This window comes from Haloferula luteola (genome assembly GCF_014201715.1).
Lineage (GTDB): Bacteria > Verrucomicrobiota > Verrucomicrobiia > Verrucomicrobiales > Akkermansiaceae > Haloferula > Haloferula luteola.
The window spans coordinates 1-57,671 of record NZ_JACHFD010000020.1; the positions used below are offsets into that span (position 1 = coordinate 1).

General features: G+C 59.3%; 44 protein-coding genes and 1 tRNA gene (1 of these 45 running past the window's edge). 26 read left to right on the plus strand and 19 right to left on the minus strand.

The features are described from left to right. The 3 genes from HNR46_RS16135 to HNR46_RS16145 form a co-directional block, all read right to left on the minus strand. A partial coding sequence (locus tag HNR46_RS16135) for an RHS repeat protein (protein WP_184020637.1) occupies positions 1 to 4,964 on the minus strand: 4,964 nt, incomplete at its 3' end. Positions 4,965 to 5,025: 61 nt separating this feature from the next. Next, a complete protein-coding gene (locus HNR46_RS16140; RefSeq protein WP_184020639.1) occupies positions 5,026 to 5,883 on the minus strand; it encodes a hypothetical protein in 858 nt (285 codons plus the stop codon). Between the two features lie 247 nt (positions 5,884 to 6,130). Then, a complete protein-coding gene (locus HNR46_RS16145; protein WP_184020641.1) occupies positions 6,131 to 6,805 on the minus strand; it encodes a hypothetical protein in 675 nt (224 codons plus the stop codon). 406 nt (positions 6,806 to 7,211) lie between these two features. On the opposite strand from HNR46_RS16145, the gene HNR46_RS16150 reads away from it, so the two are divergent. After that, positions 7,212 to 9,821: a helicase-related protein gene (locus HNR46_RS16150; RefSeq protein WP_184020643.1), complete on the plus strand. Its 2,610-nt coding sequence runs from the start codon at positions 7,212 to 7,214 to the stop codon at positions 9,819 to 9,821. Between the two features lie 7 nt (positions 9,822 to 9,828). Here the strand turns inward: HNR46_RS16150 and HNR46_RS16155 are convergent, their stop codons facing one another. Then, positions 9,829 to 11,178 (minus strand): NAD(P)/FAD-dependent oxidoreductase, encoded by a 1,350-nt coding sequence (locus HNR46_RS16155; protein WP_184020645.1) that lies wholly within the window; start codon positions 11,176 to 11,178, stop codon positions 9,829 to 9,831. A gap of 124 nt (positions 11,179 to 11,302) precedes the next feature. Here HNR46_RS16155 and HNR46_RS16160 point away from each other — a divergent pair, with 124 nt between their 5' ends. Beyond that, complete coding sequence (locus tag HNR46_RS16160; RefSeq protein ID WP_184020646.1) at positions 11,303 to 11,938, plus strand: site-2 protease family protein; 636 nt, start codon at positions 11,303 to 11,305, stop codon at positions 11,936 to 11,938. 9 nt (positions 11,939 to 11,947) lie between these two features. Here the strand turns inward: HNR46_RS16160 and HNR46_RS16165 are convergent, their stop codons facing one another. Beyond that, positions 11,948 to 12,688, minus strand: a complete 741-nt coding sequence (locus tag HNR46_RS16165) for a TSUP family transporter (protein WP_221285220.1) — start codon at positions 12,686 to 12,688, stop codon at positions 11,948 to 11,950. 9 nt (positions 12,689 to 12,697) lie between these two features. On the opposite strand from HNR46_RS16165, the gene HNR46_RS16170 reads away from it, so the two are divergent. Continuing rightward, positions 12,698 to 13,282: a hypothetical protein gene (locus HNR46_RS16170; protein WP_221285221.1), complete on the plus strand. Its 585-nt coding sequence runs from the start codon at positions 12,698 to 12,700 to the stop codon at positions 13,280 to 13,282. A gap of 15 nt (positions 13,283 to 13,297) precedes the next feature. Here HNR46_RS16170 and HNR46_RS16175 read toward each other — a convergent pair whose 3' ends face one another. Then, positions 13,298 to 16,264, minus strand: coding sequence for a glycoside hydrolase family 2 protein (locus tag HNR46_RS16175; protein ID WP_184020650.1), 2,967 nt, complete (start codon positions 16,262 to 16,264; stop codon positions 13,298 to 13,300). Positions 16,265 to 16,317: 53 nt separating this feature from the next. Continuing rightward, on the minus strand, positions 16,318 to 16,701 hold the full coding sequence (locus HNR46_RS16180; RefSeq protein WP_184020652.1) for a hypothetical protein: 384 nt from the start codon (positions 16,699 to 16,701) through the stop codon (positions 16,318 to 16,320). Positions 16,702 to 16,987: 286 nt separating this feature from the next. Here HNR46_RS16180 and HNR46_RS16185 point away from each other — a divergent pair, with 286 nt between their 5' ends. Both HNR46_RS16185 and HNR46_RS16190 read left to right on the plus strand, forming a co-directional pair. After that, positions 16,988 to 18,271 carry an argininosuccinate synthase gene (locus HNR46_RS16185; RefSeq protein ID WP_184020654.1) on the plus strand — a complete coding sequence of 428 codons (1,284 nt, stop codon included), beginning with the start codon at positions 16,988 to 16,990 and terminating at the stop codon, positions 18,269 to 18,271. A 285-nt stretch (positions 18,272 to 18,556) separates the two neighbouring features. After that, positions 18,557 to 19,111, plus strand: coding sequence for a hypothetical protein (locus HNR46_RS16190; protein WP_184020656.1), 555 nt, complete (start codon positions 18,557 to 18,559; stop codon positions 19,109 to 19,111). A gap of 152 nt (positions 19,112 to 19,263) precedes the next feature. Here the strand turns inward: HNR46_RS16190 and HNR46_RS21235 are convergent, their stop codons facing one another. Beyond that, complete coding sequence (locus tag HNR46_RS21235; RefSeq protein WP_221285222.1) at positions 19,264 to 21,630, minus strand: MMPL family transporter; 2,367 nt, start codon at positions 21,628 to 21,630, stop codon at positions 19,264 to 19,266. 112 nt (positions 21,631 to 21,742) lie between these two features. On the opposite strand from HNR46_RS21235, the gene HNR46_RS16200 reads away from it, so the two are divergent. Further along, positions 21,743 to 22,378: a LolA family protein gene (locus HNR46_RS16200; RefSeq protein ID WP_184020661.1), complete on the plus strand. Its 636-nt coding sequence runs from the start codon at positions 21,743 to 21,745 to the stop codon at positions 22,376 to 22,378. A gap of 18 nt (positions 22,379 to 22,396) precedes the next feature. Here the strand turns inward: HNR46_RS16200 and HNR46_RS16205 are convergent, their stop codons facing one another. Continuing rightward, the gene (locus tag HNR46_RS16205) at positions 22,397 to 24,799 is read right to left on the minus strand and encodes a glycoside hydrolase family 127 protein (protein WP_184020663.1); all 2,403 of its coding nucleotides are present in this window, start codon (positions 24,797 to 24,799) and stop codon (positions 22,397 to 22,399) included. A 633-nt stretch (positions 24,800 to 25,432) separates the two neighbouring features. On the opposite strand from HNR46_RS16205, the gene HNR46_RS16210 reads away from it, so the two are divergent. From HNR46_RS16210 to HNR46_RS16220, 3 genes are all read left to right on the plus strand, one after another. After that, positions 25,433 to 26,818, plus strand: coding sequence for a hypothetical protein (locus HNR46_RS16210; RefSeq protein WP_184020665.1), 1,386 nt, complete (start codon positions 25,433 to 25,435; stop codon positions 26,816 to 26,818). 56 nt (positions 26,819 to 26,874) lie between these two features. Then, complete coding sequence (gene msrA, locus HNR46_RS16215; protein WP_184020667.1) at positions 26,875 to 27,489, plus strand: peptide-methionine (S)-S-oxide reductase MsrA; 615 nt, start codon at positions 26,875 to 26,877, stop codon at positions 27,487 to 27,489. A gap of 86 nt (positions 27,490 to 27,575) precedes the next feature. After that, a complete protein-coding gene (locus HNR46_RS16220; protein ID WP_184020669.1) occupies positions 27,576 to 28,193 on the plus strand; it encodes a hypothetical protein in 618 nt (205 codons plus the stop codon). 9 nt (positions 28,194 to 28,202) lie between these two features. Here HNR46_RS16220 and HNR46_RS16225 read toward each other — a convergent pair whose 3' ends face one another. From HNR46_RS16225 to cysE, 4 genes are all read right to left on the minus strand, one after another. Beyond that, entirely contained in the window at positions 28,203 to 28,637 is a 435-nt protein-coding gene (locus HNR46_RS16225) for a GNAT family N-acetyltransferase (protein ID WP_184020671.1), read from the minus strand. A gap of 59 nt (positions 28,638 to 28,696) precedes the next feature. After that, entirely contained in the window at positions 28,697 to 29,812 is a 1,116-nt protein-coding gene (locus HNR46_RS16230; RefSeq protein WP_184020673.1) for an aldo/keto reductase, read from the minus strand. A 73-nt stretch (positions 29,813 to 29,885) separates the two neighbouring features. Next, entirely contained in the window at positions 29,886 to 30,869 is a 984-nt protein-coding gene (locus tag HNR46_RS16235) for a hypothetical protein (protein ID WP_184020675.1), read from the minus strand. Positions 30,870 to 30,892: 23 nt separating this feature from the next. After that, the gene (cysE, locus tag HNR46_RS16240; RefSeq protein ID WP_425491702.1) at positions 30,893 to 31,729 is read right to left on the minus strand and encodes a serine O-acetyltransferase; all 837 of its coding nucleotides are present in this window, start codon (positions 31,727 to 31,729) and stop codon (positions 30,893 to 30,895) included. A 52-nt stretch (positions 31,730 to 31,781) separates the two neighbouring features. Between cysE and HNR46_RS16245 the strand changes: the two genes are divergently transcribed. Further along, the gene (locus HNR46_RS16245; RefSeq protein ID WP_184020679.1) at positions 31,782 to 32,195 is read left to right on the plus strand and encodes an RrF2 family transcriptional regulator; all 414 of its coding nucleotides are present in this window, start codon (positions 31,782 to 31,784) and stop codon (positions 32,193 to 32,195) included. On the opposite strand, the gene HNR46_RS16250 is transcribed toward HNR46_RS16245, so the two are convergent. The 3 genes from HNR46_RS16250 to HNR46_RS16260 are packed head-to-tail and all read right to left on the minus strand — an operon-like array spanning position 32,192 to position 34,071. Continuing rightward, the gene (locus tag HNR46_RS16250; RefSeq protein ID WP_221285224.1) at positions 32,192 to 32,890 is read right to left on the minus strand and encodes a GNAT family N-acetyltransferase; all 699 of its coding nucleotides are present in this window, start codon (positions 32,888 to 32,890) and stop codon (positions 32,192 to 32,194) included. The two genes, HNR46_RS16245 and HNR46_RS16250, sit on opposite strands and share 4 nt — an antisense overlap. 39 nt (positions 32,891 to 32,929) lie before the next feature. Beyond that, the gene (locus tag HNR46_RS16255; protein WP_184020681.1) at positions 32,930 to 33,325 is read right to left on the minus strand and encodes a hypothetical protein; all 396 of its coding nucleotides are present in this window, start codon (positions 33,323 to 33,325) and stop codon (positions 32,930 to 32,932) included. A 59-nt stretch (positions 33,326 to 33,384) separates the two neighbouring features. Beyond that, on the minus strand, positions 33,385 to 34,071 hold the full coding sequence (locus HNR46_RS16260; protein WP_343076058.1) for an RNA polymerase sigma factor: 687 nt from the start codon (positions 34,069 to 34,071) through the stop codon (positions 33,385 to 33,387). A gap of 28 nt (positions 34,072 to 34,099) precedes the next feature. Here HNR46_RS16260 and HNR46_RS16265 point away from each other — a divergent pair, with 28 nt between their 5' ends. The 6 genes from HNR46_RS16265 to HNR46_RS16290 all read left to right on the plus strand — a co-directional run bounded on the left by HNR46_RS16265 (position 34,100) and on the right by HNR46_RS16290 (position 40,005). After that, positions 34,100 to 34,633 carry an adenine phosphoribosyltransferase gene (locus HNR46_RS16265; RefSeq protein WP_184020684.1) on the plus strand — a complete coding sequence of 178 codons (534 nt, stop codon included), beginning with the start codon at positions 34,100 to 34,102 and terminating at the stop codon, positions 34,631 to 34,633. 107 nt (positions 34,634 to 34,740) lie between these two features. Then, positions 34,741 to 36,291 carry a glucose-6-phosphate isomerase gene (locus tag HNR46_RS16270; RefSeq protein WP_184020686.1) on the plus strand — a complete coding sequence of 517 codons (1,551 nt, stop codon included), beginning with the start codon at positions 34,741 to 34,743 and terminating at the stop codon, positions 36,289 to 36,291. A 178-nt stretch (positions 36,292 to 36,469) separates the two neighbouring features. Further along, complete coding sequence (locus tag HNR46_RS16275; RefSeq protein ID WP_184020688.1) at positions 36,470 to 37,222, plus strand: (Fe-S)-binding protein; 753 nt, start codon at positions 36,470 to 36,472, stop codon at positions 37,220 to 37,222. Positions 37,223 to 37,229: 7 nt separating this feature from the next. Next, positions 37,230 to 38,648, plus strand: coding sequence for a lactate utilization protein B (locus tag HNR46_RS16280; RefSeq protein ID WP_184020690.1), 1,419 nt, complete (start codon positions 37,230 to 37,232; stop codon positions 38,646 to 38,648). 63 nt (positions 38,649 to 38,711) lie between these two features. Continuing rightward, the gene (locus HNR46_RS16285) at positions 38,712 to 39,320 is read left to right on the plus strand and encodes a LutC/YkgG family protein (protein ID WP_221285225.1); all 609 of its coding nucleotides are present in this window, start codon (positions 38,712 to 38,714) and stop codon (positions 39,318 to 39,320) included. Positions 39,321 to 39,369: 49 nt separating this feature from the next. Then, entirely contained in the window at positions 39,370 to 40,005 is a 636-nt protein-coding gene (locus tag HNR46_RS16290) for an RNA polymerase sigma factor (protein ID WP_221285226.1), read from the plus strand. Positions 40,006 to 40,181: 176 nt separating this feature from the next. On the opposite strand, the gene HNR46_RS16295 is transcribed toward HNR46_RS16290, so the two are convergent. The 3 genes from HNR46_RS16295 to metK all read right to left on the minus strand — a co-directional run bounded on the left by HNR46_RS16295 (position 40,182) and on the right by metK (position 43,085). Then, positions 40,182 to 40,256 (minus strand) — tRNA-Gln (locus tag HNR46_RS16295). Positions 40,257 to 40,432: 176 nt separating this feature from the next. After that, positions 40,433 to 41,863, minus strand: coding sequence for an adenosylhomocysteinase (gene ahcY / locus HNR46_RS16300; protein WP_184020692.1), 1,431 nt, complete (start codon positions 41,861 to 41,863; stop codon positions 40,433 to 40,435). Positions 41,864 to 41,891: 28 nt separating this feature from the next. Beyond that, positions 41,892 to 43,085, minus strand: coding sequence for a methionine adenosyltransferase (gene metK, locus HNR46_RS16305; RefSeq protein ID WP_184020694.1), 1,194 nt, complete (start codon positions 43,083 to 43,085; stop codon positions 41,892 to 41,894). Between the two features lie 55 nt (positions 43,086 to 43,140). Between metK and HNR46_RS16310 the strand changes: the two genes are divergently transcribed. From HNR46_RS16310 to HNR46_RS16355, 10 genes are all read left to right on the plus strand, one after another. Then, positions 43,141 to 44,064 (plus strand): ArsR/SmtB family transcription factor, encoded by a 924-nt coding sequence (locus tag HNR46_RS16310; protein ID WP_184020696.1) that lies wholly within the window; start codon positions 43,141 to 43,143, stop codon positions 44,062 to 44,064. A 49-nt stretch (positions 44,065 to 44,113) separates the two neighbouring features. Next, positions 44,114 to 44,956: a phosphodiester glycosidase family protein gene (locus tag HNR46_RS21240; RefSeq protein WP_184020698.1), complete on the plus strand. Its 843-nt coding sequence runs from the start codon at positions 44,114 to 44,116 to the stop codon at positions 44,954 to 44,956. Positions 44,957 to 45,052: 96 nt separating this feature from the next. Next, entirely contained in the window at positions 45,053 to 45,433 is a 381-nt protein-coding gene (locus tag HNR46_RS16320) for a hypothetical protein (RefSeq protein ID WP_184020700.1), read from the plus strand. Between the two features lie 60 nt (positions 45,434 to 45,493). After that, on the plus strand, positions 45,494 to 46,609 hold the full coding sequence (gene ychF / locus HNR46_RS16325; RefSeq protein WP_184020702.1) for a redox-regulated ATPase YchF: 1,116 nt from the start codon (positions 45,494 to 45,496) through the stop codon (positions 46,607 to 46,609). Between the two features lie 151 nt (positions 46,610 to 46,760). After that, positions 46,761 to 47,282, plus strand: coding sequence for a hypothetical protein (locus tag HNR46_RS16330; protein WP_184020704.1), 522 nt, complete (start codon positions 46,761 to 46,763; stop codon positions 47,280 to 47,282). Then, entirely contained in the window at positions 47,279 to 52,681 is a 5,403-nt protein-coding gene (locus HNR46_RS16335; protein ID WP_184020706.1) for a rhamnogalacturonan lyase family protein, read from the plus strand. Before HNR46_RS16330 ends, HNR46_RS16335 begins: the two co-directional genes overlap by 4 nt. A gap of 81 nt (positions 52,682 to 52,762) precedes the next feature. Beyond that, a complete protein-coding gene (locus tag HNR46_RS16340) occupies positions 52,763 to 53,533 on the plus strand; it encodes a CBM96 family carbohydrate-binding protein (protein ID WP_184020708.1) in 771 nt (256 codons plus the stop codon). Between the two features lie 137 nt (positions 53,534 to 53,670). After that, positions 53,671 to 56,445 carry a sensor histidine kinase gene (locus HNR46_RS16345; RefSeq protein WP_221285227.1) on the plus strand — a complete coding sequence of 925 codons (2,775 nt, stop codon included), beginning with the start codon at positions 53,671 to 53,673 and terminating at the stop codon, positions 56,443 to 56,445. 14 nt (positions 56,446 to 56,459) lie between these two features. Continuing rightward, positions 56,460 to 57,122 carry a response regulator gene (locus tag HNR46_RS16350; RefSeq protein WP_184020712.1) on the plus strand — a complete coding sequence of 221 codons (663 nt, stop codon included), beginning with the start codon at positions 56,460 to 56,462 and terminating at the stop codon, positions 57,120 to 57,122. Positions 57,123 to 57,254: 132 nt separating this feature from the next. Next, on the plus strand, positions 57,255 to 57,671 hold the 5' portion of the coding sequence (locus tag HNR46_RS16355) for a CBM96 family carbohydrate-binding protein (RefSeq protein WP_184020713.1). It continues 2,673 nt past the right edge of the window; 417 of the gene's 3,090 nt are visible here — the first part of the coding sequence; its start codon is at positions 57,255 to 57,257; its stop codon lies off the right edge, out of view.

The window sequence follows — 57,671 nt, forward strand, 5'->3', positions numbered from 1 at the left end:
AGCAGGTTGCCGTCCGCGTCGTAGCTCGGAACCAGCGCCGCTTGGTCAAACCACAGATAACCGGTATTGACGGAGGTTGCACCCATTTTCTTCGTCTTGACGGTTTGCCATACGGGTGCCGTCGCATTGTCAACACTCACCCCCTGATAATAGATCTCACCATTCCGGTTGGACTCGATACCATCGACCATCACCGTCCAATTCGTGGGTGCCCGCCCCAGAGCCAGTCTCTCCGAACCGTGGGTGACCTGCGCCCACTGGTTGAGGGAGTTCGGCGTATAGCTCCGATCACCGATCACCTCCGAGCTACTCAAGAGCCGATTTCCAATGCCGTCGTATGCATAGGCACTATCGAGCTGAGGGATCGCTCCTCCAGCACTATCATACCGGCTCACCGAGGTGACTTCCGAATGGTCGTTGTATCCGATCTCGCGGTAGGAGCCATCCAAATAGGTTTCCTTCTCCCTCCGATTCATGGCGTCGTACTGATAGGCATGGGAAGCCACAGGAGTCGCCGTCGTTCCACCAGCTACCGAAGCGCTCCTCACCCCGAGAATCCTCCCTCCTGCATCGCGATAGCGATCCTCCTGGAACCAAAGCCGCGCCGTGTGACGGGTCTGCACTTGAGACACCCAAGGACTGTTCGCGTCGTAGGCATACTGGTGGTTCTGCGCGCCGTCATCCACTTGCTTCAGCAATCCGGTATTGGCATCATAACTGTACTCCACCGTTCTGACGACCGTGAATCCCGAAACCCAGTGATTGCTGGTCTCCTGCACTTCGTTCAGTCGCCCATAAGAATCTCTCTCGAAAACAAGTCCCCGCTCGGCGAACAACTGGTGGCTTGTAGAGTGATACATCTCTTTGAGCATCCCCTTCATGGTTTGCTCAGAACTGACCGTCGTGTTGCCTTCCACGAATCGGTAATGCTCAGTGCCCCGGCTCGCCTGCGCGACTTGGTAGACCCTTCCCATTCGATCGTAGGTGGGACTTCCCCCATAGAACATCGTCAAATCCGGGGTCGTATCCGAATAATTGACTCCAATCAGGTGACCCGACCCATTGACTCCATCGGAATAGGTGTAGGTGGCCGAAACTCCTCGGGCCCAGGTTCTGACACTCACTTTCCCAGAAGGATAGTAGGAGTAACTCACCCCTTGATTTGCCGCATCCTTCTTTTGCAACAACAATCCCGTTCCGGCTTGGTACACCCAGGTTGTTTGGTCGGAGGTCGACCCCGAGCGCCAGGTCCACATGCGATCTTTGACGCCAAACTCATCGTATCCGTACGTCACCCGATAACCGGCGGTTCCGGTCTCTTCAATCAACTGCCCCAAAGGTGAGTAGCGGTAGATTCTGGTGGTCCCGTCCGGGTATTGAATTTTTGAGGTCAATCCCGAGGAGGTATGGCTCGGCCCATAGGTTTCGTAGCGCGTCACCTTACCGCGATCGTCCGTGGTGGCCGCAACCGATCCGTCAGCTTGGTAACTGCGGCGCTTGACCGCACCACGCGCGGAGATTTCCGTCACGATCCGCCCCAAACCATCATATTCCCAAGTGTCAGGTTGGCTTTGCTCTGGAGTTTGGCGGGACAGCAACAAGCCATTCCGATTCACCGTCACGACTGCGTTGCTTGCTCCACCTCCGACGGTGGAAACCGTGACTGTCTTGTTGGCCCAATCCACGAGCTCCGTGGACTCAGTCGTGGCCCCTGTCGGTGCGACTTGCACGTTCCAGGACGCCCAGCCATCCGCAAACTCGTTGAGACAACGCTTGCTTAGGGTCTCCAAGAAGCTGCCACTGCTGCCGTCGATCCCATCGTAGACTCGCTGGGCATTCACCTCCCACCAGTCGTCACCTTCCTTGACGTAGTAGCTCAGGCGTGCTGTCAGCGAGTCCCGCGATAGGATCGCCAATCCTCCGCCATCAAAATCCTCTCCACTGTACTCCACCCCGTTTCCTGAAAGGTCCAAATCCACATTCTGATAAAAATCTCCTTTCGGGGAGACGCGTCTCTCCAGACGCCGAGTTCCGGGTAAATAAAAGAAGTTTTCGGTCACTTCGCCGGTGCCGGTCGGACTCGGTGTTCTTTCTTCCACCACTCGTCCGGCACCATCAGTCTGAGTGAGCACATAGCGCGGCGAATTGGACAAATCATCACCAACCCTGCGCGTCACCACCTGATGCCCGTTGGAGAGAAGGGCATAGCTGTAGACCTCATCGACCGTCCCGGACCCCGTCCTTGAAACCAGGTCGCCGCTCAAATTTCGGCTAGTCAACTCCGTGATTCCACCTGGGCGGGTCACCAAAACATCGCGTCCCCCATTCAAATAGCTCGTTCGAATCACCGCGCCGGCAGCATTGACGCTCGCCACTTCCCGGCCAGCGGCATCCTTCACTATTTGCTTCCGAGCGACCTGATCGCCCCCTGTCGTGGTCGTGATCGTGGTCAACCCCTGATAATCGTAGCTCGTCACCACATCGGGCTGTACCCCCGACACTCCGACCTTGGTTTGGGAGACGAGACGCCCGGATTGGTCGACAACGACGCGTTGCTCCTCGCCGTTCTCACTCCAAAACGCGGTTTCATATCCTGAAATGGCCTCTTTCTTAAAAAGGATTCTGCTGGCAAGCAGAGTCACGGTGCCACCCGATCCCTCCGTGAAATCCCAGGTTTTGCCGATGACTTCCCGGGGATGTTCGTTGCTCCAAAGGACAGGGTATTCGTAGGTCCTCACCGTCGCGATCTTCCAGTCCCCTGATCCATCGACGACATGAAATTCCTCCCGAAGCAATTTGCCGTAGGCATCGATGATTCTTACTTCCCGAGACCCCCGATGGGGCCGAACGACCGATCCCTGCAGGACTTTCACACGAACTTGGCGCAGGTAGGCACCCATCGTCGGAGAGGTTCCCGAAAATGAACTGGGGGTGAAAACCCCGGAAGAAAAGTTCCCTCGTTCATAGCCCACCACGGAGCCATTCCCCTCCTCATCGACGGAGCCAGCGAAGCTTCCGACCCACCGTCCGAAAGTCTTTACTCCCGCAGAAATGGAGCCATCGGTATCATTCGAAACGTAGCTGAAAGAAAGTCCGTTCGAGACCATCTCCGAGAGCTCATTGGAAGCATCTGCCGATTCGCTGGATCTCGTCCAAAAGATGCTTTTTGCTTTTGGGAGCCAAGCGGAATCCACACCCGCATCCGCCAACCATCCCCGAAGATCGCTTTCGTTTCCGTCGACCGGCTCATTGTCGGAGGTAAAACTGACCTCTTCGACTTCGAAATTTTGAATATTCGAGAGGATCCCATTTTTGAAGGTCCTTTCCTGACTCTTCACGATGTTCATTCCCACGCGGCTGTATGCAACCTCCACTAGTTCGTATCCTGCCGTCGAAGTCGACACCGTCCACGGTTCGGCCGGCGGGGTTGTCGGTCCGTCCAGCCATGGCCGCACGATGGTCTTCAGTCGATGCTTCCAAAGACGGTTTGAGTTCGTGAGATCCGTGTAGTCATCGTAGTAGGAATATGCCTCCCAGCGCCCATCCGGGCGAACCACGGAAAGAACCCTTCCCAAAACATCCGGGTGGGGATTCCACTGCGTCGTCAGCCAGGTGGAATCGGAGTCGTACACCCACCGTTCGCGGCGAAACTTCGCTCGATCATAAACGACGTTCGAGGCATCTCTCTTGAGTTGGAAAGAGGTGGTTTCCTGCGTCTTCGAGATCAGCGCACCGTCTCGTCGAGTTTCGTCAACATCAGTGCGCTCCCATTCATGGAGATTCGAATTGTAGGTAAAAACACTCGCAAGCTCCCGAATCAAGGCCCCTCCTTCAGACACGATTTGGCATGAGCTTCCATCATTGGAGGTTCTCAAATAGGTCGTCACCTCCGTTTCACCGTTGGGGTGATGCCGTGTGATCTGAATCCCTCCATAGTGCACCGACGCTAAAATCGTGATCGGTAAGACCTCCAAAGTGAAATAGGGACTTCCCGTCAGCGTCGACGGCGACCCCAACGTATAATCCCCCTCCCCATAACACTCGACTTTGAAGCCACCAGTAGGAAATGAAGTAACCACCGCGAGTCGGCGGAAATTGGAAAGCTCCTTGATCACCGAGCCCACTTTGAAGACATGCAGAGTCCCGCCAATCTCGGAACGGTCCCCCACCGTCAGCTTGGAGACATCCGCTAAAGTCTGCGAGATTTCCCCATTGAGCTTCAGCCAACCCATATTCATCCCTCCTGAAGCCTCAGTTTCCCCCAATCGCAAAAGCAGGCTAAGCTGGGAAGGAGTGATCGAGGTCGGCATGCCATTGGCCATCGGGCCTGCATCCTGCGCCGAATTGGGCAGTGACGCGGGCGAAGCATCATCCGTGGTGGAAGAATCTTCGCCGTTCTCAGCCTCGGGGGAATCGCCAGAGCAGCTCTGACAGGTCGCGGAAGGGTCCTCCACCACCATCACCCTGACATTCATCTTCACATTCCCGGAACCCGAACCGACTTCCAAGGTCCCATTCGAACTCGTCTGAAGATCGCTCCAGTCTCCCCACGAACTTCCATTCCACAATTGGTAGTTGGCTTGGATGAGATAGCCACATCCGACCTCAAATGTGACGGCAGCAAACGCCGAGCAACTCACTTCGCTCGCGGATGCCGTGGATGTCACTTCGGCAACCGCAAAAGTAGGCTTGTCGACCTCCACTTCAACTTCCCGGATCGGCGTCGAAATCTCGGCAGCCCCCAGGACTGGACCTCCCGCCGACGTCACCCCATTGAAGTTCACGGTAGCACTTGTGGACTCGTTCGCGTCCGCCGCTCCCACACTTCCCGCCATCGAGAACCGGACATTTACGGTATTGGAGTCTTCAGCCGCACAGGTCCCACAAGCCGCCATGGCTCGATCGATCGAGATAGAAAACAAGGCGAGCGCCGAAAGGCCCAACCCGAATCGTTTGAATATCATGAGACTATTGAAAATAAAGATACAAAAATGAACCGTGGGCGGAGAACCCACTGCCCCACGCCTAATCCAGCGGACTCCAGATCTGAATGGAGGTCGCCGCGGCAAAAGGGAGGGAATCGGAAACGTTGGGAGTCGCATCCACGCCGTCAGGAATGCCATCTCCATCAGAATCAGGATTCCATGGATCAGTCCCATTCAAGATTTCCTGGGCATTGCTCACTCCGTCACCATCCAGGTCGTCATTTCCGGTGTCGATACCCAGCTGATAAGCTTCCAAGTTGCTCAGCCCGTCTCCGTTGAAGTCACTGGCTCCATCCGTTGAAAGGTTGGGATCCAGATCATGGAGCGTCTCCCACCAGTCGGGAATGCCGTCCCCATCCGAGTCGAGACTTTCAAAGCGAAGAGAGAAGCATGCCTTGAGCTGGGCAAGATTAGCGATTCCGTGATTGGAATCGTCGGCCGCATTGGCAGTCCAAGGATAGTAAAACGAAGCATTCGCAGGATCCTGAGTGCCGTTTGCAGCCAGTTCTGCGCTGAGCCAATCCTCGGCGGCCGCGTGCAGTCCATCGTAGAATGGAGCTGAGATCGCTTTCAACTGGCCCACCAAGAGCGGTGCATACTCCGTTGCCAAAGCCGGATCGGATGAGGATTTCTCCCAACCCGACAAGGCACGCCCCGGCCCCACCAATTGGTCCTCGATCTCGTAAGCAAGAGCCGGATGGGTGACCATCAACGTTTCCAACGCCCTTTTGGCCATCCACTTTGCCTGTCCTAGGTTCGCAGGACCCATGGGATTCGCGGTTTCCCCGTTTACCACCGGAGGATCCGTATCCCACCACTCTGGAGGATTCGCACTCGCGAGGCTCCAACTCAAACACCCGCCTGCGATAAGCACTCGACCCAATCGGGAGACTTTCATTTTCAATCTTTTTATGAAGAAGCCCGAGGAGGGAGGAAACATGCGATTTTCCATTGGAAAGCGACGAGAAGATGAAATCCCCATCGCATCCCCCTCAGACCACGTTGTACCGTTTCAACGGAGAGCACCTAGCAGGGATTTACCCCTCCATTCATCAGCCCGTTTTGTGACTTAAACCTCTATTCTGTCCTCGCGCAATGAGCTACCCCCAAATCAAGGGCGAACCGACCTTACAAAAATCATTTATTTACTCATAGTTTCCCATGGAAATATCGCCCTGGGCTTGATCCAATATCACCGTGCCTTTCAGAAGGGTGTTTCCATCGACGGTCAAAGAGCCTTGATCGATGGTCACATCCACAGCGGTGAAACTCGCCGAAGAGGTCGCCCCATCGATCTCAAAGAGAGGGGGAGCGACATCCAGATCCTCCGCCGCAAAGATGCGAAATTGCCCGTTTTGACTGTCAATCCAATTACCCAAGAAGACCGTAACAGGCTGACCCCAAAGGACCAATCCGCCATCCCAATAACCTGGCGCGGATTCAGAAGTATCCGAATGAAGATAGAGAGCCCCGTCAAGGGCGGCCACCTCGCCAGTGGTATTACCTGACATGTCGTGTGACATAAAATAGGTTTTCAGAGAAGAATCCACAAAAACCCCATCAACAAAAGTGGCGGCACTGGATGGCATTGAAGAAACCATGAAAGCTCCAAACATCCATCCCAAACTCCCGAAAATTCGATCCTCCTTCATCACCCGAATAACGTTGCACCGATGGATTAATTTAACATCCTCCATCAGGTCAACTTGATTCTTTGTCTTCGATGGAGAACCCTTCAAAATCCATTGATCAATTTTGAATCTATCAAAATTCCCTGCCATCTCATGATGGGGAAAATCGGCACTGACGTTTCGATACACTTTCCGGGGATTCGAGATCGATTTCGATAGGGCCTCGACGCCACATGCCGTCCCGATGCTTCACTTTCCATCTGGGATCGTGGCCTTTCGCCCCAAGCGATAACCTTCCGCGCCAGCATGCAGATGATTTTTGCCGCTCGGCATCTCGTCTTGGTTCCAAAGCCTCCGTCGACCTTTCCTCCCCGCCGGTCTTTTGGCGTCTTCACGTCCCGACCTCGCCTGCCCCCTGTCGAACGAACTCACACGGACCGTGGTTTTTCTTCCCTCGCGAGGCGCCCATCGCCCCACCCATCCTCACTGGGAGGGCTTTGCGGGAGCCTCCGCAGACTGCCAGGGCTCTCAACCCCGCATTTCAGCACCGGTTTCCCTTCCCCAATCCCTTCGAGATCGCTAGACCGCGCCCCCCATGCAGCTTCCCCGCCCCGGACAACGATGGGTTTCGACTTCGGAACCCGCCCTCGGACTTGGCATCGTCCTCACTGCCGGTGACGGCCGGGTCGAACTCCATTTTCCAGCGGCTGAAGAAACCCGTCTCTATGCTCTCGACAGTGCACCGGTGGTCCGAGTGCACTTCAAGACCGGAGACTCCGTGGCCGATCACGAAGGGCGCGAATTTCGAATCACCGGCGTTCGTGAAGAGTCCGGTCGACTGGTCTATCTCGACGGCGATACCGAAGTTCCTGAAGCCGCGCTGCTCGACACGCTGAGTTTTACCGCGCCGGAAGAACGCCTGCTGGCAGGGATGTGCGACGAGCCGGGAGAGTTCGATCTGCGGCGTCGGGTCCTGGACATGGCATCCAAGCTACGTCGCTCCCCCGCCCGCGGGTTTCTGGGGGCTCGTATCGACCTGATTCCTCACCAATTTGCGATCGTCGCAGAGGCGTGTCGTCGCCCTCACCCCCGTTTGTTGCTGGCCGACGAAGTGGGTTTGGGCAAAACCATCGAAGCCTGCCTGATCCTCCAGCACCTTCACCTGACCGGCCGTGCCGAGCGGGTTCTCATCTTGGTGCCGGAGCCCCTGCTCCATCAGTGGTTCGTAGAACTGCTCCGCCGCTTCAACCTGCTGTTTGCCTTGTTCGATCAGGAGCGCTGTGAAGCGATTCTCGCCAATGACCCCGAGGCCAATCCATTCCTCGATTCCCAACTGGTGCTCGCTCCCATCGGCTGGCTGGCCGAGGATGACGATTGGCGGAACCAGGCCGCCAACGCCGGTTTCGATCTGTTGATCGTCGATGAAGCCCACCATCTCGAATGGTCTCCCGGAGAGTCGTCGCCGGCCTATGCGGCGGTCGAAGCATTGGGCGCGTGCATTGCGTCTCTCTTGTTGCTCACGGCCACGCCGACCCAACTGGGACCGGAGGGCCATTTCGCCCGTCTTCGGCTCTTGGATCCAGCTCGCTACGGCGACCTTTCCGCGTTCCTTGCCGAGGCCGAAGGTTACGAGGCGCTCGTAGAGGAAATCGCCGCGCTTCCCGATGGAGCTCCGGAGGCCCGCGAAAAGATCGATCGTTTCGGCACCGGCCGGGTGCTGTTCCGCAATACTCGGCGCAAGCTCCAGGGCTTCCCAGTGCGCCGACCCCTCTTGCACCCCTTGAGCGCCGAGTCGTCGCCCTACACCTGGCTAGCCGATTTGCTAAGACTCCTCCCCGAAGAGGAAAAAGTGCTGCTCATCACCAGCAGCCCGGAAGCAGCCGAAAGCGTACGCGAAAAGCTCCTCCAAGAAATGGAAGTGGAGTGCACGATTTTCACGGAGGATCTCACCCTTCTACAGCGCGATCGCAATGCTGCCTGGTTCGCCGACCCCGAGGGAGCAAGGCTCTTGATCTGTTCCGAGATCGGCAGCGAGGGGCGGAATTTTCAATTCGCTCGGCATTTGGTGCTGTTTGGGCTGCCGCGCGATCCAGAGCTCCTGGAACAACGCATCGGCCGACTCGACCGGATTGGCCAAACCGGCGATATCCATATTCACGTTCCCTACGGGGAAGGAAGTGCATCTGAACGCCACGCGCGCTGGTTGCATGAGGGCGTCGACGCATTTTCCCAACCCTTGCGCGGCGCTTCGACGCTGGCGGCAGAGTTCCTTCCTGAGCTGGAAGCCCTGACCGACGAGGATGCGGCCCGTTTCAAAAAACTTCTTCGCCGTAGCCGTCAACGGTCTCAGGAGATCGCCCACCAATTGGACTCCGGTCATGATCGTTTGTTAGAACTCGCCGCCCCTCCCGCGAGCGACGCGAGCGCCCTGATCGAGCACATTGAGGCCCACGACAACGACCCCGCTTTCGAGCGTTTCATCGTCCGACTCTTTGACCGGCTGGGCCTCGATGTTTCCGATCTTTTCGTCCGCGCCTATCATTTCGCCCGGGGCCAGCGGCTCAGTGAAGCCTTTGCCGATCTACCAGAGGAAGGTTTGTCCGCGACTTTCGATCGCGACACGGCCCTGGCACGGGAGGACCTTGCCTTGCTGACAGCCGACCATCCGATGGTGCGAGGAGCCGTGGAACATTTCCTGGGCTCGGAATTGGGCAATGCGGCCTTCGCCCGTTGGGAAGGCGGCCGTGGCAAAGGCATTTTGCTCGAAGCCTGCTTCGTTTTGGAAGTCCCCGCGCCGGGACGACTTCACCTCGATCGATTTCTTCCACCGACCGCGATTCGCGTGATGACCGACCACACCGGAAAAGACCTCTCCGATAAAGCGGCTCCTGGACCGTTGGCCGGGGGACAGGCGCGAAAACTGGTAACGCAACCGGCGTTCCGCGACCGGGTGCTTCCCACCTTGCTCGATCGAGCCAGGGAGCTTGCCACCGCCCGCCGGGAAGCCCCTGTCGCGGAGGCTCGCAAAGCCGCCGAAGCCGAGTTCACCGGGGAAATTGCCCGCCTTCGGGATCTCGCCACCCGCAATCCTCAGGTGCGTCCGGACGAAATCACCACCCTCGAAGCCTTACGCGGTGAGACCTTGGAACACCTCGACCAACCCCGGCTGCGGCTGGACAGCCTGCGGGTGATCTGGTGTTCCTGATATCTCGTTAGACGCCTGCCATCTGGGCTTCCTCCCGAGAGGGCAAGGGGGTCTTTGACGTCCGCACCGCATAGTGCTCCGGAGGTTGCGTATCCCACACCAAGTGGCGGGTCGACCAGTTCACCAGTCCACGGCCATAGCGGCTGCGAGTCGTCACTCCAGAGACCATGCGAGTGATGTTCGCCGTCAGGTGTTTTTCCATCAGCGAGGGGAGCTGCCATTTCCCATAGGCTTCGCGCAATTTGGTCCCCGCCTCATACATTGAGAACATGCGTCCATCGTAGAAATATTCGATGATCTCCGCCCAGGACTCATGCCAGTCGAGCATCTCTGCCTTCACCTTCTCCAGACGGGGAGCCAAGCGCGAGGGTTGATCGAGCACTCTGGGCCCTCCGGCAAACACCAATTCGTCGAGCCTCTCCGCCATGTGCATCGCCATGAACAAGCCCGGTGAAAGCATGGGGTCGACGAATCCAAAAGCATCCCCAGCAGCCACCCAACCCGGCCCGTGAGAACGTTCCGAGATCAACTGGTAGTTGGTGTAGGTTTTGACGTCGGTCACCCGCTTGCGACCCGCTCCGGGCCCAGCAAGAATCGATTGGGAGTCAATGATGGATTCCAAGCGTTCTTCGGCGGTGGAGCCGTGTTGCTTGGCAATTTCCTTGTCGATGACCACGCCGACCGAAAGCCGACCGGGAAGCGGGATCCGCCAGCTCCATCCATGCTCCAGGATCGATATCACCACCTGCCCCTCGGTCATGCTGGTGGCATCGAAGTCTTCGTAGTGGGCGAAATACGCGACATCGTTGCGAGTTCCCTGAGTGGACGAAAGGCCCAGCACCCGAGCGAAGGTGCGGGCTCGACCCGTGGCGTCCACCAACAGGCGCGGCGCTTGACCCTTGAGTTCAGGAACCACCTTCATGGTTTCCTGCGAAAGCACCACTTCGGAGTCGCCCACGCCCTTCTCCACGGAGGCGCGATGTTTCACAAACAGCACTCCCAGTTCCTTCGCCCGATCCCGCAGCAGATTGTCGAACTCCGGCCTGGGGATGTTGTAGGAGTAGTTCGGCGTCTTCCCGAGAACTCCGTGGGGAAACAAAAAGTCGAGCCGCTGACCATCGCGATGAACGAATGCCACGCCCGGTTTGAATTGGGAAAAGGCTTTCACCCGATCTTCAATGCCGAGGCGTCGCATCAGATCGACCACTGTGGGCAACAGCGATTCCCCTACCAGCAATTCGGGACGACGCTCATCATCGAAGCAAATCACCTTGAAGCCCCGCTGTACCAGCAAGGCTCCCAGAGTGCACCCGGCCGGGCCGGCGCCCACGATTCCCACGTCAAATCCGTCGCTCATCACGCTTCCTTTAGCGACTCTGCCCCTCTGAACAAACCGGAAATTGTCCTTCGTTGCCTGCATCCGGCATTCCCGATTGGACACGCGGCCGTCCTCGATTACTGCTCCTCCGCTCTAAGAACTCATGCTTCGATTTTCCCTCTTCGGTATCCCCGTCATCGTTCAACCTTGGTTTTGGATCACCATGGGCTTGCTGGGTGCCATGATGAATGGCGACAACACGGTCTCTGCCGTGCTGGGCATCGCTCTATTCATCATTGCCGGATTCCTTTCAGTGCTGGTGCACGAGTTGGGACACGGGCTCACCGCCAAGGCATTCGGTCGACAGCCGATCATCGTCCTCCAGGCATTCGGAGGATACGCCGCTTATCAGGGCGGGAAAACCACCCGAGGACAGGATTTCCTGGTCACCGCCGCCGGTCCATTCGTGCAGTTGCTTCTGGCGGGGGCATTTTTTGCGGCTTTCACCTTCTTCAGGCCACCCACGGTTCCCGCCGCGAATTTCGTCAAGTGGGTATGGGTCATCAGCTTCTTCTGGGCGATCCTCAACCTGATTCCGGTGATTCCCCTCGATGGGGGACGTCTCGTGGCCATCTTGCTCGGCCCGAATCGTCAAGTCCTGGCTCATCAGGTCAGCATTGCGATCGCCATCGTATTCGCCGTGCTCCTTTTCATCTACCTGAAGTCCATCCTCTTCCCGATTTTCCTGGTCGCCATGGCTCACCAGAATTGGGAGGCCATCAAACTCCTCCGGCGCTGACTCCGCGCGCTAAGCCACCAGCATTCGGATGGCCGCCACGCTGGCGAAACCAAGGATCATCCATTCAAAGGCTTTCTGAGGGACCCGGTGCAACAGTGCTCGCCCGAAGAGGATTCCCGCTACGATTCCCGGAGCCAATTTCAGGTCAGCCAGCAAAGACTCGGCGGTGAGCGACCCAAGGTTTTGGTTGAGCGGCACCTTGATGAGATTCACCAGCAGAAAAAACCGAGCACCGATCCCGATCAGTTCCATTTTCGGCATTCGCCGCGAAAGCAGATAGAGCTGGAAAACCGGTCCCGCGGCATTCGCCAGCATGGTCGTTGTTCCTGCTGCCACGCCTGCTGCCGTTCCGAACGCCCGATGATCCGCGACCCGCTCCAACAGCCCGGGACGAAGCACCCGCAAGCTTTGCAGGCCCAACAAAAGGAAAATCAGCCCGGCGATTAGATGCTTGGCAAATTGCTCGTCCACATTTCCTAGCAACCACCACCCGATTCCGAGACCAACCAACGTGGCGGGCAACAACTTCCCCACATCCCGCCAATTGCCGTGTTTTCGAAATGCCGGAAACACGCAGACATCGGCCAGGATCAGCAAGGGAAGTGCGAACCCCGCCTGAGCTTTGGCCCCGAACAACTGGGTGAAAATCGCCACGGAGATCAGCGAAGTCCCGCTGAAACCGGACTTCGCCATCCCGATGCAAAAGGCCGCGAACAACGCCAGCGACCACGCTTCCCATCCCTCGAGCACCCCGCAGGCATGACGCGCCGACCGCTGACTCGCAAGCCCGGGCTCTCCGCTTGTCTTTCTTGCCCTGCTCTGGATTCTGTGGGCTTCATGGAAAATCCCTACTCCTCGACTCCGGAATCGATCCCCCCTGAGTTCCACTCTCCACCCGGCATCGCCAGTCCCGGCGTCATTGATGCTCTCGCTGGCACCCGCTTTTGGGTCCGACTTTGCTCCGTCCTCGGCTTCATCGGTTCCGGCTTCATGGTCATCGCTGGCCTATTGATCCTCCTCGGTGGAGCCGCGAGCACCGCGTCACTCCCGGAAGGAAACGGCTCGATGGTCCCCATCGTCATCGGCCTGGGCGTTTTCTATCTGCTCTTTTCCGGCTTGCTGATCTATCCCTCCATCAAGCTTTGGACCTACGGCAGCCATATCGTTCGGCTGTTGGTCTCCCGCAGCGAAACGGACCTGGTCGCCGCCTTGCATGCCCAACGAGTCTTTTGGCGATTCGTGGGATGGATGATCGTCTCTCTGGTCGTTCTCTACTTCGTAGGAATTCTGGTCATTGGAGGTTTCATCACCTACAGCGCCATCAAAGGCGTGCCGACACCCTGACAACCATCGCCCATTTCACCGCACCCGTTCGTGGAACTCGATCTCCACGATCCCTAGCCTCCCAGGTGCAACGGGAGGTCCGTCGCTGGCATTTCCGGCATCCTCCACTTCGCGAATTCCGCCAAAACCCTCTTTCACCTCGCCTTTGCCCACACATTGCACCCGGACCACCCGACCTTCCTGCGGGCGAAGAGGCAGGGTCACATATCCCAAACTCGTCGATGTCGTTCCGCGGTAGACTTCCCGACCATCCACGAAAATCGCAAGCGGATAGGTGCGACTCCGCCAACCCGGAAACTTCGCCGTGATTTCGTCCACCACTGCAGGCCGGGCCAAGGTGAACTCTACCCAAGCAGATCCATCATCCCCGCCATTTTCCCATGCCGTCTCCTCGTTGTCGTCGCATGCCCATGACGCCTCCTGTTGCCGACCACCTGCACGAATCGATGCCACGGGCACGGAGATTCGGTGGGGCTGAAATGAGGGACCTTTCGGAGTGGGCCCCCGAGTCAGCCAAGGCCGCGGCACCAAAGCCGCAGCCGCATCCGGTGGGACCTGACTTTCCAACTCGAGCGTCGCCGACGCCAAACCCGGAGCCCGCGCGATGAGTCGGATGCTTCCCGCCTCGGGATGCGATCTCAACAGCACCCGATTCACCCCACATTCCACCGGCAAAGTTTTTGCCAGAATCGAGTTCTCAGGTCCGACAGCGATCCCTCCTCGCCATTCTGCAGGACCTGTTAGTTCGAAGGTGATGGGATGCATCGCGGTGGGAACTCGGCGGCCTTGGGCATCGACCACTTCCACGTCCACCAGCGCCACATCGGCCCCATCGGCCTTGAACCCCACCCCGTCAGGTGACACGTGGGAAGTCAATCGCAGCGCCACCGCAGGTCCCGTGGTTTCCCGCTGGTCACGGCAAACCTCCCGACCCTCTTCGTCGTAGCCCACCGCGACCAAGCGCCCAGGCCGCCAAGGGATCTCAGGAAACGAAAACAAAAACCGCTTCTCTGGAGTGCGGCAACGCCCCAACGACTGGCCGTCCAAAAACAACGCTACCTCGCGAGCACTTGAGACCACCACCACCGGCTTCTTGATCCCCTCCTTATAATTCCAATGCCCCAACAGATGCGCGCGGGGATGCTCCACATCCACCCAACCATCCCACATCACCTGATGGGCAAAAAATCCATCCTTCGGCAACCGCATCGCATCCACTTCGCCACTCGTCCGATAGTTCACCTCCCCACGGTGGTGCGTGTTGGTATCCGAAAAGACGATATTCACCCCGCCTGAACTCACCCGGGAGCCTGTCCCCGGCCGGCATTCCCAGTAGTCATACCAGCGGCGCACATTCTCCATCGCATGCTGATCTTGATTGTGATGATACGCAGGTGCTGGCTCGCCTTTGTAGGGGCGACCTTCGCCTTCCGGATGATACGGGGGCGAAAACTCATCCCAGTATCTCCGCAGTCCTTCATCACGCGAATACTCCATCGCCCAAAATGGATTTCGGGCACTCTTGTTGATATAGAGCATTTCCCCACCATACTCTGCTGTCCCACTCGCTAGCATGTCACGCGCACCAATGGCCCGCCCTCCATGGGGATCCCACCGGTCGCGGATCGCCAGCAGCTCCGCCATGTGCGCTTCCGAAATCCCGTGATTTCCCCCTTCATAGAAAACCACCGAGGGATGGTTGCGGTGGGCGATGATTGACGCCGTCATCACCTCGACCCGCTGCTCCCAACGCCGCCCCGTCACGTCCTTTTCCGCATCGCCCGCGGGCATCGCTTGTAGCAGCCCCACCCGATCGCAGGATGCGATGTCTTGCCGCCACGGACACGTGTGCATCCATCGCACCAGATTGGCACCACTTTCCACCATCATCCCATTAGAGAAATCGCTCAGCCATGCCGGCACCGCACTTCCCAATGCCGGCCACTCATTCGTCGTCCTCTGAGCGTAGCCCTTCAGTTGAATCACCCGGCCATTCAGCGCCACCTGCCCGTCACCGAAGGTGACCTGTCGAAACCCCGTGCGGGTCACCATCTCGTCGACCACCTCACCCTCTTCCAAGAGGCGAGTTTTGACGTCATAAAGATAGCCATAACCCCAACTCCACCACTGCAAACCGTCCACTCCCCCTGATGCCCTCACCATCCCGGATTCTCCTGGCTCAAGGGTGATCGATTCGACACCGGAAAATCGCCCTCGCTCAGTGCCATCCAACTCGGCCACCACCACCTCATATCTGAAGGAACGCACCCGCTCGGAATCATTCTTCACCTCCGATTCCGCATGCACCCTCGCCCGTCCATGTTCCAGCTCGAACTCATCGGCATAAATGTAAGTCCCGGACGTGCCCAGCCCGGGAAACACCGGAAGCGTTTGATGGAGCGATCCCATCCGATGAAGCCACACGTTCTTCGGAATCCCTCCGTAGTTCGCGTTGAAATTCCGATCATTCCATTGATAGCGCTGCCGCGTCCCTTGTTCCCGATAATCCCAGGCATTGTTGGTCCGCACGGCCAAAACATTCGGCTCCGAAGGAGGATTCAAATGGGGTGTGAGATCAAAGCCGACTTCCGTAATGCCATCTTCGTGAAACCCGAGGGATTGGCCGTTGATGTAGAACTCCGCGCCGTGGCGAACTCCTTCAAAAACCACCACCACCCGCTCATCCAGCTTCCGCTCCGGCAAAGCAAATGTCTTCCGGTACCAAGCCGTCCCGGTCGGGAGGTCGGCAATGTCCACGCGAAAGGCATCATCTTCATTCCAGGCCCGCGGCAAGGTCACCGGCTCCCACTCTCCATCGGGGAAGCTCGGCAGCTCCGCCCCTTCGCAGATTCCAACATGCAACCTCCAATGTTGATTGAATCGCAGCACCTCCCGCTGCGCATGGGCCGCAGAGGGCAACCACCAAACCAAAAGCCAACAGAGCCAGCAAACCCGCCAAAGAAGTCGTGAGATCCAAAACATGGGCAAGCCGGTTTTACCGTTCCCAGCCCGAATGCCTGTCTACCCAAGCTGGGTTAGCCCCCAAGCAGGGTCGCGAGTAGTCCCACCACCACACTCCCCAGCAAGCCCAACCAAAAGACCACGATGGCCGTCAGCCCCAAGGATCTTTCCTCTACCGATAGGGAATGTCCGATCACCCCGAAAAAATGCGAACCGTAGAATGCCGGCAGAAAACTCCATCCTCGCCATTCCTGAATCCAGCCGCTGACCGGAGCCACCATCGACGCCACCACCTCTACCATCACCGCAGCCCATAGATTGAACACGCACAGCAATCCCACCAGGCCCAGCCATTGCCCCAGCCCATGCTGCCGCTGCCGTTTGAGCATCTCCTCAGCAGAAACTCCCCCACTTGGCAGAGTTGCGGAAACCCTCACCGGATGGGGAACCTTCAACATCCTCGGGCCTCGCCCCCGTTTCACTTCGCGAAAGGCCAACTTGACCCTCGGTTGGTAACCCGGACGGGGACCCAATGGGGAAATACGCTTCGATCTCCCATGGGGAATCGGAGCAGGACCGGGATCGGGAAAAATCCTTTGGCATCCACAGGTCGGTTTCATGACTCCGGCAGCCTATCCGCCCGCCCCCTCCACCCACCATGGAAACCTTCGACTCCGATTGTAGCCGACGCCTCGCATTTTGAAGTTTGATTCCCCGCCGTTCCCACCTACGCCTCGGCCCAGCATGAAAATCGTCGTCGCCTACTCTGGAGGACTCGACACCTCCGTCCTCCTCCTCTGGCTCAAGGAAAAATACAATGCCGAGATCATCGCCTACTGCTCCGATTGCGGACAAGGTGAAGAACTCGATGGCCTCGAAGCCAAAGCCCTCAGCACCGGGGCCTCGAAGTGCTACATCGATGACCAAAAGGAAGAATTCGCCAGCGATTTCATCTTCCCGATGTTCCAAGCGAATGCCCTTTACGAAGGCCGCTATTTCCTCGGCACCTCGATTGCCCGCCCCTGCATCACCAAGGGCATGATCGACGTGGCCCTCAAGGAAGGTGCCGACGCCATCGCCCACGGTGCCACCGGCAAGGGCAATGACCAGGTCCGCTTCGAACTTTCCGCCGCCGCCCTCGCTCCCGACATCAAGGTCATCGCTCCATGGCGCGATGCGGAATTCCGCAAGCAATTCCCCGGCCGAGCCGAAATGATCGCCTACGCCGAGGCCAACAACATCCCGGTGAAAGCCTCCATGAAGAAACCCTACTCCATGGACCGCAACCTCCTTCACATCTCCTTCGAGGCCGGAGCTCTCGAAGACGTTTGGCACGACGCCACCGGCGAGGCCGACAAGGACATGTATGTTCTCTCCGTTTCCCCGGAGAATGCTCCCGACCAGCCGCAATACCTCCAGTTGCTGTTCGACAAGGGCAACGTCATCGGCCTGCAAACCGAAGGACTCGCGGAAACCATCGCCGAACTCGGCGACTTCTCGCCGCTCGGAGAACAGGATGGTTACACCCTGCTCACTCCCTATGGCATCATGCGCGTGCTCAATGCCCTCGGCGGCAAACATGGCATCGGTCGCATCGACATCGTCGAGAACCGCTTCGTCGGTATGAAGTCCCGTGGCATCTACGAAACGCCCGGTGGCGCCATCCTCATGGCCGCTCACCGCGATCTCGAAACCCTGGTGATGGACCGCGAACTGCAACTGACCCGCGACACCCTCATTCCCAAATACGCCCAACTCGTTTACAACGGATTCTGGTTCGCTCCAGAACGCGAAGCCATCCAGGCCCTCGTCACCGAAAGCCAAAAGACTGTCTCCGGGGAGGTCCGGGTCAAGCTCTACAAAGGCAATGTCATGCAGGCAGGCCGCCGTAGCCCTCACAGCATGTATTCCGAAGCCGTCGCCACCATGGAAGGGGGCCAGGAAGAGGCCTACAACCAGGACGACGCGACCGGATTCATCGCCCTCAATGCCCTGCGCCTGAAGGCCAACGCCCGCCAAACCAAGTAACGGCGCGCCCTCAGACATCGATCTTCGCCCCGCGAGCGCTTGCGCCGCGGGGCGCTTTTTTTGGGAGGAGGAAATAGGCGCGCAGATCCCTTCAAACCCCTTCAATTCCCGGAAAAGCCACCACCCCTCGCCATCCAGCGAATTCGGATCCTCAGTCGCGTGGGTCATTTTACGAAAATCAACTCTTCCTAAGTCGATTTCGACGTGCTAGAAGGACCCCTGATTTCGACGTGCCGATCTGCTGATCAGCACCTCTCGAGTTCACCCCACCCCATTCCCCTCTGCATGAAAACTTTGCTTCCAGCGACTATCCTCGCGCTGCTCGCGACCGGGCCGATGGCCTTCGGCGAGAACGGTTGCGAGGCGTCGATCGAGCGGATCACCGCTGTAGCGGGCCGCGCCAAGGTCGACCCCATCGAACTCCTTCGCATGGTCGATGTCGAGGTAACCGGCAACCCCGGTTGCTGTTGCGAAATCGTCAAAGCTGCCATCCAAGGCACCGAGTGCGATGACGCCATCGTCGGCTACGTGGTGGAAACCGCCATTCAAGCAGCCCCGGACCAAATGCGCCTCATCGCTCAATGTGCGATCGCCACCGCTCCGGGCTCCTTAGGCCGCGTGCAAGAAGTCATGGCACGCCTCGATCCCGGAGCAGGAGAATCCGCCGACAGTGCCAAAAGCGCGAAGAGCGCCAAAGACGCCAAGGGCGTGGAAGTCAAACCACAGGCCGCTCCGGCAGATCCTCTCGATCTTCCGCCGATGCCGCCACCCATCCCGCCTTTGGCCCCGCCGCCCTACCCGCGGCCACCATCGACTCAGACCGATTTCTACCGCTTCTGATCCTCGCGGTCCCTGATTTTTCAAAGCCGACCTTTCCTCTGGGATGGTCGGTTTTTCTTTTCCCTCCTTTCTCAGCCGAACAGCTCGGCGCCACTCCATGCCTCCGACCGGCCCCCCTATTCAGGGTTTCCCGGTACGGGATGGAGCTCCCCTCAGGAGCGGTGGCCACGCAATCCAGGGAGCAAGAAAACCGACACCGCCATCGAAATCAGGATGCCCAACAACGCCACCTTCCCAAGACTCGCCAGCGCATCGATCGAAGCAAACGCCAAAGACCCAAAGCCGATCGCCGTCGAGGCTCCACAGAACAGCACAGCTTTGCCCGTGCCATGCCAGACATGGCGGAGATCGCCATCGCCGCGCTTGAGTGCCAGCAAGATGTGAATCCCATAATCGAGCCCTGTGCCCAACAACAATGGAGTCGCTGCGATATTCAGGAAATTCCATTCCAATCCCAGCCACCGCATCGCCGCCAATAACACCAGTCCGCTGAGAGCCATCGCTCCCACCGAGGCCAGCACATCCCGTAGATTGCGGAAAACCAATGCCAGCATCAACAGCATCAATCCCGCCATCGGCAGGAACACCTCCATCACATCCTTTTTGACCAGAGGCAAGACCGCCGGCCGGAGCAATGCCCAGCCAGCCAGCATCACCCCATCCCCGCCCGCCTTTCGCAGCCGCGTCAGATCCTCCATATCGAGATCCTCCGGCGCCTCCAGCTCCACTGTTCCCAGCAATCGCCCCCCTCCGTTCTGATTTCGCGAAACCACGCCTCTCAGAATTTCCTCCGCCGCACCGCCCGCCGGCAACTGCCCCACCGGCCAGGTCGCCACCTTCGGCAAAGCCTCCAAGACCAGCTTACCCAGTCCCAAGCCCTCTTCTGAGAAACCCACCTCATCGGCGGCTTGAAGCAATCGCTCCCGTGCCTCGCCAAGCTGAGCCAAAGCGGCACGATTCGCCTCAATGTGCTCCGGAGCTGGCCACCAGCCCGCCGGGATATCGACTCGCTTGACCTGCTCCGGCCAGGCACTCTGCAACTTAGCGAAGTCCTCCTCGGCCCGCACCACGTGCCCGCGCACCTCCTCATCCGTGGCCCCTTCAACGACCAACTTCAAGGCAGGTGATCCCCATTCCGGAAAGGCCCTTTGAATGTTTTCAAACGTCTCCATCGCCTGACTGTCCCTGGGCCGCAGCAACGAGCGGTCAAATGCCACCCCTGGCACTCCTCGGAAGATCAGGGTCCCCATCGCCGCCATCACCAATACCGCCAAACCCGTCCAAGCCCCCCTGCGACCGAAGATCGCACAAGAATCCCCCCCGGCCGTCGTCCGACCCGCACCCACCTTTGCCACCCATGGCACGAATAATATGACCATCAGCACGGCCCCCGCGACCACCCCACAGGCCACCACAGTTCCCAACTGAGAAATCCCAGGCATCCCACTGAGGTTCAGCGCAAAAAAGACCGCAGCCGTCGTCGCCGCTGCCCACAAAATCGAAGGGGTCGTCGCCGATCGGATCGCCGCCGTGTCGTGCCCACAAAGCTTCGCTTCCTGACAAATCAACACGCCGTAATCGACCACCAACCCCAGCAAAATGGCCGCGAATCCGGCGGCCATGATGCTCAGATCCCCATAGATCCAACCGGCCATCCCGGCCGTCACAAAAAACACCAAGGCCAGCACCCCCCCCAATCCGAGAAGCAGTCCATGACGACGCTGCATCAGGAGGAATAACAGCCCGATGAGGATCGAGGTCAGCGTCGCCGTCCCACTCATGTCTCCCTCCATCGCACCTCCGATTTCCGCTTCAAATGCCGGATCTCCCGTGTAGCCCACCTCAAGCCCTTGCTTCTTGGCCCAAGGATCGATCGTCTCATGCAACTTCTCCAACCAAGCCCCGGCTTCCTTGTATCCCGGAACCGGAGCTGGAGCGTCGATGAATACCAAATGCCAGGTTCCATCCCCGCTCAGGAAACCCTCGCCCCCATGCTCGGACGCCTCAAAAAACCCACGCATCGCCGGGTGGTTGAGAAATCCAAACGGATCGTGAGCCGAAAGCATGATCTCGCTTCCCTCCAGCGCCGTCGCCACCCGCTCCAAAGAAGCCTCCAACGTGTCCGACACCTCGTCGGCAGAAAGCGACTCCTGCAACCGTCCCACCTCAGCGGGATCACCATTCAACCACAACCAGGCAAACAACTCGCCCAAGCCCGCAGGATCGTCCTGCCACCGCGGGCGATATCGCACCCCCCGGGCCAAACCCGTTTTCATCACCTCGGCCGCCAACTCCTCCGCCCTCACCGAGAGATCCTGATCGCCCGAGGGATCGTGGAGCAGCAGCACCAATTCTTCATCGCGGGAAAACACTTCCTGAAAGGCCCGCAACCCTTTCGCCTCGGGAAGCTCAGAGGGCAGCACCGAGAGCACGTCGGTATCGATCTTAATTCGCCGAATCCCGGCACCGGCCGCCAAGATCACCACCACCAGCAGCATCCATTTCCACGCTCCGCGCATGCGCGGCATCCCGACCTCTGCCGCCCGGGATTCCAAGCTCCAAATCCCCGGCTCCTCCCCTCTGCCGAATTTGGACTTTGATCTTTCGGCGATCCCTTTTCTCTTCCCTGTCATGCGACACTTTCTCCTTTGCCTCGGCCTCACCGTCCTGTCCGCCCATGCGGACCTCGACACCGCCCCATTGCGGGCGTGGTTGGAGGCGCAGAAGAAGGTCCAATCCCTTGATGCGGATTTCACTCAGGAACGCACCCTTCCTGCTCTCAAGAAACCCGTCTCAACACCCGGCCGCCTGACCCTCTCCAAACCTGGCAAACTCCGCTGGGATCTCGGCACCCCCCCCAAGACCATCGCCGTCTCAGACGGCGAAACCATCACTCTCATCGACGTGGAGAAAAAACGCGCGATGCGACTGGATGCCGATTCCTCCCGCGCTCGATCGTTCACTCTGCTGGGCGACAAGGCTCTTTCCGGTGGCTTGGATGGCTTCACCGAAGCCTTCGAGCTGGTGGAGTCCCGTGTGACCGAGGGCATCTACCAACTCACCACCCGTCCAAAGGATCGCCGCATGCGCGACAAAGTTGACTATGTCTTCTTCGACATCGATCCGAAGACCCAGCAGCTCCGTGCCCTCGAATTGCGCCTCGACGACAAATCGCGCATCCGCACGATTTTCCGCAACACCCGCCTCAACGCAAAAGTCGAAGCCGACCGATTTGCCGTGGATCTCAGCGGCTTCAAAATCCACTGAGACCCCTTCACCGACCCGTCATTCGCCAACCGTGGGCTTCATCAGGCGAAGATCGAAGATCCCGCCAGCTAGCCAGACTTTGGCTTCGAAGCGGACATCGATCTTTCCCTCCTTCGCGCTCGCCAACACCTCGGCCGGAATCGGGTAGCGTTTCTCGATGAATTGGTCAGGAGCTTCACCTTTGAGCTCCTGCGTCGCCAATCGCGTGCCCCCGACCAGGATATCGAACTGACGCCCTGAATCGCCGCCCCAATAGGTCACCACAAGATCGAGATCCTTCTCACCATGGGTACGGAGCGTGTATTGGATCCACTGGCCATGCCGCCAGCGTCGCCCATTGTGGAGGCCCGTCTCCATCCCCTCGCCTTTCAGATCGTGCTCCACTTCCGGCTGCTGTTCGCCAGCCGTGACTTGGTCGACGGTCGCCGCCTCACGGGCGGCTTTCTCCCGCTCCTGAGCTGCCAATTTCGACCGTCGAGCTTCAACCTTCTCACGACTCGTAAGCTCCCAGTACATCTGATACCTCGACTCGTGGAGCGTATAAAATGGCTGCAATGAGAGTCCTTCCGATCTAGCCGGATCCACCACTCCACTCAGCCGGAAATGCATCGGACCTGCTTGCGGATCCGCTTGCACATGCTTCACCAGCGCTTCCTCAGAAGTGAGCAAAACCGGAACCTGATCCAAGGGAACTTCCGGCCCCCAAGCCACATGCCCCATTCGGGTCCCATCGGCATGCAATCCCTTTAGGTCCTCCTTACCTGAGGGCGAGGCGAGCACGATCGGGCCGTGCAACAAAGCCACCCAGTCCGAGCCATCGGGCAACCTTTCGACAGAGGTCTCCATCGGCAATCGGAGCTCCACCACATCGCCCCCATGCCACTCACGGCGCACGGCCAGGTAACTTGACGGAGCGGAGCGAGTCTCCACCACTTCACCATTCACCGTTACCTGGAAGCCCTCTGACGCCACCCACCGCGGGTGCCGAAGATACAGCGTGAAGGTACTCGCTTGCTTCAATTCCATCTTCAAGCGCGTTGCCTGCTCGTTCGGAAATGCGGTTTCCTGGCGAATCTGCAGGCGGTCTGAGATCTTCAGCTCAGAGGGGATAAAGAGATTCACAAACACCCCATCCTTCGCCTTGGCATAGATGAACTCCCCATACTTGCCAGGATTCTCCATGCCCGTCCCCACACAGCACCAAAAACAATGCTCCGGTTCTGAATACACCCGATAGTGCTCAGGGCGGATCGGCGTGAAGTAGACAAAGCCCGGCTCTTTCGGATGAATCGACGCCAGGATGTGATTGAACAAGGCGCGCTCGTAGTAGTCGGCCAACCGCGCCTCCGGTCGCCGCTCAAAAAGCTGCTCAGTGAGGCGCAGCATGTTGTAAGTGTTGCACGTTTCCGGACCTTCCCGGTGCTCCAGCATTCCCCGGAAATCCTTGGGATCATTGAAGTGCTCCGCCACGCTGTTCCCTCCGAATGCCACGTTGCGGTGCTCCGTCACCGTCTCCCAGAAGAACCGAGCGCCATCCTCCAACTTGCCATCGTTGGTCAGCGCCGCAATTCGCTCCATCCCGATAATCTTTGGAATCTGGGTATTCGCGTGAAGCCCAGTAAGCCGGTCCTCGTGGCGAAACAGCGGCTCAAACACCCCCCGATCGCCGAATCGTCGCGCCGCCTCCAGGTACTTCGCCTCCCCGGTGATCGCGTAAATATCCGCGAGGGTTTCATTCATCCCGCCATATTCACTGCGCAGCATCCGCTGCATCCCTTCATCAGAAATCCCCGAAATCAGGTCCACACACCAGTCTCCCAAGTGAACTAGGAGCTCCCTGGCACGCGGTTCATCCAGCCGCAAGTACACATCTCTCAAGCCCGCAAAGGTCTTGTGCACGTTGTACCAGGGAACCCACTTCGACCAAATAGCCTCCACATCCCCCGCCGCGATCTTTCCCCAAAATTCACGACTCCCGGGAACACCTCCTAAATAGCCATTCCCTGCAGCGATCTGACACAGTTCAAGCTCATCCAACATGTGATCGAGCCGTTTCCGGAGCTCATGGTCGGCATCGTCTCCTGCGGCAATCATGTTGGCCAGTGCTGCCAGATAATGCCCTGCCGTGTGGCCATCGAGTCCGGTGTTTTCCCAATTCTCGTAGCTCTCGGCCTTCGCAGGCAACCCCGCCTCACGGCGAAAAGGCGCCAGCAAACGATCCGGATCCAAGGCCAGAAGATAGCGACGATTCACCTCGACTGCCTGCGCAAATGGCCCCTCCAACACCCGCACTGAACTCAACGGGAACAACTCCACGGGAGTCGACGGATCGACCTTCAACTTTTCGGCGGCAGAGCTTGATGCCGACAGGGCCATCCCCATGCCGCACAGGCAAACGAGGGTCTTCGAACGAAAATGCATGATGTTTGTAGGGATAGCTCAGCGCCTCGCAAATCGCGAAGGGAAACGATTCACCCCGCAACGCCAGCACAGCAAAACCAGCGGAAAACCTGACCGATTCCCGCCAAGTTCGTTTCAAATTTCCTTTCTGCCTCTGTCCGCCAACCCGAATTCCCTCGTCAAATCGCCATTTGACAGCTGCTCGCAGCCATGTGGGGGTAGCCCAGCGAGTTCCGCTCTTTCTTTTTCCTCGAAGCCCGACCTGTCTCGAAACCCAAGTCCCTTGGAACCCTGAAATTCCCTGCCACCACTCTCGCCCTCGGCGCTTGCCTGAGCTCCGCATCGGCCGATTCCGACACGCTTTGTTTTCAACCCGTTCTGGGATTCCCAGAAAATCCTCACACCGCCGAAGGCTTCGCTCTTTCTGGCGATGGCCAATGGCTTGGCGGCCAGGCTGAATCCAACCTCGGCCCCGAAGCCTTCGTCTGGTCCGCGGAAAGCGGGATTTCCGGGCTCGGTGACATCGACCCCGATCCATTCCGATCCAGCGTCACCGCGCTCTCCGCTGATGGCTCCTACGCCGCAGGCAACGTCGCCTACGGCGCCAGTGGCACGCGCGCCGGACTCTGGCGCCCCGGCCTGAAGGTTCTGCAATTGGGAACCCTGCGTTCCCTGCCATCGTTTTCATCATCGAACGCCCATGCCATTTCCTCCGATGGTCAATGGGTGGTAGGTTCCTCGACTTCCTATGCCGGAATCCGCGCATTTCTTTGGTCACGAGACACCGACATGATCAACCTCGGCGTTCTCCCCTTGCCCCTGGGAGGCTCCGCATCCGTCGCGTATGGCGTGTCAGGCGACGGGTCGATCGTCGTCGGCTCATGCAGCGGAGAGTCCGGAACCTACGCTTTCCGTTGGACGGACGAAAGCGGCATGGTCTCGCTGGGAGATCTGCCAGGGGGAGACCCCCTTTCAACCGCCACGGCCATCTCGGCCGACGGTTCCACCATCGTCGGCTTCGCATCCCCATCGGGCGGACTGACGGGAGTGCTGTTTCAGGAAAATGGCACCGACCCGACTTCCGTCGGTGATTTCACCGGTGGTGGGACCTACAGCCGCCTCACCGATGTTTGTGCTGATGGCAACATCGCCATTGGGCTGGGCAGCGATGACGACCACTACCAAGCGGCCGTTTGGGATCCCGAACACGGACTGAGAAAAATCAAAGACCTCCTCGCCGAGTCCGGCATGCCTCTGGAGGGCTGGGCCATCTACGAGGCCACGGCGATTTCGGACGATGGAGACACGATCGTGGGGAACGCGCGGGATCCCTCTTCACGATTTCAGCCGTGGATGCTCACGGGGGTCCGCAAACTGATTTCAGGCGAGGACTTCAGCGACATCGTCGCGCCCGTACCGGTCGTCGTCCGATTCCAACTCGCACCCGACCTCGAGGTCGATCCGCCTCCGACCCTACGGATCACGGCGACGCCCAACGGCCCAATGGCGCCCACGGAAATCGAGCACGCCTTGAGTTCTGGAGATTCCACCGCGCCCCTCCCGCTTCTTTCCGGAGGAAACTATGAAATCACTGCCTCCGGCAGTGGGCTGATTTCCGTCGAATCGATCTCCCTCCACGTCGAAGAAGAAACGACCGTCACCTTGGTGTTGGATTCCGATCGCGACGGCGACGGACTCAGTGATCGGGACGAAGCCACTTGGGGCACGGACCCCGACTTGGCCGACACCGACGGCGATGGCTTTTCGGATGGCTTTGAAGTGGCCCATGGCTTCGACCCCTTGGATCCTGAAAGCACCCCCGAATCCCGGCTCAGCGTGATCGCCAGCCCCTCCGAATCCTCTCGGCGCCTGCAATTCTACGCAGCCGCTGGCATCGACTATCGACTCGAGGTGTCCACCGACCTTGTTACCTGGGAACCGTGGGGGGAGAGCTTCACTGGCGACGGGGAGGCCCACCTTCGTGAAATTCCCGACGAGGCTCCCGTCACCCAATTCTTCCGCCTTCTGAGGGAACCTTGAACTCCATGGATTTGTGGAATAACTTTCCCGAATCCCCACTCCTACCCCTGCCACTTATGAAGCGAGTCCTCGTGATTTTGGCCGCCGCCGTGCTAGCGTCGTGCCACGCAATGTCAGAAGAAGAGAAAAAGCCCGCCCCTCAACCCGAAGTTCCGGAAAACGCTGAAGTCATCACGCTGGGAGCCGGGTGCTTCTGGTGTGTCGAAGCCGTGTTTGCGCAGATCGAGGGCGTCCAGTCCGCCACCTCCGGTTACATGGGCGGCACCACCGAAAGCCCCACTTACCAACAAGTGTGCACGGGAGAAACCGGCCACGCAGAGGTCGTCCAAATTGTCTTTGATCCCGCAAAAACCAGTGCCGCCCGCATTCTTGACTGGTTCTGGGAACTTCACGACCCGACCACCCTGAACCGCCAGGGAGCCGATGTCGGAACGCAATACCGCTCGGCGATCTTCTATCACTCCGAAGAACAGAAAAAGGTCGCCGAAGCCTCCAAGGAAGCGGCCCAAAAAGAGTTCACCGACCCGATCGTGACGGAGATCACCCCGGCTTCCACCTTCTACCCGGCCGAGAACTACCATCAGGACTTCTACTTCCAAAATAAAACCAAGAATCCGTACTGCCGTGCGGTCATCGAGCCCAAGCTCCGCAAGCTGAAGCTCGAACACTGATTCTTCGCCCCCTTTCCGCCCCCCGGTTCATGCCCGGGGGGAGATTGGAACTTGAAAGCTCCCGCCGGAATCTCTGCCTTTCCGGCATGTCGAAATACGCTGGCGAAGAAGTTCTGGTCGTTCCCCGTTCCGTCCTCGACGAAATCGGCCACTTCGAAGGACTTTGCACGGAGGGTCTTGAGTCCGCGATGCAGGTGCTGCTCGACCCCCAGCGGCACTTTTTCATGGACCGCGCCACCGCCGAGGACGATCCGACCCACAAGCAGCTCATCCCTTACTGCATCATCCGCTGCGGCGATCGCATCCTCAACTACACCCGTGGTAAGGCCGGAGGCGAAGCCCGCCTCCATGCCCAGCGATCTGTCGGGGTAGGTGGCCACATCAATCCCGTCGATACCGGCGAAGGTCGCACCGGGCCTGCCGCCTACCAAGCCGCTGTCGAACGCGAACTCGCAGAAGAATTGATCTTCGGATCCCTTCCAGTGTCCCGGGTGTTTGCCTTGCTCAATGACGAAAGCAACCCCGTGGGACAGGTTCACCTTGGAGTCGTGCATCTCATCGACGTGGAAAACGACAACGTCCATTCCAATGAAGATGCCCTCGCCGATCTCACCTTCACGCCCCTCAGCGAGCTGGCCGGTCCTCTCTTCGACCGCTTGGAGACCTGGTCGCAAATCTGCATCCGCGAACTGGCCGACTCATAACACCTCACCTCACTCCAGGGATTTCACAAAGCGCACCGACTTTCTCACGTAGCCATTTCCTTCGTAAAAACGATGGGCTTCGTGAGAGCGGTGCTCTCCACTGGTCACTTCCACTCGGAGGCAGCCCACTTCCCGGGCGTATTTCTCCATCATCCGGATCAGTTCGCGTCCCGCTCCGCTTCGGCGCCGTGAGCCATCCACACACATCGCAGTGATGCGGCCAAGCGTCTCCGTCGCATGAAAGCACGCCTGAGTGTGAAAGCTCAGGAAGCCGATCACCTCACCCCCCGCGCACGCCACCCACACTCTTCCCCCAGTGGACGCATATTGATCCAAACGTTGGGCCACCTGAGCTGACGCGTTCGGGTAGCCCATTTGCCCCAGCAGCGACACCAGCACTTCGGCATCCCCCGCATTCGCTTCCCGCACCTGCACCTCTGCCATGCGGGAAGCTTGCGCATTCGACCAGCCCGCCGTCGAGCCCGTCGAATCCTCCGCTCATCTTACCACTCGGTTCCGAGCTCGTAGCGCCCAGCCAGCTCCAACAAATCTTCGCGCATCGGCCATTCGTCCGGGCGTTCGCTGATCGCGTGCCGCTTGCTAGCTCCCTTCAAAGTCATGCACCCGGTATTGTCGCCAATCGCCTTCACCTCTTCGATCTCCTCCGCAGACAGGCGGACCTCCGGCATCACTGCGAACTCACGGATGCGCGCTTCAATCGGCCGTGCTTGTTCCCCAGCCTCTTGAATGAAGGTCGGCACCACACTGCGCACAGGACTTTGGCTTAGGTTCCAGATCGCCGCGAACTGGACCATCGACAGTCCATGACGCTCTGCAATCGGCTTCATCTTTTCGATCTTCTCCAACCCGTGTTCCACCCAACCATCGGGGCGGTAGGCCCGGTGATCTCCCGGCTTGAAAGCATGCCCGGCCTGCATGTCTCCAAAGAACAATCCCCCGAAATCCACCACGCGGGTCAGCACCTTCACATCGAACTTTTCACACGCCGGCAACGCCAAACCTACCGGCCACGGCTCCAACGGATTCAAAATCAGCATCGCCCAATCGATCGAATCCCCGAACTTCTCCAAGGCATGGATCAAATCCAATGTGAAACCATTGGCCGGCCCCGGAGCGATCCCAAGCTGTCGAGTCAGCTCCAATGACCGCAAATTCTCCAAACCTCCCCAAACCGCTTCACTCGTATAACCCGCCTCGTCCGGGTTGTGCAGCATCAACATGTCGAAGTGATCCGTCTTGCAACGTTCCAATGACTTCTCACAAGCCATCTTGAGGTAGCCCGCATAACCATCCTCACCGCGCAGCTCCGGATCGGTGAAGCGCGGATATCCCCGGTTTCCTTGGCGCTGACCTTCGTAAAAATCGTGCCCCAGCGTTCCGACGAGACAATAACTGCTGCGGTCGACGCCCTCCAAGGCTTCCCCCAAAAGCTCGTCCGCCTTACCATTTCCATACACATCCGCCGTCACAAACGTCCGGAAGCCCGCTTCGTAGGCAATTTGGATACACTCCTTGTAGCGATCTTCGCTCAGCGTTTCACCGAAGTGCATGAAACGTCCGCCGCTCCAGGTTCCGTAGGCCGTCGTCGTCAAATCCATGGCCCGGACATAATGCCACCATCTCCAGCGGTCAACGGCATCAACAGCCGGTCGGGAACAGAATCCCTTCCCCTCACTTCAACACCGGTTGCCACGCCCGGGAACGCGTCAGGCATACCCGACCCTGCATCTGCTTCTTCGCCCCGCCCCGCCGCGACGTCACCGTCTGAATCTGGTCGAAATCCTCATACAAAATCACCGGATACAACAGGGACGCCCAGATCTTCCCCGACTGGATCGTCACCTCAATATCATGACGATCCCCCTGAAGATTCGGCCGGTCCTTCACCTGATAAGCTCCTTCCACAGAAAACACCCCACATGGATGCCCACCAACCGCCTCTTCTCCCTCAAACACCAAGGTCACCCGCCCTCCCACATTGAACGGCTCCAGCAAACGAATCGTATTCCCCGTAAGGACAATACGGTCCCCTGCCCGCCACGCTCTCGCCGAGGAAAACCACTGGCTCCGCGGATGAGCACCCGCTTCCACCATCAAGTTCGGCAAATCATCGCCCAAGGCATCCGCCCAGACGATCACCTCGAAGTCCGTCTCACTGCGTGCCCCTTTGTGGTACCACCCTTTCTCTCCCAGCACATAGTGCAACGTCTTCCCCTCCGGAGCCCCGGACGAGGCCGGTTTCACGACCTCCCGCACCTCCTCGCTGTCCTTCTCCACAAGATGCCGCTCCGCTTGGTCCAAGGTCAGCAGAAACTCCCCAGATCGCTTGAAATAACTCACCACGGTTTCGACCTTGCCATCCAGCCATTCGCTTTCACGGCCCACCGCTGAAGTCCCCATCAGGCGGACTTTTTTGCGGTCCTCCACCACCCGGACTTTGCCACGAATCTCCGTGGGAAACGGCAAATCCCGACGAAACGTGACTCCATCCGCCGTCCGCATCACCAGGCCCGCCATGGTGGCATCCACATCACCACCAGGCTCGGCGGTGACCAGACCCGGCTCCACGGCGGCGGAGCCCATCAACTCCGTGATCTTGTCACAACCCGATACCAGCAGCATCGGGAGTAACATCAGACCACGCGGGAGAACCATGGCGGCTGAATTATCAGGGATCTTTAACCTTGGCTAGTCTCAGATTGACAAGCGCCTTCCGCCCTGCAGATCAGACGCTGGTCCATATCCAACGCGGGCGACTCTTCAGCACTCCGACCGACCACCACAGCCGGTACGCCAGCCACCGTCGTATGGGGTGAAACATCGGCGAGCACCACGCTCCCCGCTCCCACCTTCGCGCCCTCTCCAATCTCCACCCTCCCGAGAATCTTCGCTCCCGCGCCCAGCAGCACGCCGCTGCGCACGACCGGGTGACGATCACCCGTCTCCTTGCCCGTGCCCCCTAGAGTCACTTCATGGAGAATCGAAACATCGTCTTCGATGATCGCCGTTTCCCCCACCACAAAGCTGGTCGCGTGATCCAACAAGATGCCGCAACCGATCCGCGCCGCCGGGTGGATATCCACACCGAACACCTCACTGGCCAAACTCTGAAAGTAGTAGGCCATGGCGCAACGCCCCGAAATCCAGAACTGGTGAGAGATCCGATACGTCGAAATCGCGAGGAAGCCCTTGAAAAACATCAGGGGATGGAGGGGAGAATCGCAGGCAGGGTCCCGCTCCACAATCGCCGTGAGATCCCGAGCTGCACTCGCAACAATCCATGGATGATCTTCCAGAACCTTGAACAACAACGGGCTCAACTCCTCGCGGGTCATGTCCTCGCGGGCCAGTTTCCTCGCCAAACGCACGGCCAAGGCTTCGCCCAAAGAACTCCGCGATAGAACGACATCATCGAGAAGGCTCTTCAAACCGGGTTCCCGGCTGCGGATCTTGGCCGCTTCCTGCTCCATTTCCTGCCAGACCTTTTCGACCTGGATTCCACGAGATTCGCACATACGAACGTGCTTCACGCTTTCCCCCTGTGATGCTGTGTGTTGCGCTGCCTCCATGCGGATCTCCCAAAAACTCGACTATGCTTGCCGGGCGATGGTTCAACTCGCCAAGCGCCATGACGGGAAGACCCTTACACGGCTTGAGGAACTCGCGCAACGGGAAGCCGTCTCGGCGAACTTTCTTGTGCAAATCCTCAACGATCTCAAGCGCGACGGACTGGTCGACAGTCGCCGCGGCAAGGCGGGAGGCTACCTGCTAGGCCGTCCCCCGGCAAATATCACCCTCTTGGACATCGTCCACGCCGTTGAGCCTGGAATGCTTGCGGGCATCAGCAGCTCAGAGGGCGAAAGCGCCAACGTGATTCGCGCCGCTTGGTCAACGGTCCTCGACAGCACCCGCAAAGAATTGGGGAAAATCCACTTACGGACCCTCGCCGAACGCAGTGCGGGACCGATGTACTACATCTAGACTCCGATTTTGGTCCAAAACGTCAGCCGATGGAGGATTTCCTCCTCCCCCGATTCAACTTCGCGCCAAGCCAGCTCCGCCGCCAAATTCGGCTGCTTCCGAAAACCTCGACTCTCCCAAAACCCATCCAAGGTTCGATCGCTTTCCGCCCGCTTGGGATGATCGCTGGGGCGATCCACTGCACAAAAGGCCAGCCGGGAAAAGCCCAACTCAGCGGCATGAGCTTCCCGCTCTCGAAAAAATTGCTTTCCGATCCCCCGCCCTCGCCACGCTTTTTTCAGCACCGATTCTCCGAAGTAGAACCATTCTCGCGGGTCCTCACCCGTAGAACGAAACGGTTGGATAAATTCCTCGTGGGCCTCACTCAGCGGTAATCCCGTCGAGGCGCCCACCAACCTCCCTTCGTGCACGGCCGCCACTAAAACCGCGCCAGATGCCTCGGAAAACTCCTCAAGATACTCCGCCTCATACTCCTCTGAGCCGTCATAAAGGTAGGGAAACTCCCGAAAAACCTCGATCCTCAATCGCGCCAAGGACGCGAGGCCACTTCGAATGGCATCTCCCTTCAGAACTTGTATTTCGACCTGCATCTGCTGCTCCGACTCCTGTTTGAACCAAGAAGTGCCGCAGGGCGATCTCGAATCCCATCCTCCACTGAGCTCATCCCATTCCTCGACACCGGCGCGAGAAGCCAAGCCCCTCAGTGCCAGTCCGGAATTCGCCTGAAAGGAAAATCAAAACTCCTGCTCCGCCTTCTCCTCTTCAGGCTTGCCCTTCTCATCGAGTGCCTCCGGCGCGACCGGCGCACGCTCAGGAATCGGTGCTACCACCGGATGGCTGATCGCCTCAGGAGCAATCGATTCCGTCGCCTGATGACGTGGCACCACGAGCACGATCGCCACCATGGCCGCATAGGCCAATCCGGCCCCATACGCCCAACGTGACATTCCCTGTTCCGAGAACCAACTCGCGAGACGCTTCCACCAAGTGGACCCTTGATCACCACGCCCCCCATCCGCCACACGCCGCTGATGGTACTCACGGAGGAAGTCCTCCATGTAGCCCTCAGGAGGACGCTCATGGCGCTTCAGAGCCAGAAGATCACTTACCTGTTGCTCGGTCGGTTTCACGGTCGGATTGGATTAACGAGGCCAAATTTTTACCCCAACTCCGAGAACTTCAAGAAATCTTAACGATCCCAGAAATCCTGGAGGTAGGTTTGCAGTTGCTGATGGGCGTAGTGCAGTCGTGACCGCACCGTGCCCTCGGAAATCTTCAGAATGGCGGCAATTTCTCCATGAGGGATTCCCTGAATATCAAAGAGAGTCACCACCGTTCTATGGGAGTCCGACAGCTTTTGCAGCGCTTCGTTCAATCTTTTTTGCAATTCATTCAGATTGCTTTGCCTTTCAGGATTCGCTTCGGCCGTCCAATCGACCAAAGCCGGATCCTGCTGAACGGAAGAATCGAGATCATTGAGGCTGAGACCGGACCTGCGCTTCCTCTTTTTCAGGAAGTTGAGAGTACGATTCACTGCAATCTGATAGATCCAGGTGTAAAAGGACGACTTGCCTTTGAATCGCGGCAACGACCGATAGGCGGTCGAAAAAACCTCCTGCAAGAGGTCGTGCGTGTCCTCCTTGTGAGACGTCATGTTGTAGACCAAGCCATAAAGGCGGTCGCCGTATTTCAAGATCAGCGCATCGAAGGCACGCGTATCCCCATGCCGCGCGCGGTCGACGAGATCGGCATCCGGATCCGGCTGACGGGGGGCGTCCGGTAATCTGGGATGGGAGGAAAGCAAGGGGGTGGTGCGGCCCGACGCTACACGCCTCCCCACGCCTGTCAGCAGCAAAGCGCATCCACGCTTGGCCACGGCCAAGGCTTGGGACAATCTGAAGTCGATGAGCATTGAAGCCCTCCACTCCGCGGTCCGCGATATTCCGGATTTCCCCAAGCCTGGCATCGTCTTCAAAGACATCACGCCGGTCCTCTCCCATCCGACGCTCTTTCGCCAAGCGATCACCCTGCTGTGCGAAACGGCTGCCGACTCGCCCATCGACAAGGTCGTCGGGATCGATGCCCGTGGCTTCATTTTTGCTGCCGCCGTCGCAGATCGCTTGAACGCAGGGTTCATCCCCATCCGCAAAGCGGGCAAGTTGCCATGGAAAACCCGCGGGCTGGCCTATGCCCTCGAATATGGTGAAGCCACCGTGGAAATTCATGAAGATGCCATCACCCCCGGTGAGCGCGTGCTGCTGGTCGACGACCTGCTTGCGACTGGCGGCACCGCCGCCGCAGCCATTCGCCTGATCCAAGGACTCGGTGGAGATCTCGTCGCTGCTTCCTTCCTGATCGAACTCGACTTCCTCCAAGGCCGCCAACAGCTCGGCGACGTTCGCATTGAGTCGGTTCTCCGATACGGCGCCGAGGGATGAGCCCTCCTCATCCTCCGACCAAGTGGCTTGCGTGCATTAAGCCATGACCACGGCTTGCCCGCCCCAAAAGCACCGTTAATCTCGGATCCAACTCCAGAAGGAATCTTATGTCCCTGAGCAACTACTCCGCCTCTCTCATCCGCTACCCTCAACTCGGTTTCTCGCTCGACACCTCGCTGATGGACCTCGACGCCTCGTGGATCGAAGGCATGGAGTCCAAAGTGGCCCAAGCTTACGCGGATATCGCCAAGCTTGAAGCAGGTGAAATTGCCAATCCCGACGAAGGGCGCATGGTCGGCCACTACTGGCTGCGCAACGCAGCCTTGGCTCCTACTCCAGAACTTCGCGCGGCCATCACCGAACCCTTGCATGCGCTCAAGGAATTCGCCGCGAAGGTACACAGCGGAGAGATTTCCCCGCCCACCGCAGATAGCTTCAAGAACCTGCTGGTGGTGGGAATCGGAGGTTCCGCCCTTGGCCCCCAGCTGGTCAACGATGCCATCGGACACGATTCCAAGCTCGCCATTCATTTCCTCGACAATACCGACCCGGCCGGAATCGACCGCACCCTCGCGGAAATCGGCCAAACCGGGCTCGCCCGCACCCTCGTGCTGGTCATTTCCAAATCGGGTGGCACCCCGGAAACTCGCAATGGCATGGTCGAAACCAAAGCCGCCTTCGACGCGGCTGGCCTGCACTTCGGCCAGCACACCGTGGCCATCACCGGCCCGGGATCGAAGCTCGATCAGTTTGCCGAACAGGAAGGCTTCATCACCCGCTTCCCCATGGAAGACTGGGTCGGCGGCCGGACCTCTGTGATGTCCACCGTCGGGCTCGTCCCAGCCGCCCTCCAAGGCATCGACATCGATGCCTTCCTCGCCGGAGCCGCCGCCATGGACGAAGAAACTCGCAAACCCGAGGCCGCCAACGCCGCCATGCGTCTGGCGCTGAGCTGGTATGCCGCTGGGAATGGCAAAGGCGAAAAAGACATGGTCGTTCTCCCCTACAAGGATTCCCTCGTCCTCTTCTCCAAATACCTGCAGCAACTCGTCATGGAGTCGCTCGGGAAAGAACTCGATCTCGACGGCAACACGGTCAACCAAGGCATCGCCGTCTACGGGAACAAAGGCTCCACCGACCAACACGCCTACGTCCAACAGCTCCGCGATGGCGTCCCGAATTTCTTCGCCACTTTCATTGAAGTCCGCAAAGGACGCGACGGGGACACCATCGAAGTCGAACCCGGCAACACCTCGGCCGACTACCTCCAGGGCTTCCTCCGCGGCACCCGCAAGGCGCTCTATGATTCCGGCCGCAAGTCGATCACCCTCTCCATTCCGGAAGTGAATCCCTTCCAGCTCGGATTGCTGATCGCTCTCTTCGAAAGAGCCGTGTCTTTCTACGCTTCACTGGTCCACATCAACGCCTACCACCAACCCGGCGTGGAAGCGGGCAAAAAGGCCGCGGCCACCTTCCTCGACACCCTCAATGCCGTGCGCGGCCGCCTGACCGCCGACCCGAAGACCGCTTCCGAAGTGGCCTACGAAGTCGATGGCGACGCTGAGGACGTGTATCACTGCCTCAATCACCTCGCAGCCAACGGCGAAGTCCAGATCGCGCTCGGAGCCACTCCCGAAGGCGACACCTTCTCTCTGTGATCGGGAAAACCAGCGGAGGAGCGCTTCCTCCCCTGCCAAACCTCCTGATTCGATTTCAAAGGCCGCCCCTTCCTGGGCGGCCTTTTTTTCGCGCTGAATCGAGGCCCCGCCCCATGACCCAATCCCCCATCCGTGCCATTGCGAAGAAGGAATCGCTTCTCTAGCTTGCCCTTCAAACATGTCCGTCCCTCTCCAGCGACCTGTCGCCAACAAGGTTCTCTTCATGGCCACCTGCCTGTGCGACGCCTTCTATGATGATGCCGCCCGCGCTTCCGTCGAAGTCCTCGAGCACCTTGGAATCGAGGTGATTTTCCCCGAGAATCAAACTTGCTGCGGGCAACCGGCCTTCAACTCCGGCGATTGGAAAGCCTCGCGCAAAGTCGCCCGGCATGCTGCCGAAGTCTTTGGTGGCGATCTCCCAGTGATCGTGCCCAGCGGCTCCTGTGCGGCCATGCATTCCCACGGCAACCGCCTGCAATTCGAAGCCTGTCCGGAACCGGCGATCGAATCCCTCGCCAACCGCACCTGGGAAATCCTCGACTACCTCGTGCACGGCCTCGGCATCTCCACTTGGAAAGGTGCCTTTGCAGCACCCACCCGGATCGCCTTTCACCGCTCCTGTCACACCCGAGGCACGCGCACCGGTGAGGCCGCTCACGCCCTGCTTTCCTCCATCCGCAACGCAGAAGTCGTCGCCTTTGGACAAGAAGATCAGTGCTGCGGATTTGGGGGGACCTTTTCGGTCACCTTTCCCCACATCTCCGGCCGTATGGGATCGCTGAAACTTGACCACATCCTCGCCCAACAGCCCGACCTCCTCGTTTCCGCCGACATGTCATGCCTGATGCATCTCACCGGTCTCGCCCGCACTCAGGGCCGCCCCGTCCAACACCAGCACGCCATCCAGGTCCTCCGCGATACCCTTGCCTGATTCTCCGATGATCGACCGTCAACCCATCGATACCTACGCGACTCGGATCAGCGAGGAAAAGCAAACCTCGGTGATCACCGGTGCCACTGCCAGCACCGAAAAACGCCAATCCGTCCTGTTTGGCGACTTTCCCAACACCCACGACCTGCGGCGACTTGCCGGGCAAATCAAAGACCACACTCTCCATCACCTCGACCACTACCTCGAACAGGCCGAAGCCGCGCTCTCCCGCAACGGCGTCAAAGTCCACTTCGCCGACACCGACGAAGACGCCCGCCAAGCCGTCCTCTCGATTCTTCGCGATCACCAGGTCACCCAATTGACCAAATCGAAGTCGATGGCCTCCGAGGAAATTCACCTCAATCCGTTTCTCATCGACCAGGGCATCGAGGTTCTCGAAAGCGACCTCGGTGAGTTCATCATCCAGCTCGATGGTGACGAACCCTCCCACATCGTCCGCCCCATCATTCACAAAAACCGCCGCGAGATCGCCCGCACTTTCCAACGCGCCGGCATTGCCCGGGATCTCAACGACGATCCAGAGGTGATCACCCGCCGCGCTCGGGCCTTTCTCCGCGAAAAGTACATGCAGGCCCAAGCCGTCATCACCGGCGGCAACTTCATCTCCTGCGAAAGCGGTCGCGTCGTCCTGGTCACCAACGAAGGCAATTCGCGATTCGGCATGGCCCCTTCAAAGCTTCATATCGCGTTGATCGGCATCGAAAAACTCGTTCCAAGTGACCGCGACCTCGGAGTTTTTCTCAATCTCCTCGGCCGCTCCGCCACCGGACAGCAACTCACCGTCTATACCGAATTCATCAGTGGACCCAAGGACCCCACTCAGCCCAGTGGCCCCGAAGAAATGCACGTCGTCCTCATGAACAACGGCCGCACCGACGTCCTCGCCTCCGATGGCCGCGAAATCCTCCGCTGCATCCGCTGCTCCGCGTGCCAAAATGTCTGCCCTGTCTACCGGCAAGCTTCCGGACACGCCTATCGCAGTCCCTACGGAGGCCCGATCGGAGCAGTCCTTTCCCCTCTGCTCTTTGGCGATCGGTTCCCTGAACTCGCGGATCTTCCCAAAGCCTCATCCCTGTGCGGCGCCTGCAATGAAGTCTGCCCCGTCGACATCCCGATCCCCGACCTCCTATTGCGCCTCCGAGACAAAGCCAAACGTGCCCACATCTCCCAACCTGGTGACCTCCCCATGGCACCTTTCGCCACGCTAGCCACCTCGCCTTCGCTCTGGCGCACCGCCATGACCATGAGCAAAGCCATGAACCACCTTCCCATTGACGTGGCCCCATTCCGCCCCATTCAGGATTGGCTCGGCCAACGCACCCTCCCTGAATCCCACGGCGGCGATTTCAGAAAATGGCTGAAGAACCGCAGCAAGGAACAAGGCCTCCGGGATACTCCTCAATGACCCTCCGCCGCCAAATCTTCCCGTTCCCTTCGAACCCCTCGATTACCGGCCGAATTTTCCATCATGTCTCGCGAATCCATCTTCTCCAAGATCCGCACCGCCCTTGAGCCGCTTGCCGAAAAAACCTCGCATCCCGGCTTCGACGACGAATCGATCACTTCTTCATCCCGCCTTCAGGGAAGTCTGCGCGAGGCCTTCCAACGGAACCTGGAAGCCGTCCACGGCAGAATCCTAAACACACCGGACACCCTCGCCTCCTTTCTCCGCGAAAATGACTGCCTTCACGGCTACTGCGACCCCGACCTCATGGACCCACTGGGGCATGCTCTCTCGGCCGTAGGTCTCATCGTCGAGACCGAATACGATCGACAGCGCTACGAAGACTACCGCTTCGGCATCACCCAAGCGACAGGAGCCATTGCCGAATCCGGGACGATCATTCTGGATGATACCCTCACTCGTGATCGATTGGCGGCGCTCTCCCCCTGGGTGCACATCGCCGTTTTCCCGGAAAGCTCCCTGCATCGCTCCCTCTCGGACGCCCTCACCCACCTCGGCCCGAGCCACAATGTCATCTGGGTCACCGGCCCATCGAAAACCGCCGACGTGGAAGGAATCCTGATCGAAGGCGTCCACGGTCCCGGCGAACAAATCGCCTACCTCACCCCCTGATTTCGCCGCCCGCAACTTCGTTCTCGCACCCGGGTTGTTCCCGTGAAGCATGGACGCAGCTGCCCCATTCCATGGGCTGTTCGAAATGGCGGAACCCTCCATCCAGTCGACTGATCCCGAAAACGAACGTGACATCGCCCTCATGGCCCGCATTGCCGAGGGAGACGAGGTCGCGTTCCGCGCCTTGGTCGAGAGACATCAAAACATGGTCGTGGGAATGATCGCCCGCATGCTCAACGACCCCATGGAGGCGGAAGACCTCGCCCAGCGGGTTTTCCTGCGCATTTGGAAACATGCCAAACGCTGGAAACCCGAGGCCAAGTTCACCACCTACCTCTTCACCATTGCCCGCAATCTCGTCTACAACGAGAGCCGCCGTCGCTCGCGGAAAAAAGAAGTCTCCTCCGACCAGCGCAGTGACGAATTCGGCGCCGAAATGCCCGCCGATTCACGCATCGAGCCGGACTCCGAGACACTGCGCAATGAAATGCACGACGAAATCGACCGTGCCATCGCAGAACTCCCCGAAAATCAACGGGCAGCCGTGGTTCTCTACGCCTACGAGTCCCTCCCCTACGAGGAAATTGCCCAAGTTCTCGGCACCTCGGTTTCATCCGTGAAGAGCCTGATCTTCCGAGGTCGCACCACTTTGCGCGAAAAGCTCGCCCACTTCACCGGCTACTAAAGCGGCCTCTTGAGGTAGCTTTTCAGCCACTCGGGCCCGCCTGGCTTGGACGCTCGTCCATCCTCCCCCCTGCTTTCAGACCGGGAATCCGGGCCACCAAAAGCGCCCAAAATCATCGAACGCCGTCTGTCGCCTGGCTTGCTCGACCCGCCTCACCTTGAAAAAAGGTGAAAGAGTGGCAGCCCCCCCAGGACTCGAACCTAGAAATACTGAACCAAAATCAGCTGTGTTACCAATTACACCAAGGGGCTCCGGTGCCGACGGCGGGCGGACGCTAAAAACCAATCCCAGGTTTTGCAATAGGGAAATTGCGATTCGCTGACAAAAAACTCACCCGCCAATTGCCCTTCTTTCGCCAACGAAAAACCCCACCGACCGAGGTCGGTAGGGCTCTGAAAATCAGGCGACCCAAGGTCACCCGCGGCGATCAATAACGGTAATGGTCCGCCTTGAACGGGCCTTCCACTGGAACGCCGATGTAATCCGCCTGTGCCGGAGTCAGCTTCGTCAGCTTCGCGCCAATCTTGTCGAGGTGAAGTCGTGCCACTTCTTCATCGAGGTGTTTCGGCAGCACCTTCACTTCACCCGCCTTGTACTCGTCCTTGTTCTTCCACAGGTCGATCTGGGCGAGCGTCTGGTTGGTGAAACTGTTCGACATCACGAAACTCGGATGGCCCGTGGCACAACCGAGGTTCACCAAGCGACCCTCCGCAAGCATGTAAAGGCTATTGCCTGTCGGGAACGTGTACTTGTCGACCTGCGGCTTGATGTTGGTTTTGATCACACCCGAAGCCGAAGCCAGCTTGTCGACCTGGATCTCATTGTCGAAGTGACCGATGTTACAAACGATCGCCTGGTCCTTCATCTTCTCCATGTGCTCCAAGCGGATGATGTCGAAGTTCCCGGTAGTCGTCACGTAGATGTCACCCCAACCGAGGGTGTCTTCCACCGTCAACACGCGGAACCCTTCCATCGCAGCCTGCAGGGCACAGATCGGATCGACTTCCGTCACCACGACTTGGGCACCTTGGCCACGCAACGCTTGCGCACAACCCTTACCCACATCGCCGTAACCGCAAACCACGGCTACCTTGCCCGAAATCATCACGTCCGTGGCGCGCTTGATGCCATCCACCAGCGACTCACGGCAGCCGTAAAGGTTGTCGAACTTCGACTTCGTCACCGAGTCGTTCACATTGATCGCCGGCACCAACAACTTGCCCGCTTTCGCCATCTGGTAGAGGCGGTGCACCCCGGTGGTCGTCTCCTCCGAAACGCCCTTCCACTCGGCAATCATGCGAGCAAAAATCCCCGGCTGCTCAGCACCGATCTTCTTCAGGAGATCTTTGATCACCTGCTCTTCGTGGCTCCCCGATGGGGAATCGACCCAATCCGAGCCGTTCTCCATTTCGAAGCCCTTGTGCAACAACAAGGTGGCGTCACCACCGTCGTCCACGATCAACTGGGGACCCCATCCGCCCGGGAATTGGAGAGCCTTCCAGGTGCACCACCAGTATTCTTCCAGCGTCTCACCCTTCCAGGCAAACACCGGCGTTCCTGCCGCAGCAATCGCCGCAGCAGCGTGGTCCTGAGTCGAGAAAATGTTGCAGGAGACCCAGCGCACATCGGCACCCAACTCCACCAAGGTCTCAATCAAGACGGCGGTTTGGATCGTCATGTGCAATGAGCCCATGACACGCACACCGGCCAGCGGCTTTTCCGGGCCATACTTGGCACGGGTGGCCATCAAACCGGGCATTTCATGCTCAGCGATTTCAATTTCCTTGCGACCGAAATCGGCGAGTCCGATATCACGGACCTTGTAATCCTGGACGGGAGTATCAGCTACGGCAGTCATCGTAAGATCAATTCTGGTTTTCTCAGTGTTACTTGGCGGCTTTCTTGAGAGCAGCAACCTTATTGGTTTCTTCCCACGGCAGCCCGGCATCTTCCTTGCCAAAGTGACCGTAGTTCGTGGAGGCGGAGTAAATCGGGCGGAGCAACTTGAGCTGCTTCACAATGTCAGCGGGCTTGAAGGAAAATACCTTCAGCACTGCCGAAAGAATCTTTTCGTCCGACACCGTGCCCGTTCCAAAAGTATCGATGTGAACACTCACCGGAAGCGGATGCCCGATCGCATAAGCAAACTGGATCTCACACTTCCGGGCCAACCCGGCTGCGACAATATTCTTCGCCACCCAGCGGCCCATGTAAGCGGCCGATCGATCCACCTTCGACGGGTCCTTTCCGGAAAATGCGCCTCCACCATGGCGGCCCATACCCCCGTAGGTATCGACGATGATCTTCCGACCAGTAAGGCCCGAATCCCCCTGTGGACCGCCAATCACGAAGTTGCCCGTCGGATTGATCAAAAACTCCGTGTCGGGAGTGATCATCGACTTCGGCAGCACCTTCTTGACCACCTTCTCCACGCAGAACTTTTCGATCTCCGCATGCTTGGTTCCCGCTGCGTGCTGGGTCGAGATCACCACATTCACGATGCGCGTCGGTTTGCCGTCCACATACTCCACCGAAACCTGCGTCTTCGCGTCCGGACGCAGCCAGCTCACCTTGCCTTCCTTGCGGATTTTCGTCAGCTCGCGTCCCAGACGGTGAGCATACATGACCGGAGCGGGCATCAGCTCTGGCGTTTCATCGCAGGCGTAGCCAAACATGATGCCTTGGTCCCCGGCTCCTTGCTCATCGGTCTTTTTCCCGTCCGCTGACTTCGCATCCACCCCTTGCGCAATGTCCGGAGACTGCGTCGTCAGGTAGTTGTTGATGAAGACTTTGTCAGCGTGGAAAACATCATCCTCATTCGTGTAGCCAATCCCGCGGATCGCCTCGCGGATCACCGAATCGATGTTCACCACTTCGCCAATCGACTTCTGACCAATCTTCGGAATCGTGATCTCACCGCCGACGACAACAATGTTGGATTTAACAAACGTCTCGCAGGCAACGCGTGAACTGGAATCAATCTTCAGGCAGGCATCAAGGATCGCATCGGAAATGGTGTCGCAGACCTTGTCAGGGTGACCTTCACCGACGGATTCGGAGGAGAAAATGTAAGAACTCATACGCGTAGATTTTTCGTATCGTCAAATCGCGATGCGTTGATGTATCCGCTGGGGCATGCCGTCAATGCTGAAATCCTTGAAGCTCCTGGCCGATCCCACGCGCCTCCGGGTCCTCAACCTATTGGACCGCGAGGAGTTGAGCGTCGCCGATCTTCAGGAACTTCTCGGCATGGGCCAGAGCCGCATCTCCACCCAGCTCTCCCAACTGAAAGCTGGCGGACTGGTTGAGGACGAACGAAGCGGCAAAAATAACATCTACCGCTCCCGCATGAGCCGGGAGATTGCCCGCCTAGCCCGCGACGCCGCCGACGAACTTCCCGAAGCGACCAAGGACCTCACCGCACTTCGCCACCTTATGCGAAAACGTCAGGACCGCGCCCGATTGTATTTCGACCAACTCGCAGGGCGCTTCGGGCGCGACTACGTTCCCGGACGATCCTGGCGAGGCCTCGCGGAAGCCCTCCTCAAAGTCATGACCACCGGCGTCGTCGCCGACCTCGGCGCAGGTGAAGGCACTCTGTCCCAACTTCTTGCCCAACGAGCCGAGAAAGTCATCGCCATCGATCTCTCCGAGAAAATGGTCGAATTTGCAACCGGGCTCGCGCGCCAGCACGGGATCCACAACATCGAATTCCGCGTCGGCGACATCGAAAACCCACCCCTTGAGGCCGGCTCCCTCGACCTCGCCCTTTTCAGTCAGGCCCTGCACCACGCCGCCCACCCCCAACGCGCCCTCGACTCCGCCATCGCGGCCCTCAAGCCCGGTGGCCGTCTCGTCATCCTCGATCTGCTCGCCCACCAATTCGAACAAGCCCGCGAACTCTACGCCGATACCTGGCTTGGATTCGGAGAGGGAGAACTGGCCGCCATGCTCGAACGCGCCGGATTTTCCCAAATCGAAACCGCCGTCGTCGATCGCGAACCCGAACCTCCCTGCTTTCAGACCCTCCTCGCCGTTGCGAAAAAACCGGCAACCTAAAGCGCAATCCCCGTTGGCGCAGCGCCCTCCTTGAGCTTTAACTTCCTCCGTGGCTCGTTTCCTCATCATCGCCCCGGCCTTACTCCTCGCCGCCTGCTCCCCTCTCCGCACCGAGATGGCCGTTCAGGATGTCGCGACCACGGGCGAAATTCCCGTCCCTCCCCCTACCGAATCCGCCCTCGCCACCGCCCCCGAGCCGGCGCCCCAATCCCGGCCACCCGCTCCCACCCCCTGGGAGCCCCACTACTTCGAAACCCGCCTCAACGGCATCGCCATCGAAGCCGTCGCGTTCGATTCCCGTAGCCATCACCTCAAAGTGGCCGACCAACCTCAAGGCCCCGGCACCCGGTGGCCCGACTCCCGCTCCGCAGGCAAAGGCTCCCTCGCCGCCATCAACGCCTCCTTCTTCACCCCCGAGGGCCAACCCCTCGGCATGATCGTCACCGCGGGCCAACCCCACGGCGCCATCAACCGCGCCAGCTCCCTCGGCTCCGGATTCTACGTCGAAGAAAACTCCGGGAAACTCCGCCTCATCCGCCGTGATCAATTCGATCACGCCAAAGAAGCCATCCAGGCCGGACCCTTCCTCGTCGAAAACCGGCGAGCCGTCCGAGGCCTCAGCCAAGAATCCTCCGCCGCACGCAGCTTCCTCGCCCACGACAATGCCGGCCACTGGATCCTCGCCCGCACCGGTCCCTGCTCCCTCGCCGAACTCGCTCAAGCCCTCGCCGGCGCTCGCCTCGGCCCCGTCAAAATCCACCAAGCCCTCAACCTTGATGGCGGCCGCTCCTCTGAAATCTGGGTCTCCTCCGCCATCCAAGGTGGCCCCGCCTTCACCCGGCCCTTCTGGAACAAACCCGTTCGAAATTTTCTCACCCTCCAGCCACGCTGAGCGAAAACCTGTCAAAAAAACCTCTCATTGACCCTCGCCTCCCGCCCCAGTAAACCTCTACGTGTTCACCCGCAAATCCCCAACGCGCCACGAACCATGCGATCTCTCCTCTGGACCCTTCCCCTCATCACCGCTGGCTTTCTGTGCTCCTGCGGAACCATGAAATCCATGACCGAAGCCACCGGCAGAAGTATGGGAAAAATGGGGCAGGCCTTCGGCGCAGGCGTTGACAAAATGGCTACGGCCGCCACCTCCCCCTTCAAACCCGGCATCCCCGTCGTCGAGGCGCGACCCGACGATTTTGAAAAAGTCCAATCCGGCCACGAACAAGCCATCGCCTACCAACGCGCCCAAAACGAACGACGGAGCGGATTCTGGGCCCTCTTCAGCGGACCTTCCGACTTTGAAGAACCCGCCCTGCCCGAAATGAACGACAGCAACTTCGAAGGCGGCCTGCTCCCTCCCAAGGCACCCTGACCGCTCCCGAGTGGGATTTTTCTCGCGCCCACCCCGGACCTCCCCTAAGGCTCCCGCGCCATGCTCAAGGCCGGAATCGTCGGAATGCCAAACGTGGGGAAATCCACGCTATTCAATGCAGTCACCCGCACCCGCAATGCGGAGGCCGCCAACTATCCCTTCTGCACCATCGATCCCAACGTCGGGGTCGTCACCGTGCCTGATGAGCGACTCGCCGTTCTTTCGAAGCTCTCCGGCTCCAAGAAGCTCGTCCCCACCGCCATCGAATTCGTCGACATCGCCGGCCTCGTCGAAGGTGCCTCCGAAGGAGCCGGCCTCGGCAACAAATTCCTCGCCAACATCCGCGAAACCGACGCCATCGTCCAAGTCGTCCGATGCTTCGAAAACGACGACATCATTCACGAACTCGGCTCCGTGGATCCCGTCCGCGACATCGAAATCATCAATGCCGAATTGATCCTCGCCGACATCGCAGCCCTCGATAAGCGCCGCCAGTCCCGCGAGAAAAAGGCCAAATCCGGCGACAAAGAATCCAAGGCCGAGGTCGAACTCATCGACAAACTCCTGCCCCACCTCAACGAAGGCAAACCCGCCCTCACCCTCGACCTCGAAGAGTCGGAACTCAAGCTCCTCAAGGACTTCTTCCTTCTCTCCTCCAAGCGCACCATCTACGCCTGCAACGTCAACGAGGGCGACCTCGCCGATGCCCAAAAGGATCCCGATGCGCATCCGCTGGTCGCCAAAGTCCGCGCCTACGCAGCGGAGGCCCACGGTGCCGAAGCCGTCGTCATCTCCGCCAATATCGAGGAAGAACTGATCGACCTCGAACCCGAAGAAGCCGCCGAATTCCTCGCCGACATGGGAGTCACCGACTCGGGCGTTTCCTCCCTCATCAAGGCCGTCTATCACCTCCTCGGACTTCGGACCTACCTCACCACCGGTGTGCAGGAAACCCGAGCATGGACCATCCACGAGGGTGACAAAGCCCCGGCCGCCGCCGGTGTCATCCACACCGACTTCGAACGCGGATTCATCGCCGCCGAAATTGTCCACTACGACGACCTCGTATCCCTCGGCTCCAAGGCCGCCGCCCGAGATGCCGGAAAACTCCGCATCGAAGGCAAAGAATACGTCGTCAAGGATGGCGACGTCATCGAATTCCGCTTCAACGTCTGATCGACGCCCAGCAGAGCCGCACCACGGCTCTGCCCTCCTCTCCCATTCCGAAGCGGTCGGTCCAGACCCTTCGGTACCCGCAGGCGCTTCACCCTCATGGGTTACCATCCCATGATTGACCGAGCTTTCCCCTCGCGCCCTACCCTGCGGGATGCTGCGACTCCTGCCATGCCTCCTCTGGGTACTGCTCTCCCTAGGCAGCAACGCCCACACCGGCACGGAAACAGAGATCACCGTCCATCTCGCTCCTGGACGCACCCTTCTGGTCGTTCGCTGCGCCCCTGAACTCGCATGGAAACTCCTCGGACCCGAGGCGCCGAGCGGCCCGCTTGATTCCGCCGTTTCCTCAGCTCAGCCGCAGCTCGAAAACCTCGCCAGTCAGCTCGTGGAGTTGCGCATCGAAGAGAAAACCCTCCTTCCCGATCGCATCCGGGTCCTCCTTGAGCCCGATCGACACCTCGCCTTCGCTCTGACCTTCCTCCAAAGCGGAGCTCCCACTCTCCTCTCCCTCCCGTACCTCGCGAACCTCCACCCCCGCGAACCGGCCATCCTGGAATTCTTCGATCACAGCACCTCCCGCCGTCCCGCGAAACCCTTCGCCCGCATCGAAGTCCAAAACCCCGACCGCCTCGTCGAGTTCACCCCGACCTCGGCCCATGCGCTGATCCCGTGAAAACCCAGCTTCTTCTCACCGGCTTGGCCTGCTGGCTCCTCGCCTCCAACAGCCCCGCCCAACGCCAAATGGAACCCCTCGGTCGCGGCGTCATTGCCTGCCGCACCGACAGCAACTCCGTCTACGTCAGCTGGCGCATGCTCGGCAGCGATGACAGCTCCATCACCTTCAATCTCTATCGGACCATCGGCGGTGGCACCCCCGTTCGACTCAACACCTCGCCCCTCACCGCCACCACCGATTTCCAGGACCAACCAGGTTCCGCCACGCTCAACGCCAACACCGTCGCCTACTTTGTGCGACCCGTCATCGACCTCGTCGAGCAATCCCCATCCGCCCCATGGTCCCTTCCCGCCGCTTCGCCGGTTTCCCGGGCTTTCGAACTTCCCTTCACATCCGATCCAGGTCCCGAGGGGCCCTACGACACCAAATTTGCATGGGTCGGTGACTTTGACGGAGATGGCGAATACGACTTCCTCTGCGATCGTCTCTCCACCCTCGGGGCCAACGAGCAATTCCTCGAAGCATATCTACGCGACGGCACCTTCCTCTGGAGAATGCACATGGGTCCCACCAGTGCCGATCAATCGGACATCTATCGTCCAGGTGCTGCCGCCATCTCGACCGGCGATGGTGACAACGTCACCTGTTTCGACCTCGATGGCGACCACCGTGCCGAAGCCATCGTCCGAACCGCCAATGGCGTCACCGTCACCAATCCCTCTGGAGAAACCGTCGCGAGCATCACCTCGACATCCCCCAGCCAACAATTCCTCACCGTCATCGATGGGCTGACTGGCCAGGCGATGCACAGTGCTCCCGTTCCCAATGCTTGGATCGAACACGGCACCCTGCAGTCCAAATGCTTCATCGCCTACCTCGATGGCCAACATCCTTCCGTCATCCTCTACGGCTACAATCGGGCTGCAAATGGCCGCTTCTATCGCCAATGGACCGCCTGGGATTGGGTCGACCAACAACTCGTCCAACGTTGGACCTGGGCCCAAGATCCGTCCACCCAGCCCGGTGCCGAAGGGCACCAAATCCGCATCGCAGATGTCGACAACGATGGTCGTGATGAACTCATCGACATCGGGCACGTCCTCGATGACGACGGCACCCAACTCTACGTCACCGAATTGACTCATGGTGACCGCTTCCATGTCGCCGACATCAACCCCCTGTGGCCCGGTCTCGAAACCTACGCCATCCAACAAAACAATCCGAGCTTTCTCGCCACCGCATATCTCGATTCCGCCCACGGTGGATTCTATCAAAAACTCTACACCACCGGCATCATCGATGTCGGTCGCGGACTCACCGCCGATCTTCTTCCCGATCACCTCGGGCTCGAAATGTTTTCGACCCAACCGAACCTCTATGGCGCCCGCGGCGAAGTCCTCCTCACCCAACATCCCTTCCCCTATGAAGGACTCTGGTGGGACGGCGATACCGGCCGTGAGTTCATTGCTGGAGCCAATGGCGCCGGCACCAGCCCGATCATCGATAAACTCAACCCAGCCACCGGCAGCAACTCCCGCCTCCTCTCCATTTACAACGACGGCGTTCACAACGCCTACGGCGGTCGGCCCGCCTTTTGGGGAGACATCCTCGGCGACTGGCGCGAAGAACTCGTCCTCGTCAAAAACGACTACTCCGGGCTGCGGATCTACACCACCACCACCCCCGCCGAGGATCGCCGCCGCACCCTCATGCACAATGCCCAATACCGTGTCCAGACCACGACCAAAGGCTACGTGCAGGCCTCCTACGTCGACTACTACCTCGGGTTCGAAACCACCGAGGACCCTCCTCCTCCCATCAACGATACCGATCGTACCTGGAACCTTGAGCCCGTCCTCAATGCCAGCATTTGCCCCGCAGGAAAAAGCCTCCTTTTCGGCCCCTCTCAATCGGCGACTTTGCCCCTGAGCGAGGACCTTTCGCCCTCTCGCATCAAGGTCTTCTCCCCCGACTCGTTCACCTTCGACGGCAGTCCCGGAAACTTCACCGGTCCCATGACCCTTTCGAAATCCGGCCGCGGAAATCTCACGCTCACCGGCAATCCATCGTACACCGGTCAAACCGAAGTTTGGGATGGCGCCCTCATCGTTGATGGCCACCTCACCCAATCTCCCGTCATCATTCATGGCGGCACTTGGGGTGGCCCCCTTGCTCATGGAGTAACGGGTGGCCGCCTCGGAGGTCGCGGACGCATCGAAGCTCCCGTCACTCTGGCTTGGCGTGGCACCCTTTCTCCCGGCGCTGGCAACGGCGATCCCGCCATCCTCCAACTTGCCAACGGCCTGAGCTGTGGCCCTGACACCGCTTGGTCGATGGATCTCGCGTCCGAGGGGCCTTCCGACCTGATCGCCATCACGGGCGATCTCCTCGTTGAAGGAACCACCACCCTTCTGATCCATCCTCTCAGCTCCGACGCGTTGCCTCCCGGAACCTATCCGCTCGCCACCGTGACGGGCACCCTCATCGGCTCTCTCGATAATTTCCAAGTATCTCTACCCACCGGCACCCCCTACCAACTTTCTTTCACCGCTGGCACCCTTCAGCTCACCATCCCCAACACCCGCGATCCCGACCAACTGGTCTGGCAAGGGGGGCTCAATCAAAATGTTTGGGATCTCTTCCAAACCCCCAACTTCCTCCTCAATGAACAGCCGCAAACCTTCGTCGCCGCCGACTCCCTCCTGTTTGACGACCGCGGGGCTCCGAACCTCACCGTTGCCCTTCACGGCGAACTTCCACCATCCTCCATCACCGTCGAATCGGCGCACAACTACACCTTCATCGGCGATGGCATCCTATCAGGTTCCTGCAGCCTGACTCAGAACGGCCCGGGAACGCTTTCCCTTCTGGGAAACCATACCTTCACTGGCGACGTCCGGGTGAACGGCGGGATTCTAGCCGTCTCCTCCCTTTCCCAAGCCGGCGAGCCGTCTGCCATCGGGGCTGCCAGCGCAGAACCCGAGCACCTTCAGCTCGACGGTGGAACGCTGCGACTTGATGGCCCACCAAGTGCCACTTCCCGAGGGATCCTCTTGGGGCCGGCAGGAGGCACCCTGTCCACTCCCGCTGCCTCTCTCCAAATCTCCGGCACCCTCGAAGGCCCCGGAGCCCTGACCAAAACCGGCGCTGGGCTCCTCATCCTGGGCCATGCCAACGACTACACGGGCGGAACCATTCTCGAACAGGGCACTCTCCAATTGGCTTCCGATACCGCCAATGCCTCCGGCCTCGGCAGTGGCTCTGTCACTTTTCGCGGCGGCACCCTGGCCATGACCAATGACACCGGTTCCTACAACTCCGCCAGCTATCGACTCATTGTCCCCGAAGGCGAAATCGGCCGACTCTTGGCCGATGGTCGTTGCGACCTCGGAGGCACTCTTACCGGCACCGGGGAATTCACCTTCTACACTCCCTTCGTCCGAACCGACCTCGAGGCGAATTGGTCGAACTTCGAAGGACATCTCCGCGTCGAATCCGACGCGGATGGGGGCGATTTCCGCATCGACAATCCCTATGGATACGGCGGTGCCCACCTCGACCTCGGCCCTGAAGTTTGGGCCTACTATCTCTCGGGGATGTCATCCAACCTCACCCTCAACCTCGGTGCCCTCAGTGGAGACGTTTCCTCCCACCTACAGGGAGGCCCCACCAGCGGCCGAACGCTGACCTGGAGAATCGGCAACCGAAACCTCGATACCGAATTCGCTGGCAGCATCTCAGACGGCACCTCCACCACCGCTCTCACCAAAATCGGAACCGGCATTCAAACCTTTTCCGGAGAACTCACCTACCAAGGGGAAACGCTCGTTTCTACGGGAACCTTGCGACTCGATGGGACCTCAACGCAGTCCAGCTTCACCGTCCAATCTGCGGCCGCACTCGGGGGCAGCGGCACCCTAACCGGATCGGTTACCCTACAAAATGGCAGCATTCTGGAGCTTTCCACCAGCCCCTTGGCCATCGTCGGAAATCTGATTTCAACCGGCACCCAGATCATTCGCCCCCGTTTGGATCCAGGCATCGGCACCCACATCGTCGCCACCTATACCGGCATTTTCTCAGGCACGCCCCATTTCGAATGGGCGGGTCCTCCCACCTATGAGGCGAGCTTTTCGGCAAGCAACGGAGAAATCCGTGTCACCCTCGCAGCTGCAAATAGCGACCTCGACGACGACCTCCTCCCCGACAATTGGGAACTCACCTACTATCCATCCCTCAGTTCGGCCGCCCCCCTCGACGATACTGATGGCGATGGATTCAACACCTGGGAAGAATGGAAATCCGGCACCAACCCCACCCTCGCCAGCTCCCAGCCCGGCCAGCCTATCCCTGGCGCTCTCGACCTCGAACCCGCCGCAGACACCTTCATCTTCCACGATTTCGGCGGCGGAACCTCGGACACCACCGCCTACGGCAACTCCCCTGAGCTCGACCTTGTCCAGTGGAACGATCTTCATGCCTTCGCCTACGTCCGCTTTGACCTCTCGGCACTTCCCGATGGAGCCCAGATGGACGGCGTCACTCTCACCTTCACCAAGGTGACGAATACCAATGAAGGAGTGCCCAGCGTGCGCAATGATAGCCTGACCACTGGTCGCTTTGGCGTCTGGGGATTGCTCGATGTCGATGGCAATACTCCCCAAACTTGGGATGAGAATGGCTTGACCTCCTCCACCCTCGGCTCCGAGCGCATCAGCAACACCAACCCTCAACTCGACACCGCTCTGCCTCGAACCTGGTCGTTTGATGACATGGGAGAATCCGTCTCCGGCACCAGCGAAGGCGCCACCGCGAGCGTCCACGACGCCGGTGGCGGCACTCTCACCTCCTTTCTCCAAGCCCGTCTTCAGGCGGCCAGCGACCCTCACCTCGCCACCTTCATCGTCGACTTTCCGGAAAACCGCACCAGCGTCCGAGGTTTTGCCTTGGGAAGCAGAGAAGCCACCTCCGAGTCCCGCCCGCTATTGCACCTCGACTATCACTCCTCCGCCCCCATCCCTGACCCTGACGAAGATGCCGATACTCTCCCCGACGCATGGGAAGCCCAATATTTCGGCTCCCTCGACCCCCTCCCCGACGACGATGCCGACCATGACGGCACCCCGGAATGGCTCGAACGTGGGTTGCATCTCCACCCCAAAGATCCAGCTGAGTTCTTTGCGGCACGGCTCGTTCTCACCACCTCGGGACAAGCCGATTTGAGCTGGCCCCAAGGAGATGGCATCGCCTTCACCGTCGAAGTCTCCACCCGTCTTACCGGCCCGTGGACTCCTCTGGAAACCCTCCAGGGGGATGACTCCGCCAGCCCACTCCGCTATCCCATTTCCCTTTTCGGAGAAGCCCGGTTCTTCCGCATCGTCGCGGAAAGACCCTGATGGGATTCACCCCTATCGGGTTATTGCTCAGGAAGTCCCCCAATCACGATCCTTCATCGTCAAATCCAGAAAACCCAGTTCATGAACCTCCGCATCCTCCTCCTTCCACTGATCATCGCCCCCCTGTCAGCGGCCACCTCCCTGCAGGTCACCGCCGTCGCCGATGCCACCATCTACCACCGTGATGGTACTTACGCCTACAATTCGACCAACTACGGCACCGCTACCACGATTGATGCAGCCCAATACGGAGGCGGCATCTGGTCGATGAGCTACATCCGCTTCGATCTCTCGTCCATTCCTGCAGGGGCCACCATCACAACGGCTACTTTTCAAATCACCCAAACGGGATCGAACAACGTCGCTGGTTTCCCAGTCTCCCGTAGCGACACCTGGACCACCGGCCGGTTTGGCTCCTATGGCCTCCTCGACGTGGCCGGAAACACCAGCCAAACGTGGGGTGAAACCGCCATCACCGGCGACTCAATCGGTTCAGAAGTCGTCAGTGGTCTCAACCCGCAGTTGGACACCACCACCCGCACGATCGATTTCAATTCTGATACCGAATCCAAGATCGACGCGGTGATTTCTGTCACGGGCACCAACCTCATCTCCTTCCTGCAAAACCGTGTGGACGCGTCGACGGACACGGGATTCGCAACGCTGATCGTCGATTACATGGAAGATGCCACTTCCAGTGCGCGCGGCTTCACCTTTGTCTCGAGAGATGACACCAGTTCCGGACTGCTCATTCCTACCCTCACAGTGGAGTATGAGCTTGTTCCCGAACCTTCGGCAGCCCTCCTTGGCGGGCTCGGAGCCCTCGGCCTCCTGCGCCGCCGGCGTCGTTGATCTCATCCACCACCTCCGATGCCGCCGCCACCGGTTTGACCCGGCTGGCGGCGCTTTTTGTGATCTCACACCGATCTCTTCAGACACCTTCTCGCGGACTCGACACCGCCCCCGTCCCTCTTCTATGCATGGCCATCGTGCTTCGAGTTTTTCTGCTTTTTTTCGCCTGCTTGTCCCTGGTGCATGCGGCGGACGATGAAGTTCTCGATGCCCAGTTTCTCGTCCGCACCTGGCAATCGGAAGAGGGCCTACCAGGCAATGTTGTTCGGTCCCTAGGCCAAACTCCCGATGGCATCCTGTGGGTCGCTACGGCCGAAGGTCTCGCCCGGTTTGATGGATTCGAATTTCACCTCGTTACAGGAACGGGCGCTTATCGAGGTCAACGGCTTGGGTTCTTCCGCCTGATCACCCTCGCCGACGGAAGCGTCTGGATTTCCACGTTTCAAGGAGGCCTGCTCAAGGTCGAGCAAGGTGAGTTGATCCGCTATCTCGAAGATCAGAACGAACCCAGCCCTCCCCTCGTGACTCACATGTTCCATTTCATGGGGTCCGTGTACTACCTCTGCGGCGAAAAACTCTTCCGCATGGATAGCTTTCAGCCAATTCCCGTAGAAGACGCCTCACCCACCCTGCAGCAAGCAGTCGAACGAACTCTCCGTGAGGAAGAACGTCGCGGCCGTACCTTTCTCCCAGTCTCTCTGGGACGACTTCATCACCGCCGCGGAGATTCGTGGGAGGTCGTCGATGGCAGCCTCCGCCATCGCACCCCCGAACACCCGGAAACTTATGAAACCGTCAAAGCCCTCTCTCGCCGTGTGGTGGTCAATGACATGCTCGAGGACCGGGAGGGCAATCTCTGGCTGGCAACCCCTTCGCAAGGACTGATTCGCATCCGCCCCAGCCGCGTTCACCGCCTCGGCGCCGGAACTCCCATCATCGATCTCGCCATCCGCTGTGCCATCCAGACCCGCGAGGGAGAGTGGTGGATCGCAGGCCGCGGAACCGGCATGGACCGCATCACTCCCAACGGCTTGGAACACCTCGAGCTCGTCAAAGGGGGATACGACCGCCCCGTCACTTGCTTGTTCCAGGATCGCGAGGGCGACCTGTGGCTCGCGTCCACCGATGGCTCCGTCTTTCGCTGGAGAAACGGCCAGTTCGAAATCCCCTTCTCCGAAGAAACCGGGATCTCGAAAGTTCAGGCCATGGCCCAAGCCTCCAACGGCGACCTCTGGTTCGCAGGAGGACGCGGAGTCGCCCGCTGGGATGGGCAAACGGCCCACCGCTACCGCCTCGATCCGCGGCGTTCGATCACCGAATTCTCCACCCTCGCCATCGGCGACCAGGATCAGGTCTTCGCCGGCACTACCGATGGCCGAGTCTTGGAACTCCAGGGCGATCATTTTCGCTCTCTGGACCTTCCAAAGAGCGCCGCCGGACGTCGCATCTCCGCCATCTATCCCGCAACGCCGGAAGAACTCTGGGTCACCACCATCGGAGCTGGCCTTTTCCTTCGGAAAGATCAGGTCTGGCATCCGTTCGGCGCCTCCTGCGGGCTCCCCGACGAACGCCTCACCGCCATGGTCGCGACTCCCGACCAGAGCTTCTGGTTCGGCTCCCTCGGTGGCATTCTCAGCGCCTCTCGCCAATCGCTGCTCCGCCACCTTGAGCACCCTTCCAGCCAGCCCCGTTGGTTGCGATTGGACCGCTCCGACGGATTGGTCACCCGGGAATGCGTCGGAGGCTCCCAACCCGGAGCGTGGGTAGAGCCCAGCGGCACCATCTGGTTTCCCACCTCCAGTGGACTCGCCGGAGTCGAACCCGCGCAACTGGGACTCCAGGAGGATCCTCCAAGCCTTCAATTTCGCAGCGTTGAAATCAATGGCTCTCCTGTTCCCGTCTCTTCCCTCCAGCATGGTGAAATCACCGCAGGACCCGGTCATGTGCGACTCAACTTCTCCTACATCGGCATCTGCCTTTCCGCTCCGGAAAAAGTCACCTATCGCGTCCGTCTGGTTGGCATTGACGACACCTTCCAACTCCTAGGGAACCGCCGCGAGATCGCCTACGAATCGGTGCCTCCCGGGAACTATCGATTCGACGTCATCGCCATCAATGGCGACGGCGTTTCCAGTCAATTTCCCAGCAGCATCCGCCTGAAAGTCCTGCCCGCATTTTGGCAAACAGTGTGGTTCGGCATCCTCTGCTCCACCGGTCTCGCCGTCGGTGCTGTCTTGGTGGGAGTCTATATCACCCGCCGTCGACTCCGCCGGAAACTTGAAACCCTTCGCCTCAAGGGAGTTCTCGAACGGGAGCGCTCCCGAATCTCCCGCGATCTCCACGACGACCTCGGCGCCAGCCTTACCGAGCTCTCCATCCTCTCAGCCCTGATTGCCGAGAACCCACGTGCCTCCGACATCGAACAATCCGTCGATACCCTATCATCCAAGGCCCGCAATGTCGTCGCCACTCTGGACGAGATTGTCTGGGCCACCACCCCCCACGAAGACAGCTTGCGCTCCCTCATCGACTACCTCGCCGCTTTTGCGCGCGAGTTCCTCGATTCGGCCCGCATCCACCTCCACACCGATATTGAGTGGAAAATCCCCGAACTCGCCATCGGCCCACGGCGTCGCCACAATATCTTTCTCGCCACCCGAGAAGCCCTGAACAATGCCGTCAAGCACTCCAAGGCCACGGAAATCACCCTCCGCATCGCCATCGTCGGGCCCGAACTGTGCATCCGCGTCTCCGACAATGGCCAAGGCATTCCACTTCATCGCCGCGACTCCGGACACGGTCTTGGAAACCTGCGCAAACGCTTGAACGATTGTGGGGGTGATTGCGAATTTGAGTCGGTCCCGGGTGAAGGCACCTGCGTCTCCATCACCTTGCCTCTGCCCTTCGATTGAGCCTTCCTTTGATCATGAGTAAAAAGAACCCCATCACCGTCGCCATCGTCGAGGACAACTCGGCCTTAGCCAATGGATTAAGAAAAATTGTCGAATCATCGGACGACTTTCTATGTCTCGGAGTCTGGACCAGTGGCGAAGAAGCCCTGCCGAAAATCGATGCCTTCCGTCCTCAAGTCGTACTCATGGATATCAATCTTCCAGGCATGTCGGGCATCGAAGCGACAGCACGGCTCAAACAACATCTTCCGGAAATCCAGGTCGTCATGGTGACCGTTTATCGCGACCACGATAAAATCTTCGCGGCTCTCAAAGCCGGAGCTTCCGGCTATCTGCTCAAACGCTCCACCCCCGGTGAGGTTCGTGATGCGATTCGTGACGTGCTCAGCGGTGGTGCCCCGATGAGCGCCGAAATTGCCCGCCGCGTCGTCGAGGCGTTTCACCAGCCGATGAAGGAACCCGAAGAAGAAATCAATCTCTCCCCCCGAGAAACCGAAGTTCTCGAACTCCTTTGCGAAGGCCTTTCCAACAAAGAAATCGCAGATCGCCTCGGTATCTCGACCGAAACCGTTCGGGTTCACCTCAAACATATCTATGAGAAATTGCATGTCCGCTCCCGCACTGAAGCGGCCATGAAATTCCGCGATTCGCGGGAACAGGGCCCGTGGAATCCATGACTTCCTTTCTACCCCTCTCCAGTTAACCCTCAAAGGGTATTCACGACCAACACATACGGATGTTTCATCAGGCTCGGTATGAGATTCTGAAGGCTCGTCACCTTCCGGATAACCCTACCGTCCCAGAAACCCATGAAACATCCGAATTCCACCATGGCGGTGGTTCTCCCCGCCTTGTATCTTCTTTCCTGCCCCGGCCATGCCGCGGTATCCGTCCCGACTTCCTACGGGAGTGGCGCCGACACCTACCTCTCGAACGATAGCAACTCCGGGCCCACCGTCGTCCACGGAAACGGCACATTGAACCTTCGTTACTGGGAAGCCACTCGTAGCCGCCAAGTACTCCTCCGCTACGATCTCGGTGGCTTGGAAGCGGCAGCAGATCGCACCAGCGCCACACTCTCCCTCACCTTTACCCGCTCGAACCGCGGTCGCACCGTCAAGATCTACGGTCTCCGGGATGAGTCACTCGACTCCTGGGACGAAGCGACCACCTCCTATTCCAATGCTCCAGGTGCCCTCACTGCCGCCACCGGGCTCTTCTCCTAC

Excerpts from the sequence above, each read along its gene's own strand:
- metK (WP_184020694.1), bottom strand. The coding sequence starts at position 43,085 with ATGAGTTCTTACATTTTCTCCTCCGAATCCGTCGGTGAAGGTCACCCT.
- HNR46_RS16275 (WP_184020688.1), top strand. The coding sequence starts at position 36,470 with ATGTCCGTCCCTCTCCAGCGACCTGTCGCCAACAAGGTTCTCTTCATG.
- HNR46_RS16245 (WP_184020679.1), top strand. The coding sequence starts at position 31,782 with ATGCGGATCTCCCAAAAACTCGACTATGCTTGCCGGGCGATGGTTCAA.
- HNR46_RS16140 (WP_184020639.1), bottom strand. The coding sequence starts at position 5,883 with ATGAAAGTCTCCCGATTGGGTCGAGTGCTTATCGCAGGCGGGTGTTTG.
- HNR46_RS16330 (WP_184020704.1), top strand. The coding sequence starts at position 46,761 with ATGCTGCGACTCCTGCCATGCCTCCTCTGGGTACTGCTCTCCCTAGGC.
- cysE (WP_425491702.1), bottom strand. The coding sequence starts at position 31,729 with ATGTGCGAATCTCGTGGAATCCAGGTCGAAAAGGTCTGGCAGGAAATG.
- HNR46_RS16225 (WP_184020671.1), bottom strand. The coding sequence starts at position 28,637 with ATGGCAGAGGTGCAGGTGCGGGAAGCGAATGCGGGGGATGCCGAAGTG.
- HNR46_RS16200 (WP_184020661.1), top strand. The coding sequence starts at position 21,743 with ATGCGACACTTTCTCCTTTGCCTCGGCCTCACCGTCCTGTCCGCCCAT.
- HNR46_RS16160 (WP_184020646.1), top strand. The coding sequence starts at position 11,303 with ATGCTTCGATTTTCCCTCTTCGGTATCCCCGTCATCGTTCAACCTTGG.
- HNR46_RS16310 (WP_184020696.1), top strand. The coding sequence starts at position 43,141 with ATGCCGTCAATGCTGAAATCCTTGAAGCTCCTGGCCGATCCCACGCGC.
- HNR46_RS16320 (WP_184020700.1), top strand. The coding sequence starts at position 45,053 with ATGCGATCTCTCCTCTGGACCCTTCCCCTCATCACCGCTGGCTTTCTG.
- HNR46_RS16150 (WP_184020643.1), top strand. The coding sequence starts at position 7,212 with ATGCAGCTTCCCCGCCCCGGACAACGATGGGTTTCGACTTCGGAACCC.
- HNR46_RS16155 (WP_184020645.1), bottom strand. The coding sequence starts at position 11,178 with ATGAGCGACGGATTTGACGTGGGAATCGTGGGCGCCGGCCCGGCCGGG.
- HNR46_RS16265 (WP_184020684.1), top strand. The coding sequence starts at position 34,100 with ATGAGCATTGAAGCCCTCCACTCCGCGGTCCGCGATATTCCGGATTTC.
- HNR46_RS16270 (WP_184020686.1), top strand. The coding sequence starts at position 34,741 with ATGTCCCTGAGCAACTACTCCGCCTCTCTCATCCGCTACCCTCAACTC.
- msrA (WP_184020667.1), top strand. The coding sequence starts at position 26,875 with ATGAAGCGAGTCCTCGTGATTTTGGCCGCCGCCGTGCTAGCGTCGTGC.
- HNR46_RS16280 (WP_184020690.1), top strand. The coding sequence starts at position 37,230 with ATGATCGACCGTCAACCCATCGATACCTACGCGACTCGGATCAGCGAG.
- HNR46_RS16175 (WP_184020650.1), bottom strand. The coding sequence starts at position 16,264 with ATGTTTTGGATCTCACGACTTCTTTGGCGGGTTTGCTGGCTCTGTTGG.
- HNR46_RS16290 (WP_221285226.1), top strand. The coding sequence starts at position 39,370 with ATGGACGCAGCTGCCCCATTCCATGGGCTGTTCGAAATGGCGGAACCC.
- HNR46_RS16170 (WP_221285221.1), top strand. The coding sequence starts at position 12,698 with ATGACGCGCCGACCGCTGACTCGCAAGCCCGGGCTCTCCGCTTGTCTT.
- HNR46_RS16180 (WP_184020652.1), bottom strand. The coding sequence starts at position 16,701 with ATGTTGAAGGTTCCCCATCCGGTGAGGGTTTCCGCAACTCTGCCAAGT.
- HNR46_RS16230 (WP_184020673.1), bottom strand. The coding sequence starts at position 29,812 with ATGGATTTGACGACGACGGCCTACGGAACCTGGAGCGGCGGACGTTTC.
- HNR46_RS16185 (WP_184020654.1), top strand. The coding sequence starts at position 16,988 with ATGAAAATCGTCGTCGCCTACTCTGGAGGACTCGACACCTCCGTCCTC.
- HNR46_RS16205 (WP_184020663.1), bottom strand. The coding sequence starts at position 24,799 with ATGCATTTTCGTTCGAAGACCCTCGTTTGCCTGTGCGGCATGGGGATG.
- HNR46_RS16340 (WP_184020708.1), top strand. The coding sequence starts at position 52,763 with ATGAACCTCCGCATCCTCCTCCTTCCACTGATCATCGCCCCCCTGTCA.
- HNR46_RS21235 (WP_221285222.1), bottom strand. The coding sequence starts at position 21,630 with ATGCGCGGAGCGTGGAAATGGATGCTGCTGGTGGTGGTGATCTTGGCG.
- HNR46_RS16220 (WP_184020669.1), top strand. The coding sequence starts at position 27,576 with ATGTCGAAATACGCTGGCGAAGAAGTTCTGGTCGTTCCCCGTTCCGTC.
- ahcY (WP_184020692.1), bottom strand. The coding sequence starts at position 41,863 with ATGACTGCCGTAGCTGATACTCCCGTCCAGGATTACAAGGTCCGTGAT.
- HNR46_RS16285 (WP_221285225.1), top strand. The coding sequence starts at position 38,712 with ATGTCTCGCGAATCCATCTTCTCCAAGATCCGCACCGCCCTTGAGCCG.
- HNR46_RS16235 (WP_184020675.1), bottom strand. The coding sequence starts at position 30,869 with ATGGTTCTCCCGCGTGGTCTGATGTTACTCCCGATGCTGCTGGTATCG.
- HNR46_RS16350 (WP_184020712.1), top strand. The coding sequence starts at position 56,460 with ATGAGTAAAAAGAACCCCATCACCGTCGCCATCGTCGAGGACAACTCG.
- ychF (WP_184020702.1), top strand. The coding sequence starts at position 45,494 with ATGCTCAAGGCCGGAATCGTCGGAATGCCAAACGTGGGGAAATCCACG.
- HNR46_RS16190 (WP_184020656.1), top strand. The coding sequence starts at position 18,557 with ATGAAAACTTTGCTTCCAGCGACTATCCTCGCGCTGCTCGCGACCGGG.